The sequence below is a fragment of the Pseudomonas sp. LRF_L74 genome (assembly GCF_965644255.1).
Taxonomy (GTDB): Bacteria; Pseudomonadota; Gammaproteobacteria; order Pseudomonadales; family Pseudomonadaceae; genus Aquipseudomonas.
Genome location: NZ_CBFFRH010000005.1, coordinates 401,217 through 458,887, shown reverse-complemented (window position 1 = coordinate 458,887; position 57,671 = coordinate 401,217). Strand labels below are relative to the sequence as shown.

The window sequence follows — 57,671 nt, the reverse complement described above, 5'->3', positions numbered from 1 at the left end:
GATGCACGGTGGAGCGGTTGATGCGTCGAGCTGGATCGTGTGCAGCGCCAGTTCCATGCGAAAATAAAAAACAGAGGAACTGCTATGAATATTGCCCTGAAAGAGTCTGTTATGGCTGGTCTTATTGGTGGAGTTGTCTCTGCAGTCGTGGCCTTCCTGGTTGCATATTACCTTGCTCCGTTCCCGATCAATCCGATTGATAACTCCATTGGCAACGGCATGAGTGGTTTTTTTAGCGGGCTGGCCAGTGGCTTCATTGGTGTTTTTCTTGTGATCAAGAAGCTGGCTTCTTGATTTATAAGCTACGAGGTCAGATTTTCCTCAATGGTTTGAGTGTTCCTTTTCATTAAGGATGGCTTTTAACGCGTCTTCTTGTGTCCCTTGCTTTACTTGTGCGCCTGTACGGTCTTCGTCAGGCGTTTTTGCTCGCCCGACTGAAGAAAATTATTGCCGAATCGATGCTGAAAATCGAACTCACCCGCGAGGCATTGCGCAAAAAGTGGTGAGTGCCCCATCCCGCCGAGAGTTGGTGCGCCACATGACAGCACGTTGCTTGAGTGAGCGCCGGCGCTTCAGGTGATCTGCATGAATGCCAGTGCTCTGCGCTATCGGCCAAGGCCGGATCGCAACCCGGGGCTGCGAGAGCACATAGTGGCCTTGGCTCATCGGCATCGCCGCTATGGTGCAGCGATGATCTATCTGAAGTTGCGACAGGGTAGTGAGAGGGTCAACAATAAGTAGGCTGAACGCCTGTATGCCGAAGCCTGCTTGCAGGTGAAAAGGTGTAAGCGCAAGAAGATCCCTCGCTGGGGCGTTCCCAGGCCGCCAATCAGGTCTGGTCGATGGACGTTGTGTTTGATCGCACGGCCGAGGGGCGTCTCATCGAGAGCCTGACCGTGGTCGATGATGCGACTCATGAAGCTGTCGCCGTCGCACTGGAGCGCGCCATTGGCGGGTACTCTTTGACGCGCATCATTGAGTCCTGGCGACGGGAGTACAACGAAGAGCGAACGAAGGAAAGTGCTTGGTGTATTAACCCCCGCCTATGCCGAGCAACTGGCCTCAAAAACCGTTACATTGACTCCGGACTCTAAAGCCAACTGCTACTGAATATGGGGGCGTCGGTTACTCAGAAAATGGGGTATACGACAGAACAACGTTGCCTTGAAAGTGGGGCAGTCCAGACGGCTAAAGCAATAGAGCGTTTATCTTTTTATCGAGTTGGGAAGTACGGTATTGAGTTATGAAAAGCAGAGAGCGGGTCTTATCGAAGTAGCTGCTCTATCAGGTGTAAGCCTGAGCACCGTTGATCGCGTCCTCAACGAGCGCGGTAGCGTGTCTGATAGCAAGCGTCGGAAGGTATTGGAAGCAGCTCGGCAATTAGGACTCAGGCGCCTTCTTCCATCACCGGTGCACGGACTGCTTCGTTTCGACTTGTTGATGGTGGAGAGTTCGACTGACCATTTTATTCGTCTGGCCCAGGCTTTTACTCACCAGGCCAGCATTCTACGCGAGCGCATAGTGCTGCAACGGCATACTTGGCAAGAGCGTGATCCCCAGCAACTGCTGTCATTCATCAATGAGCCCATGACGCGCCGTCAGGGCTTGATCGTGGTCACCCATGATACGCCGCAGATTCGCCTGGCTTTGCAGCGTCAGATTGAGCAGGGAGTTCCGGTGGTACTGGTTACCAGCAGCCTGTCAGGTCTGCAGGGGGCGACCTACGCCGGTATTGACAACCTGATGGCCGGGCGTACGGCAGGGCGTTTGATGAGCCAATGGTTGCATGCACCGGGGCGGGTGCTGCTGGTCACCAATTCGCTGCTCTATGAGGCGCATCGACAGAGAGTCCAGGGTTTTCAGGAGGTGATGCAGCGACAAGCGCCAAATTTGGAAATCATTGGTCCGGTCGAATGCTTCGATGATGTCGGTTTGAACAGCCTTGCGGTACATGAAGCGCTGCATGGGCAAGTTGAGTTAGTTGGGCTGTATAGCACCGGTAGTGGGTCGGCAGGCTTCCGCAAAGCCTTGCTGGATACTGGCGCTCGGCCTGTATGGATCAGTCATGAGGCGACTGAGCAACACGCCGGTTTTCTGCGTGAGGGTCTTCTGTCTCTTGTGCTTGATCAAGATCCTGAAGGCCAGGCCGAAGCGGCTATTCAGCATTTGCTCTATGCCAACGGTGATGTGGAGGCTCCAGCGAAGGCCGGTCCACAACTGCGCATAGTTATTGAAGAAAACCTACCTGTAGAAAGTTTTGACGTAAACGCGTCAAAACTTTGATGGCGTGGCGCAATGTCGCATCCTAGACTGGCGCCCGCCGTGACTGGTAGGTATTTCAGAATATTTCTATAACACTTCGTTGTTGCTTGTTCGCTCCTTTTCTATATCGCCGATGCGTATTTTCGCCGCGTCGTGGCCAAGTGCGTCCGCAAAACAGCGTCCTGTGATCCTGCTCCACAAGTCGACGGCACGCCCCTGATATTGCAGGGCGGCCGGCGACGGTCGCCAAAGAGGAGAGTATCGATGAGACGAAGAGATGCACTGCGTTCTCTTGGCGCGCTAGTGGCCGCTGCTGGCCTGACCAAGGTCAGCGCCACCGAGCTGAAGGCTGTTCCCCATGAAACCGGACTCAACCCGGAGATGTTGCCCGTGCCGGTTATGGCTGGGGGCCAAGATAAGGTCTTCACCGGTACTACACGCGCTACGCTCAGCGCAATCTACGACCGTCTGATTCCTCATGACGAACTCGGCCCCTCGGCCACTGAAGCTGGCTGTATGGACTTTATTGAGTCGCAGATGGCTGGGCCCTATGGCGACTCCAAGGACGTTTATCTAGAGCAGCCACTGCAGGACGACGAATCCGAATTGATGGCTCTGGCCATCGACCTACGTAATCGCCGTGACTATTACCTCGCCGGATTAGCCTTCGTCGAAGAGCAGGCGAAGCAGCGCCATGGCGCATCCTTCGCCGATCTCGATGGTGAGCAGATGGACCGGCTTCTGAACGACCTGGAAGTTGGGCGTCTGGAGTGGGAGGGCAAGGGCAGTGGCTCGCGTTTCTTCGAAATGCTGTTGCAGAACGTGCGCGAAGGCTATTTCGCCGATCCGCTGTATGGCGGTAACCGCGACATGGTCGGCTGGAAGCTGGTTGGCTTTCCCGGTGCTCGCTACGACTACCGCCCCTACATCCATCGCAATGGCCAGAACCTCGGTCTCGAACCTATCAGCCTGATCCCCGTTAGCTGAGTCCTCCCGGAGAAGCACCATGAATCAACGCAAGAAAGCTGACGTCGTCATCGTCGGCCTGGGATGGGCTGGCTCTCTGATGGCCGAAGAGTTGACCCGCGCCGGCCTGGAAGTGGTTGCTATTGACCGCGGTCCGTGGCTCGACACCTCCACCGATACACCACCGGCCGTCGACCCGGACGAGTTGCGCTGGACCGTACGCCGCGAGTTGCTGTTGCAGCCGAGTGACTACACCCTGACCTTTCGCAACCGCAGTGGCCAGAGCGCCGTGCCGACCCGCGAGCTAAAAGCCTTCCAGATGGGCAAGTCGGTAGGCGGTGCGGGTTTCCATTGGGCGGGTATGGCTTGGCGTTTCACCGAATGGGACTTCAAGGTGCGCTCGGCAACCATTGAGCGCTATGGCAAGGACAAGCTCAAAGGCCTGGATCACGTTCAGGATTGGGGTATCACCTATCAGGAGCTGGAGCCGTTTTACGACCGATTCGAGCGTATCGCAGGTATCTCGGGAGTCGCCGGTAACCTGAACGGTGAGAAGCGCCTGGGCGGCAACCCGTTCGAGGGGCCGCGCAGCCGCGAGTATCCGACTCCGGCGCTGAAAGACCTGCGCATGATGGAAATCTATCGTGAGACCACTGCGAAGATGGGGCTCAACCCGTTCTACATTCCTGTCGCCCATGTCGGTGCTGCCTACGTTAACCCGTTGGGGGTGAGCATGGCGCCGTGTACTTACTGCGGTTACTGCATGTTCCATGGCTGCGGCAACTTCTCAAAGTCCTCGCCCCAGGCCTGCGTGATTCCTGCGCTGATGCGGCGCAAGAATTTCACCCTGATCACACAAGGTTATGTGACCAAGATCCATAAAGCTGACGACGGCAAAACGGCTACCGGTGTGAGCTTCTTCGACGAGAAGGGGCAGCAGGTTTTCCAGCCGGCGGATATCGTCGCTTTGGCCTCGTTCACTTATGACAATGCGCGGCTGATGATGATCAGTGAGATCGGTCAGCAATACGACCCGGTTACCCAGACCGGTACCCTGGGACGAGCCTACAACTACCAGACCTGTTCCGGTGCTCATGTGTGGTTCGAAGACGAGACCCTCAATCCCTTCATCGGTGCGGGGGGCTTGGGCATTCAGGTTGATGACTACAACGGCGACAACTTCGACCACTCGAAACTGGACTTCATCGGCGGAGCAGGTTTGCTGACTGTGTCCCGCGAAGGCCTGCCAATCGGCCATGCCGGCCTACTTCCTCCAGGCAGTCCGCGCTGGGGCAAGGGTTACAAGAGCGTTTACCAGAAGAACTATCAGAACTACGGAATCATCTTCGGCCAGGGTACCTCGATGCCAAGCCGAGATGCCTACCTGTCGCTGGACCCGAACTACAAGGATCGGTGGGGAACGCCGCTGCTGCGCATGACTTTCGACTGGCACGAAAACGACCGACGCATGGCCAAGTTCATCGAGCAACGTGCAGTGGAAATCGGTAAGCGGATGGGCGCCAAGCACATCCACACGTTCAACTCGGCGGCCAAGGCTTGGAACCCGTACGACGAATACTCCAATCACACCCAAGGCGGCATGGTCATGGGGGAGGATCCACGCACCAGTGCAGTGAACACCTACTTGCAGAGCTGGGATGCGCACAACGTATTCGTCGTCGGGGCCTCGGCGTTTCCGACCAACGCTGGCTACAACCCGACCGGCACTGTCGGTGCGTTGGCCATTCGCACAGCCCGTGCAATCCACGAGAAGTACCAGCACAACCCTGGTTCGTTGGTGTGAGGTAAGTCCGATGACCAAGAAGAAGATATTCCTGCTGACCGTTGCTGCCAGCGCTGCGGTGGTGCTTGGCCTGGTAATCCATGCTAATTCCACGCAGCGCTCCGATGTTGCTAACGACCAAGTACGTCTGGCCGATTTCAAATCCACGGACAGCGTCCTCATTGCGCGTGGCGAATACGTCATGCGCGCGGCGGATTGCGCGGCCTGCCATACAGCCAAAAGCGGCGACTTTGCAGGTGGCTATGGCATTGCCACGCCGTTTGGCGTGATTGTTTCCTCCAACATCACACCGGACCGCGAGACAGGTATCGGCCAGTACACACAGCGTGATTTCTTCAACGCCGTGCGCCACGGTCAGGGACGCAAGGGCTTTCTCTACCCGGCTATGCCCTATACCGATTACACGCGCATGGATGATGATGATTTGAAGGCGTTGTGGGCTTTCTTCAGTACCCTTGTGCCGAAGACGCATGAGGTTGATGAGTTGGCTGGCTTGCACTTTCCCTTCAATCAACGCCTAGCCATGGCGGGCTGGAACTGGTTGTTCTTCGATAACCGAGCCTTTGTTGCCGAGCAAAGCCAAGATGCGGTGTGGAACCGTGGCCGTTATCTGGTCGAGGGCGCCGGCCACTGTGGTGCTTGCCATACCCCGCGCAATCTCCTTGGCGGTCCGGTGGCGGGCCAGGAGCTGCAAGGCGGTTTGGTCGGCACTTGGTTCGCGCCGAACATCACCAACGATGCCCATCACGGTCTTGGCGATAGCAGCGTCGAGCATATCGTCGACTACCTCAAAACCGGCTCCGACGGCGTAGCGGTGGCCAGTGGCCCGATGGCTGAGGCGATTGAGAATTCAACCCAGCACCTGACGGATGCAGATTTAACGGCCATGGCGGTTTACCTGAAGTCGCTAACTGGTAAGCCACAGCAGGCGCCGACCGTGTTGGCGGCAGATGACACACGTATGCGTCGTGGTGCTGAGAGCTATGAAGTGCATTGCTCTGCTTGCCACGGTACTCAGGGTGAAGGCGTCAGCCACATGATCACCGGCTTCGCCGGCAACAAGGCGCTCCTGGCGGACAACACCGACACTCTAACCAGTGTGGTCCTCGGTGGCTCTCGAGCCGTATACACCCATACCTATGTCACTGGGGCCGGTATGCCTGCGTTTGACTGGAAGCTCGATGATGCGCAGATCGCCGACATTCTCACTTTCATACGAAACAGTTGGGGCAATGCCGGTCGCGCGGTAACGGTCGAGGAAGTATCCAGTATGCGTAAGCAACTGGAACTGCCCCCACAGATGCGTGCCAGCGTCAAGTAAGCCCAGCTTGCGGCTGCCGGATTTCCAGCAGCCGTTTTTCTTCATGTAGAGATCAACGCATGTTTATGTCTTCTATACGTCATCTTCCGTTCACGCCGTGCCTGTTGCTGACGGCTATGCTCGGCAGTACCCAGGCCAGTGCCGCCAATGCTTTCGCCAGCGACTCTCATTGGATGCTCGGTGATTGGAACGGTATGCGCAGCGAATTGGCTGAAGAGGGCATCGATTTTAACTTCGACTATGTGGGAGAAATCGGCAGCAACTTGGGGGGAGGTTACAACAGTGACCGTACTGCACGTTACAGTGATCAATACACAATTGGCGCTCATTTTGATCTGCAGAGATTGTTCGGCTGGCATGAGGCTGAGTTCCAATTCGCGATCAACAACCGCAATGGCGACAACATCTCTGGTGACCGTGTTGGCGATCCTCGCGTTGGCACCCTCAGTTCTTCTCAGGAGGTCTGGGGCCGCGGATCACACTGGCGAATGACCCAGCTGTGGTACCGACAAAAATTCTTCGATCAGCAGTTGGACGTCAAGGCTGGGCGCTTTGGAATTGGAGAGGACTTCAATAGCTTCGCCTGCGATTTTCAAAACCTCACCTTCTGCGGCTCTCAGGCCGGCAACTGGGGAGGAATCTGGTACAACTGGCCTGTCACCCAATGGGGAATACGGATCAAATATCAACTGGTGCCGGAACTCTACGCGCAGATGGGGGCCTTCGAACAGAATCCGTCCAACACCGAGAACGACAATGGCTTCAAGCTCAGCGGCAGTGGTACCCGCGGAGCAGTGATTCCGGTGGAAGTGGTGTGGACACCGCACTTACATGAACTGCCTGGTGAGTACCGCGCCGGTTATTACTACAGCAGCGCGAGTGCCAGCGACGTATACAAGGATGCCACTGGCCAGTCGGCTGCGTTCAATGGTGCAGCCTATCGTTCCGCATCGAGCAAGCATGGTGTATGGATCGGCGCGTTACAGCAGGTCACGCAGCAGGGTGGGGATGCCTCGCGCGGCCTCTCGTTGTTTCTGATGGCCACTGCTCATGACAAGAAGACCAGTAAGGTCGATCACTATGTTTCTGCTGGTGCGGTCTACAAGGGCTTGTTCTATGAGCGTCCTCACGATGACATCGGTATCGCCTTTTCCCTGGTGCACATCAATCCGGCTTATCGCAAGAACAGCGAAGCCATCAACCAGGCCAATACGGTGTACGACTACGATGATCCGACTTACTTACCGGTTCAGGATACCGAGTACAACGCCGAGTTGAACTATGGCGTGCATGTGACCAACTGGCTGACCGTACGGCCGAACCTGCAGTATGTAAGACATCCTGGTGGCGTGAATCAGGTGGACGATGCGTGGGTGGGCGGTCTGAAGATACTCTCTTCGTTTTGAGTCGCTTAGGATGATCTTGCTTAGTTCGATGATCCTGATGGTATCTCTAGGTGTGAAGGTCGACTCGGCCCAATTAATGAGTTGACCTGGGCTGCCATCGCAAATGCTACGCCGAACTCACTGAAATGGTTTTCTTGCAATAAGTGTGAACTCTTTGGCTTTCTAATTGGCGCTACCATCTCTGGTTATTTTACCGATACACCCATCTGATCGAGGGTCATGCGCGTCAGTGCCTGGATACCAGTGACAAGTGCTGCGTCGTCGACCTGGAAGCCTGGCGAGTGGGTCGGCCACACATCCTTGCCGGCCAGCGCTGGCGGCGCCACACCCATACGCATGAACACTGCAGGGACCTGGCGGGCGTATTCGGCGAAGTCATCGGCGCCGTAGGTGCCGTTGTCCAGCGTTGGGGGGGCGCCGCTGGCACGTTCGAGGATTGGCAGGATGCGGTCGACCAGGGCGCTGTCGTTGTAGCCGGCGCGATAGTTGCCCGGCAGGTACTCGACATGCGCAGTGGCGCCCGATGCTTCAGCGATCTTTTCGGCGGTGCGACGCATGCGTGCCAATACGTCTTCACGTTGTTCGTCACTGACCGTACGTATCGAGCCTTCCAGGCGCACCGCGGCAGGAATCACGTTGTGCCGGTCGCCGCCCTCGATGCGCCCGACCGAAATCACCGGCGCCGGCAGTACGCTGAGGTTGGACTGGCGGCTGGGGATGGTCTGCCAGGCGAGGATCACCTGGGCTGCGACCGGCACCGGGTCGATGCCGGTCCAGGGGAACGCCGCGTGGGTCTGGCGTCCCCTGATGCGGGCGACGAAGGTGTCGGCCGCAGCGGTGGTGCGATTGCGGCTGAGGGTAAAGGCTCCCGCCTTGCCGGCGGTGACATGGAGGCCGAAGATCACCGCGGGCTTCGGGTTCTCCAGCGCGCCTTCCTCGATCATCAACGCGGCGCCGCCGCGCTCGCCCAGCGGTGGACCTTCTTCGGCCGGCTGGAAGATCAGTTTCAGGGTGCCGGGCAACTCGTCACGGTGCGCCGCCAGCACCTCGGCCACGCCGAGGGCCATAGCCATGTGCGCGTCGTGGCCGCAGGCATGCATCACGCCGACCTGCTTGCCCTGCTGGCGGAAGTCGTTGCCGACGTGGTCGGCGCGCACCGTCGAGGCATAGGTCAGGCCGGTGGCCTCGGTCAGCGGCAGGGCATCCAGCTCGGCGCGGATCGCCACCACCGGGCCGGGCTTGCCGCCCTTGAGGAGGCCGATCACGCCGGTATGGGCGATGCCGGTTCTGACCTCCAGGCCCAGTTCGCGCAGGCGCTTGGCGATGCGTTCGCTGGTGTGGAATTCGCGATTGCTCAGTTCCGGATGCCGATGGATTTCGTGGCGCAGGGCGATGGCGTTCGGCAGCGCCCTGGCGATCAATGGCTCGAGGTCGCGCCAGCTGTTCGCATCGGCGGCCTGGGTCAGGCTGGCCCAGGTGCCGAGACTGATGGCGAGGGCGAGATTCTTCAATGGCTTCGGCATGCTGACCTCAGTAGGTGAAGGCAATGGGCGGCGGATTGCCGTTGACCCGGTAGTCACCGATGGCCTTGAACTTGTAGGCCAGCGCGTCGTGGGTGGTGTGGGTGCGCGCGTTGCGCCAGTGGCGATCGAAGTTGTGCCGGCTCTGGGTGGTGGCGGCGCCGCCGACGTCGTACAAGCGCTCGCAGACGAACAGCGAGGCGCGGGTCGACGCGATCTTGGCTTCGGCTACCGCGATCGACGACTCGACCAGCAGCGCCTCCAGTGCATCGTCCGCCAACTGGCCGGCGAGTTGCGCACGAGCCGCGCGCTCGACCACGTCGGCGGCCTTTTCCACCAGTGCCTCGGCGCCGTGGATACGCGCCGACAGCTCGCCGATGGTGTGCAGGATGTAGGGATCGTCGCGGGCGCGGTCGACGCCGCTTTCGCGCACCGGCCGCGAGCCTTCGCGGGCCCAGACGATAGCGTCGTCGAGGGCGGCCAGGCCGATGCCGATATCGATGGCGCAGTGGATCAGTTGGGCGCTGGCGCCGATGTAGTTGCGCCGGCGATACCACTGCGCGAGCGGGATCACCTGCTCGGCATCGACGCGTACGTTCTCCAGGCGCGTGGTGCCGCTGGCGGTGGTGCGCTGGCCCATGCCGTCCCAGTCGTCGAGCAGGGTGATGCCGGGTGTCTCGCGGGGTAGCATGGCGTAGACCGCCTCGCCGTTTTCATCGACTGCCTGGATTTTCAGCAGATCGGCGAACAGGCAGCCGGTGCTGTAGAACTTCTCGCCGTCCAGGCGCAGGCCCTGGTTGTCACGTACCAGGCGGGTGTGGATCTCGCCACGGAATTTACCGCCGCGCTCGGCGATGGCACCGGACGACAGGTGGCCCTCGACGAAGCTGCTGAGGTAACGCGCCTGTTGTTTGCTGTTGGCGATCAGGCGCAGGTGCTCGACCGTGGCGAAGTGCGGGAACACAGCCTGGGCCACGCACGGGTCGGCCTTGCCGAGGATGATGAACAACTGTGCCACCTCGCGCTGGCTGACGTCGCCGCCGCCGAGTTCCAAGGGCACGCGTGCCGCGCCGAGGCGTGCCTGGCGAATCCAGTCGATCTGCTCGTAGGGCAATGCGCGCTTGGCGTCGCGCTCGGCGGCGCCGGCCTGGATGCGTGGCGCCAGTTCGCGGGCGCGGGTGAGAAAGTCGCTCATGGTTGGTTCCGTAGAGAGTCTTGAGAGTCATGCAGCACTCGCTGGGGAACGCCGCTCAGGAGGGTCAGGGTGCCGAGCGCGACCAGCGCCGCGACGATGTACAGTGCCGGGCCGATGCTGCCGGTGGAGGTCTTGATCGCGCCGATCATGATCGGTGTCAGCAGGCTGCTGATCTGCCCGCAGCAGTTGACCAGGGCCAGGCCGGCGGCCTTGGCCGCGTCGGACAGGTAATAGGTGGGAATGGTCCAGAAGATCGCCGTGGCCACCAGGTAGCCGCTGGTCATCACGGTCAGGGTGAGGATCGCCGTCACCGGGCTGGATTGCAGCGACGGCAGGGCGAGCATGGCCAGGGCTGCGCTCAGGCCACCGAGGGCGAAGTGCCAGCGGCGTTCCTTGCGCAGGTCCGAGTGACGGCAGGCGAGGAACATCGCGCCCACGCCGATGATGTACGGCAGCGCGGACAGCAGGCCGAGGTGGCCGAGGCTGCTGACCCCGGAGTCGCGGATGATCGACGGCGCCCAGATGTTCACCACGTTGCCGGTGCACATGATGGTCAGGCAGTAGGCGAGTATGATGCACCACACCTTGAGGTCGCGCAGCGCGCCGAGGAAATTCAGGTGGCCGCTGGGCTGGTGTGTGCCGCGTTCGGCGGCCAGCGCCGCTTCGACCTGGCGTTTCTCGTCATCGCTGAGCCAGCGCGCGGTGGCGGGTTTGTCGTCTAGCCAGTACCAGGCGAACAAGCCAGCCAGCACGGGTGGAATACCGGTCAGCACGAACAGCCACTGCCAGCCGCTGTAGCCGCCACTGCCATTGAAATGGCCCATGATCCAGGTCGACAACGGCCCGCCGACGATGCCGCACACAGCGATGGCCATGATGAAGCGCGAGGTGATGCGCGCGCGGTGGCTGGCCGGGAACCAGTAGGTCAGGTAGAGGATCACGCCGGGGAAGAAACCGGCCTCGGCGGCGCCGAGCAGCACGCGCAGGATGTAGAACTGGGTCGGTGTCTGGGCGAAGGCGGTGGCGATGGTGACCAGGCCCCAGAGGATCATGATGCGGGTCATGGTCTTCTTCGCGCCGATCTTTTCCAGCAGCAGATTGCTGGGAATCTCGAACAGCAGGTAGCCGATGGAGAACACGCCGACGATGATGCCGAAGGTGGCGTCGCTGATGTTCAGGTCGGTCTTGAACTGCAGGTGGGCGAAGCTGATGTTGACCCGGTCCAGCCAGTTGAGCACGAAGCACAAGGCCAGGAACGGCATGATGCGCCAGGCCAGCTTACGGTACAGGCATGGGGCGAGCGCTGGCGTCGAGGCATTGGTCTCGGCGGTGGTCACGGTGGTGGTTGCGGTCATGCTCGACGCTCCACAGAAAACGGGAAGGCCGCCGCAAGCGCGGCGGCGGTGTTTCGCTGATCGATCACCAACTCACGTCGACCTTGGCGAAGTAGTACGCGCCCTCGGTGCCGTAGGGCGAGTACCAGCTGTAGGCCGGGTCGTCGACGGGCGAGAAGTAGTAGCGCTTGGCTTCGGCGTTGAGCTGCTGCGGGCGACGATTGAAGATGTTTTCGCCGCCCAGGGTGACTTTCATGCTGTCGCTCATCCAGTAGCCCAGGCTGAGATCGGTGATGATCGCGGCGCGCACTTCCTCGTCGCGGGTCGCGGAAATCTGGTTGAGGCCTTTCACGCGGCTGTAGCGGGTGTTCTTCAGGGTCACGTCGAAGTCACCCAGTTGCCAGGCGGTGGTCAGCGAGGTGACGTTCTTCGGATAGGCTACGGTCAGGTTACCGATGCGGTCGCGGCCAACGGCACTGACGCCGGTGCCGGCCAGTGCGGCGGGCTCCTTGACCTTTTCCACGGTATGCAGGCTCTGGTTGCTCAGCAGGGTCCAGCGCGTTTTGCCGTAGGCGCCCAGGTCGTAGCGGTAGTCGGCCACCAGGTCGATGCCGCGGGCGCGGGTGTCGGCGAGGTTGCCGAAGTAGGAGATGATCTGCTCAGGGTCCAGGCCAGCGTTCTGCAGGATGGTGGAAACCGCTGCGCCTTGCAGGTTGCTGGTCTGCAGGATGCGGTCCTTGATGTCGATCTGGTACAGGTCGAGCGTCACGTCCAGGTTTTCAGTTGGGGTGGCGACGAAGCCGACGCTGTAGTTGAGCGACTTCTCGGCTTTCAGTTTCTTCGAGCCCAGGGCCTTGCCGGCGGCGTCATCCACGGTCACGTAGCGGGTCACCGCCTGTTCCAGCACGCCGGTCAACGGGCTGGTGCGCCAGGCGGTCAGCGACGAGGAGTAGTACTGCTGTTGCAGCGACGGCGCGCGGAAACCGTTGCTCAGCGTACCGCGCACGGCGAAGGCCGGGGTGAAGGCGTAGCGGGTCGAGAGCTTGCCGCTGGCGGTGTCGCCGAAGTCGCTGTAGTGCTCGAAACGCCCGGCCAGGCTGACCTCCCACTGGTCGGTCAGACTCTGGCTGAAGTCCACGTAGCCAGCGGTGTTGGTGCGCGAGTAGTTGTGCGCGTCTTCGGGGGTGAAGCCGACCAGGCCGGGGGCGCCGGGGTTGGGGCTCTTGCCGGCCAGGGGGCCGCTCGGGAACACATAGCCGCCGTCGCCGTAGGAGGCCCATTCGCCGGCCTTGATCTCGAAGCCGTCGCGGCGGAATTCCAGACCGGTGGACACGCTCAGCGGTTTGGCGAACAGGCCGGTATCGAAGGTACGGGTCAGGTCGAGGTTGTTGGTCCATTGGCTGGCGATCAGGTGGCCGCCGTCCATGTTGCGCGGGCTGTCCGGGCCGAGCGACGGGTTCAGCGATTTCTCGTTGCGGATATTGGCGTCGTTCTGTCCGTAGCTGGTGCTCAGGTCCAGCTTCCAGCCGAGCACATCTTCGTTGCGTACGCCGACCACGGTCTGGAAGTCATCCTCTTCGACGACGAAGCGCGGAATGAAACCGTCCGGGTAGACCTCGACGATGTTCTGCTGCGAGTTGGCGGTGCGGTAGGTGCCCCAACTGGTGGAGTTGCGGTGGCTGAGGGTGGAGAAGGAGTAGAGGCTGAAGGCGTCGTTTAGCGGTAGCTCCAGGTTGTAGCCGAAGTTGTAGGTCTGCGAGCGCGGCTGGCCCATGATCTGGCGGTAGCGGCTCTCGCCGTTTTCGCGAGGGTCGGCTTGGCCGTTGATCTGGTTATAGATAGAGGTCGTGGCTGGTACGGCACCGGCGACGTTGGAGCTCTCCTGGATGCCGATGTCGGCGCTGAGGCTGAGGAACCCCTCGTTGGGCAGCTCGAAACCCTGGTTGATCTGGCCCTGGCCGCGGGCGCCGAAGTTGCCTTTGTGGCCAACGCGGTCCTTATACTGGCCGTACAGGGCGCTGGCACTGCCGCCGGATGCGTTGCTCTTGAGGATGATGTTGATCACCCCGGCGATGGCATCGGAACCGTATTGGGCCGCGGCGCCGTCGCGCAGCACTTCGATGTGGTCGACCGCGGCGACCGGGATCAGGTCGAGGTCGGTCGGCGACTGGCCGCTGGCGGTGGCCGCAGTCTGGGTGAAGATCAGCGAGGTGGTGTGCCGGCGCTTGCCGTTGACCAGCACCAGTACGTGGTTGCCGCCCAGGCCGCGCAGGGTGGCGGACTTCACCGACAGGCCGGTGCCGCCGGTGAAGCCGGCGGCGTTGGTGTAGGACGGCACGGACGCGGCGAGAGCGTCGCGCAGGTTCTGCTTGCCGGAGCGTTGCAGGTCCTCGGCGCTGATCACATCGATCGGCGCCAGGCTTTCCTTCACGGTACGGCCCGCGTCACGGGCGCCGGTGACGACCACGGTTTGCAGGGCGGCATCGGGCGATGTGTCATCGGCAGCGAGCAGCGTGGTGCTGGCGGACAGGCCGAACAGGCCCGCACCCAACACGCCAACGGCGGGGCGGAAATTTCTTTTCAGACGAGACATGGTGAGGCTCCTGGGCGGTGCCGCTGACCATTTCCTGTTGGTGGGTGTTCCTGGCAGTACTGGGGTTGCGAGACGCGGTATTGGCAGTGGTGTTTTCGTTATGGATTCGGTTGCATGACATCCACGCGCGCCTGGTCGACCAGGGCGAAGTGACGGCGCAGGCGTTGGTTGCGATCAGCCAGCATCAGGGCCTTGCTCCATTGCACGGCCTTTTCCGATTTCTTCTCGGCCAGCCGGCTGGCCAGTTCTAGGGCCTCGGCCAGCGAGTCGTCGACCACGCGGTTGACCAGGCCGATGCGCAGAGCTTCGGCGGCATCGAACACGCGGGCGCTGAGCATGATGTCCAGCGCTGCCGCTTCGCCGATCAGGCTGGGCAGGGTAATGGCGCTGAAACCGGACAGCTGGCCGTGGACGACCTCTGGAAAGCTGAAGCGCGTGTCGTGGCGGGCGATGCGGAAATCGCAGTGGATCGCCAGGCTGATGCCCAGGCCCAGGGTGTGGCCGTGCAAGGCGGCGACCACTGGCTTGTTGAACGGCCGGCTGACGCCGGGCAGGGCGCGGGCCAGCAGCTCGGTGCTGACGGTACGGCCGGTCTCGGCGATTTCCTTGAGGTCGGAGCCGGCGCAGAACGCCCGCTCGCCAGCGCCGCGCACGATCACTGCACGAACCTCGCGATCCGCTTCGGCCTTGTCCCAGGCGGCGGCCAATTGCCGTTTGCCTTCGCTGTCGAGCGCATTGAGGCGTTCGGGGCGGTTCAGGGTGAGCAGCAGAACGCCGTCTGCCACCTTCTCGTATTCGACTGTCATGGTGCTTCGCTGGCCGGAAAGGAAAATTGCATTGCCACTTGAGCTCTGCGTGAAAGTGAGGAAAACTTAATCAATGTTCATAATTCGCACAACATGTTTTCTATATGAACAAATTATCAATGGCTTCGAAACGGTTATAAAAGATGAAAGCGATAGTGCTAAAGAACTTCGGTGGTCCGGAGCAACTGCAGGTCGAAGAGCGCCCAGACCCCCGTCCCAAGGCCGGTGAGGTGCTGGTGAAGATCCATGCGGCGGGCATCTGCCATCACGACCTAATGCACCGCGCCGGCCGTCTTCCAGGCGCGCCGGTGGGCGTGGTGCTCGGTCACGAAGTGGCGGGCGAAGTCGTCGAATTGGGCGAAGGCCATAGCCACCTCCGGCCGGGTGATCGCGTGGTGGTCTATCAGCGGCGCTTTTGCGGCACCTGCCGCGACTGCGTGCGTGGCCGTCAGGACTTGTGCCGTGCGCTCGGTTTGCCGTCCATCGACACCGAAGGTGCTTACGCCGAATACCTCTGTGTGCCTGCCGCCTCGGCCGTGGTGATTCCCGAGGGGCTCGACTACAGCCTGGCGGCGTTGGCCTGCTGCCCCATCGCCACCAGCGTGCGTGCGCTGAGCCTGACCGCTCTGCAAGCCGGCGAGAGGGTACTGATCAATGGCGCCAGCGGCGGCCTGGGCGCTCATCAGATTCAGATCGCCCGCGCGCTCGGTGCGCATGTCATCGCCATCACCGGCAGCGCCGACAAGGCCGATTTTCTGCGCGAACTTGGCGCTCATGCGGTGATCGTCTCGGGCGAGCAAGGCTACAGCGGCGAGGTGTGGAAATACACCGGCAAGCAGGGTGTCGACGTGGCCATGGAAAACCTCGGCCACACCCTGCCCGACACCTTGCGCGCCATGAGCATGGGCGGCCGGGTGGTGGTGCTGGGCAACGTCGAGAGCCGTGACGTGAGCATCGCTCCGGGGTTGCTGATTGGCCGGCGCATTTTCGTGCAGGGCTCGGGCAGCGCGACCCTCGAAGACCTGCGCCGCGCGTTGGCGATGATTGCCGCTGGGCAGGTGCGGCCGCTGATCGACCGTGTGCTGCCGTTCACCGAGGTGTCCCGGGCCCATGCCTTGCTGGAAGCCCGCCAGGTCAATGGCCGCATCGTCATGAGCGGGTGGTGACTGTGGATATCAGCACCCTGTTCACCCAGGCCGCCTACAAGTGGCTGGACGCCGAAGCGCTGCGCGAAACGGCCTCTGGCCGTAGCCTGACCTTCGCCGGGCTGGAACGCGCCCTCGATGACGTCGGCCAGGCGTTCGACACACTGGGTATCGCCCGTGGCGAACGCGTCGGCCTGCTCGCCGATGCCGGCATCGACTACCTGTTGGCGGACTACGGTAGCATGGCCAACGGCCGGGTGCGCGTGCCGCTGGACGGCTCGCTGGCCCAGGCCGAGCTGCTGGCGCAACTGCGCGATGCCGAGGCCGCGCTGCTGCTGTTTTCTCCCGAGCACGAGACGACCGCCCAGGCGCTGCGCGAGGCGGGTGTGCGTTGCGAGCCGTTGGCGCGTATCGGCGAGTTTTCCGCACCGCCTGGACAACGCCGCCCGCTGCCGGCAGCGGATGACCTGGCGTCGCTGAGCTACACCGGCGGCACCACGGGCAAACCCAAGGCGGTGATGCACAGCCATCGCACGCTGACGGCGGTACTGCAGAACATCGTGCTGGCACGCGGCGCGCTGCCGGGTGACGTGTTGGTCAACGTACGCCCGCTCTGGCCGATCGCGGCGGTGGCGGTGTTCGGCCATCTGCTCAGCGGCGGCAGTGTGGTGCTGGCAGGACGCTTCGAGGCGAAGGTCTTCATCGAACTGCTGCAGCGCCAGCGAGCGGCGTTCACTTCGCTGGTTCCGACGCAACTGTTGCGGTTGCTGCGCGAGAACCCAGAGTCTCCCGCGCAACTGCCCACCTTGAAATGCCTGGATGTGGGCGCGGCAGCGATGTCGCCTGAGGTACTGGACGGCGCCTGCCAGCTGTTCGGCGAGCGCCTTGGCGTGCTGTACGGCATGACCGAGGCGCCGTGGAGCTGCTATCTGCCGCCCGTGCAGATGAGCCAGGTTCGGCAACGGGGCGAGAGCGCCGAAGGCCTGGTCGGCCGCCCGGTGTTCTCTGCCAATATGCGCATCGACCAGCCCGACGCCCAGGGCATTGGTGAGATTCTTCTGGGCGGGCCACAACTGATGCTCGGCTACTGGTGCCAGGAGGAACTCAGCGCCAGTGTGCTAAGCGATGGCTGGCTGCGCAGCGGCGACCTCGGGGTTATGGCGGACGATGGTCTGTTCCGTGTGCTCGGGCGCACCAAGGACATCATTCGCAGTGGCGGCAAGTCCGTGCAGCCGGGTGAAGTCGAGCAGTGCCTGCTGGGCCATGCGCAGGTCGCCGATGCATACGTTTTCGGTATGCCTGACGAGGAGTGGGGCGAGCGGGTTTGCGCTGCGGTGGTGCCGATCGGCGAGCTGGCTACGGAGCACCTGCTGGAGCACTGCCGAGCGCAGCTGTCGCGCTTCAAGGTACCGAAGCAGATTCATCTCATCGACGAACTGCCGCGCTCGCACTACGGCAAGGTGCAGCGCAAGCGCTTGCTCGAGTTGCTAGTCCCAAGCGATAAGCTCCAAGCTTCAGGTTAGACGTGTGAGCGTGCTCTGGCCTCGCTATCGAGGTTTGCAGTGTCTGTCAGGACATCAATTGCGCAGAAACACCCTCGCACGCACGGCGCACGTGGCTGGCTAGAGCGGAGTCGGGTCTCATCTCATCGGCAATCTCCAGGCCGGCAACTACCAGAGCGCCGACAGCCTGGCCGGCACTGCCCATGATGGGGTATGCAATCGAGGTGAGGCCGGTCTTGAACACGCTGTCACCGAAGGAGAAACCATCCTGCTCGCGAATGCGTTTGACGACTGGCAGCGCTTCTTCATAACGCGCTTCGCCAAGCAGTTCTCGGCTGGCTGCATCGCTGTAGGTGGCGAGAATGGCGCGGCCACTGGGCACGCGGTCGATGGGAAACTGGTCAGCTAGGTCGACAATAACGTTGAGCGGCGTCGACGGCGTCCACATGCGCTCGATCAGTACCACTTCGTCACCCACCGGCATGGAAATCGAGACGATGGCCGGGCGCTGGTCGATCACTCGCTGCAGCTCGATGGCATAGGGCAGGGCGATACGGCGCAGGTTGAGGCGATTCAGGTACGCTGTGGAGTAGATCAGACTTTCCGGGCCTACACGGTAGTTGCCGGCTTGCGGTTCGATCAGCTTCCAGTGCGCCAGTGTCTTGAGAAGGCGGTGGATTGTGGTTCGGTCGATGCCGGTAAGGCGTGCCAGTTCCAGAGCGCTGCCACCCTGTTTGAGGCGAGACAAGGTTCTGAGCAGCAGCACTGCCCTGTCGATAACTTGCACGCGCCCTTCATTTTTTTCTTTGCTTGTCATTTCGAGAGGGGCGGGAGACGTATCCATTGGCTTCCTGATGGTACTGTTTTAGACGTCCTAGGTTAACGGTGAATGGCCTTGCACCGAAAGAGGAACACCGTTTGCTCGTCATCGTAGAGCCTGGCGATAGTTCCATGGGAGTGTCGGGTAGTGTTCCTGATCTACGAAGGTTATTAAAAAAGCGATAAAACATTCTCTTTTTATTGCCAAAATTGAGCTTAATAGAGCTTCTAGGCTTTTCCGTCTGACCTTTGCCTCTTGGTAGCATCCGCGCTCGCCGTCTAGACCGGGATCTACGGTCCGTGCTCTTCAACCGGATGTATTCGTGGCCAAGAAAGTTTTTGAAGAAATGCTCGCTGCATACAAGGATTTGCGACGCGAATTGGGCAACGGCAATGACTCCGCCGATGTTGCCCAGTCGAGCTTCGAGAGGGCGATGCGCTACGCTGAGACCAACACCGTGGGTTCGGCGCGTGGTCTGCTGTTTCGCATGGCGCGCAACATTCGCATTGATGCGCTGCGTCGTGAGCGTGTCCTGCGTTTCGATTCGCTGGACGATGACAGTGGCTCTGGGCTGGAAGGCATGCCTGTATCGTTACAGTCTGAACTCTCGCCTGAGCGGGTGCTCGTAGGGCAGCAGGCGCTGGAGCAGGTGAGCGCGGCCATCGAGGCGCTGCCACCGAGGTGCCGCGAGGCCTTCAATCTGAGCCGTGTCCACGGCATGAGTCATGAGCAAGTGGCCCAGGCCATGGGAATCTCGCTCAGCCAGGTGGAAAAATATATGGTCCGCAGCCTGCGTGCCTGCCGGGATGCGCTCGATGATTGATGGGTTCGGGTATCCTAGGCCTGTTTTCTCCAAGGAATGCGAAATGCTGAGCGATGATGATCGCGATTATGCCGATCTGCTTTTCGTGCGCACCCGCTCGGGCGATCCGGTACGCCAGCAGCAGGCCTGGCAGGCGCTGGAATCATGGGCGAGCGATGGCGAGCGACGTAGCTACCTGCGGCGACTGGCGAGGGCCGATGCGGTGATCGACCAGGCCGCCGTGGTCGCAGGCTCACCTGCGTCCTCGAGTGCCCGACCGGCTCGACAGCGTCGACGTATCGGTGCTGTCGGTGCGTTGGCCGCTTGCATCGTTTTTCTGGCCAGTGGCCTCTGGTGGCTCAACCCAGTGCTCGACAGCGAGCGATACGATGTCGGTGTTGGCGAGCAACGAGAGGTGCATCTGTCCGACGGCTCGCGTGTCGTACTCAATACCGCGACCGCACTGCAATACGCCTCGCGCTTGCGCAGCCGGGAAGTGCATCTGCTGCGCGGTGAAGCGCTGTTTGAAGTGGTGCATGGCACGTTGAGGCCTTTTACCGTTCAGTCCGCTGACACTCGGGTTCGGGTGGTGGGCACGGTCTTCAGTGTTCGCCGTCTGAGTGATGGCAGCCAGATCAAGGTCGCCAATGGCCGTGTGGAGGTCCGGGTCGATGCCGAGCACGAGCCACGAGTGCTTGGGGCGGGTGAACAGTTGCAGACAGCGCGCGGGCGTTTCGATGGCGACGTCAGGCAAGTCGATGCGGCGAGCGTCGGCAATTGGAGCGATGGGCGTCTGGTATTCGATTCCACGCCGCTAGTGGAGGCCCTGGCGGAGCTACAACGCTATCGCAAGGCGCCGATCATTCTGAGGGAAGAGGATATCGGCGAATTGAAACTGACAGGCTCGTTCTCCAGCCGCGAGCCGGAGCGCATTCTTCAGTTGCTGCCAGTGGTATTCAAACTCAAGGTGAGCTTCGCACCTGACGGCACCGCGCAGATCAGTCGACGCTGACGGTGTTTTTCACAAGCTATAAGCATATGAGTATTTGATATCGATTCAGTGGCGTCTGACAGGCGCGGTAGTTGTTCTCTCGTTCGACGTTAAGGGCAGGGGGCTTGAACAGCCCCATCCATACGACGAGGGAATAAGCAATGTCAGAGAAGTATCACGCGTCGCGCATTCGCCTGCGCAGCCTGGCGATGGCAGTAGCATTGACCAGTGGCAGCCTGTACGGCGGCGCGGTGTTTGCCGAGGATCGGGCCAGCCATATCCAGCTGGCGGCGCAGCCACTTGGGCAGGCGCTCAACGAGTTGGCGCGTCAGACCGGTGCCAATATCGTCGCCTCGGGTAGCCTGACCGAAGGACGCCAGGCTCCCGCGCTGAGCGGCGAGCTGAGCATCGAGCAAGCGCTCAATCAACTGCTGCGCGGTACAGACCTGCTGGCCCAACCTGGCGGGGACGGCACTTTCGTCATTGTCCGGGCGCCCGTCGAAGAAGCCTCGGTGCCCGTACTCAAACGCGTGATCGTCACCGGATCGAACATTCGCCGCAGCGACAGCGAAGGCAGCAACCCTGTGCAGGTGATCGATGCCGAAGCGCTGGCCCGGCTGGGCAAGACCTCGGTGACCGAGGTGTTGCGCACGATCACCGCGAATGCGGGCAACAGCTTCAATGGCAACCGCAACTCCGGTTGGGCAACCGGCTCCAGCGGCGTGTCGCTGCGTGGCTTGAGCCTGAAGAACACATTGATCCTGCTCAACGGTCGCCGGGTCGCCAACTATGTGTTTCCGGAAAGCCAACTGTCCGATGCCTTCGTCGACGTTAATGCACTGCCGGTCAACGCCCTCGAGCGTATCGAGGTGCTCAAGGACGGTGCATCCGCGATCTATGGTTCGGATGCCGTAGCGGGCGTGATCAACCTGATTACCCGCCAGGATTATCAGGGCCTGGAGGTTGCCGGCAGCACGGGTTTCGCCAGCGAGGGCGGTGCTGAAAAGAACGACGCCAACCTGTTCGGTGGCTTCGGCAGCCTGGAGGACGATGGCTACAACCTGTTCTTCAGCTTCAAGGGGCATCAGGGCAATCGCCTGGACCAGGATGAGCGTGGCTCGACCAAGTACGGCGATTACCGTGACAAAGCGGGCGGTGGCCTGAACGGCTGGTCGGCTGCCGGTGCACGTTACCTGGATGCCTCGGGCGTCAGTCATGCCTTGCTGGACGCCGATGGCAACTGTCCGGCCGGCATGGTCTATGGCCAGAGCGCGGCATACGACGGCAAGGCCGGCGATACCTGCGCCTGGAACCGGGCGTCGACCACCACCATGTTGCCGGGCAGCGAGCGCTATCAGTTGTTCCACTCCGGCACGTTCAAGCTGGGCGACGCTACCGAGTTCTTCTACGAGGGTAACTACTCGCATATCCATGGCGATCTGATCGCATCGAACTCCTATTTCACCCTCAACTCCGGCTCGTCCTGGGCGCTCGATCCGGCGACCGGGCTTGGCGTCACCTTGCCCAATACCTTGTCCGGGAGCAGCCCGAACAACCCGACGGGGCAGGACGTGACCCTCGAATACACCTTCCTCGACCTGGGGGTGCAGAACCGCACCACCAGTTCGGACTTCTACCGGGTTCTTTCCGGCTTGCGCGGCGAATGGCGGGACTGGTCCTGGGAAGGCACGGTGTTCCACTCCGCTAACAGAGTGGAGATGACCAGCAATGGTGGCCTGGTCAATCGCTATGCGCTGTATGACGCGATCAACAGCGGCAGCTACAACCTGACCAACCCAGCCGCCAACTCCCAGGCCGTGCGTGATTCGCTCTCGGTGGACTTGAAGAAGGATGGCCGCTCGACACTCAGCGGTACCGACTTCAAAATCTCCGGCGAGCTGTTTGATCTGCCGGCCGGGCCGATTGGCTTTGCCGGTGGTGTGGAGTGGCGCCAGGAAAGCCTGAGCCTCGATGTACCCGACGTGGTTGCCAGTGGTGCGCTGCTGCGACCGAGCCTGCAATACGTGGCAGATGCAAGCCGCGATGTGAGCGCCGCCTATGCCGAGTTCAACATCCCGGTATTCGACTCTCTGGAGATCCAGCTGGCGGGGCGGGGCGATTATTACGATGACGTGGGCGGTGCCTTTTCGCCAAAGCTCGGTTTCCGTTGGCAACCGCTGAAGCAGGTGCTCGTGCGCGGTTCGGTAAGTGAAGGCTTCCGCGCACCTTCGTTGTCCGAGGCCAGCTCGGATAACTACACCATCGGTTTCACCACCATCGTCGACCCGCTTACCGGCGCCACCGTGGCACCGACCAAGTTCAGCGTCGGCGGCGACGATCTCGATCCCGAGCGCGTACGCAGCTACAACCTGGGCGTGGTGCTGTCCCCCGACGAACTGACGAACATCAGCCTGGATTACTACAACATTCGCATCGACGATGTGATCGCGCTCGAGTCCGACGCTGCGATTGCCAAGCGCAACGATCCGAACGAGGTCATCCGTGATGCCTCGGGCAATGTCTCGTCGATCAACAGCAGCCTGAAGAACCTCACGCGGATGAATACGTCCGGCTTCGACCTGGAGTTCAGTCGGCGTTTGCCAACCAAGGGCCTGGGCGACTTCGATCTGACCAGCACCTGGACCTATATCAACCGCTACCGTGTACAGGACACGGCAGATGGTCCGCTGAACGATTACGCCGGCACCAACGGCCTGAACATGTCGGCCATCCCCAAGACCAAGGGCCGCACGACACTCGGCTGGCGTTATGCCGATTGGGATACCGCGCTGACCTGGAACTACAACGGCAGCTATGAACAGAAGCAGTTGAAGACGGGGGTCAACGGCATTCACAGCCGTGTCGAGGCGTATAACCAGTTCGACTTCTACCTCGGCTACGAAGGCGTGAAGGACCTGACGCTCTACCTCAACGTCGACAACCTGCTCAATGAAAAACCACCGTATGACCCCTGGGGTTACTCGTCGATGGGCGTTGCGGTGCGCGCACCCTACGACGTGACCCAGTACGACCTGCTGGGGCGCTACGTCACCCTCGGTTTCAACTACAAGTTCTTCTGAAGAACCCAGCCGCCTGCCGTGACCTGAGCGTCGCGGCAGGCGGTGCAGGTGGAGTGTCGAGTGGTGATGTTCAGCAAAATACGCGCCTGCCAGGCCATCCGGGCGGGCGCACTGATGGTCATGTTGTGGGCACCGGCAGGGGGCTGGGCGGCAACCAGCCATGCCCTGACCGTGTATGACGAACAGCCGGTCAAGTACCCCGAGACGTTCGCGCATTTCGACTTCGTCGATCCCCAGGCGCCCAAGGGCGGCACCTTGCGCATGGCGCGCGATGGCAGCTTCGACAGCCTCAATCCGTTCATTTCGAAAGGTAATCCGGCCTTCACTTCGGCCAGCCAGTCACCCGTCAAGCTGGAGTGGCTGTACGACAGCCTGACCTTTCAGTCCCTCGATGAGCCGGCGACCGAATATGGTTTGATCGCCGAGCGTATCGAGAGGTCCCCCCAGCGTGACTGGGTGCGTTTCTACCTGCGTGCGCAGGCACGTTTTCATGACGGTCACCCACTGACTGCCGACGACGTCGCCTTCACCTTCGAGCTGCTCAAGACCCAGGGCGATCCGTTGTTTCGTATCAACCTGGCGGAGGTCTCCAGGGTTGTCGTCGAGGGCCCGCTGCAAGTGCGTTTCGACCTGAGCAACCCGCGCAACCGGCAACTGCCGCTGCTGCTCGGGCAGATGAAAATCATGCCCAGACATTGGTGGGCCTCGCGTACCTTCGACCGCACCACCCTGGAGGCGCCGATGACCAGTGGGCCTTATCGTATCGTCCAGGTCGATGCCGGGCGGCGCATCGTGCTCGAACGGGTCAAGGACTGGTGGGCCAGGGACCTGCCGGTCAGCCGTGGCCTGTACAACTTCGACCGGATCAGCCTCGATTTCTACCGTGATCGCAGCATCGCTCTGGAGTCGTTCCGGGCGGGTCAGTTCGATCTCAACTACGAGGACTCGTCGAAGAACTGGGCGGTCGGCTATGCCTCGCCGGCACTGCGTGATGGCTCGATGGTCAAGCTCGAGGCGCCGGACTATAACGTGCGCGCCACACTGGTGGCGTTCTCCTTCAACATCCGCAAGGACAGGTTCCACGACGCCCGGGTACGCCAGGCCATCGCCGAGCTGTTCGACTTCGAGTGGACCAATCGCAACATCTTCTACGGGGCCTATCGCCGACGGCACAGTTTCTTTCCCAACTCCGACATGGAGGCCAAGGCGCTACCCGATTCACGCGAGCTGGCGGTGCTCGAGCCGTTACGCGGGCGTATCGATGAGCGAGCCTTCACCCAGGTGTTCAAGGCGCCGCTCAGCGATGGCAGTGGCACCGTGCGCGCGCAGAAGGAACGTGCCTTCGCCTTGCTCGGCACGGCGGGTTACCACTATCGGGACGGCCGCATGCGTGGACCGGACGGCGTACCGCTGAGCTTCGAATTCCTGCTCAACACCAGTTACTTCGAGCGCATCCTGCTGCCGTTCAAACGTAACCTGGCCGAGCTCGGCATCGATATGCAGATTCGCCTGGTGGACGGCTCGCAGTACATCAACCGTCTGCGCAGCCGCGATTACGACATGATCCTCACCGCGCTGGATCAGCCCAGTTCGCCAGGTATCGAGCAGATCGCCCTGTGGCATTCCAGCAGCGCAGACAATCCGGGCAGTCGCAACTTCATCGGCCTGCGCGATCCGCTGATCGATCAACTGGTCGAGGGCGTGGTGGACGCCGATAGCCGAGAGGACATGATCGCCCACGCCCGCGCCCTGGATCGCGCCCTGCAATGGGGCTACTACGTGGTGCCCGGCTACATGCAGGACACCAAGCGGGTCGCCTACTGGAACCGTTTCGGTCGTCCCGCGCTGGAGCCGTCCTTCGTCTTCACCCCCATGACCTGGTGGCAGCGCGGGGAAAAACCGCAGCCTGCCGGAGGAGGGCTCTGATGCTCGCTTACATACTGCGGCGGCTGCTGTTCATCCTGCCGACCCTGCTGGGCATTCTGTTGATCAACTTCGCCATTATCCAGGCCGCGCCGGGCGGGCCCGTGGAGCAGACCCTGGCGCGTCTCGAAGGGCTGGACGGTGGTGTCGGCGGACGTATTGCCGGCAATGCCGGCGATGTCGCCGCCAGTGGCAGCGCCTACCGGGGCGCCCAGGGGCTCGATCCGGCCATCGTCGCCGAGATCGAACAGCGCTTCGGCTTCGACAAGCCGGCCCACGAGCGCTTCCTGATCATGCTTGGCAACTATGCGCGGCTGGATTTTGGCCAGAGCTTTTTCCGTAACATCGATGTCACCTCGCTGATCGCCGAGAAGCTGCCTGTATCGATATCGCTGGGGCTGTGGAGCACGCTGATTCTCTACCTGGTATCGATTCCCCTGGGCGTCGCCAAGGCGGTGCGTCACGGCACGCCGTTCGACCTGTGGAGCAGCACGCTGATCATCGTCGGGCACGCGGTGCCGCCGTTCCTGTTCGCCATGCTGCTGATCATCCTGTTTTCCGGTGGCAGCTACCTCAGTTGGTTCCCCTTGCGTGGCTTGACCTCCGAGGGCTTCGCCGAGCTGTCGCCCGTGCGCCAGGTGCTGGACTACCTGTGGCACATGGCGCTGCCGATCACCGCGCTGGTGGCCGGCGGGTTCGCCACCCTGACGCTGCTGACCAAGAACAGCTTCCTCGACGAGATCGGCAAGCAGTACGTGGTTACCGCGCGCGCCAAGGGCCTTGCCGAGCGAGGCGTGTTGTACGGCCACGTGTTTCGTAATGCCATGCTGGTGATCATCGCCGGCATGCCGGCGGCGTTGCTGGGGATTTTCCTGACGGGCTCGCTGCTCATCGAGGTGATTTTCTCGCTGGATGGGATCGGTCTGCTGAGCTTCGAGTCGGCGCTCAACCGCGATTATCCGGTGGTGTTCGGGACGCTGTTCATCTTCACCCTGTTTGGCTTGCTGCTGAAGCTGGTCAGCGATGTGCTGTGCGCGCTGATCGATCCACGCATCGACTTTTCCAGCAGGGGGCACTGAACATGTCGCCCCTCAACCGACGTCGCTGGCTGCGCTTCAAGGGCAATCGCCGTGGCTGGCATGCATTGATTCTCCTGGCTCTGCTGGTGTTCATCAGCCTCAACGCGGACTGGCTGGCCAGCGACAAGCCGCTGCTGGTGAGCTATCAGGGCCAGTGGTATTTCCCGGCCTTCGAGGATTACCCGGAAACGGTGTTTGGCGGTGAGCTGCCGCTGCCGGCGAACTTTCGCGAGCACTACCTGCTGGAAAGGATCAAGGCCGGCAACGGCCAGTTGTACTGGCCACCGATTCCATTCGACTACCAGTCGATCAACTACCAACTGCCGCAACCGGCGCCTTCGCCGCCATCGGCGCGCAACTGGCTGGGCACCGACGACCAGGGCCGTGATGTGCTGGCGCGGGTTCTCTACGGTTTTCGCCTGTCGGTGCTGTTCGCCCTCTGCCTGACCTTTTGCAGCGCGTTGATCGGCATCGCCGCTGGCGCTCTGCAGGGCTTCTACGGCGGCTGGATCGATTTGTTCGGGCAGCGTTTCGTCGAAATCTGGTCGGGGCTGCCGGTGTTGTTCCTGTTGATCATCCTGGCCAGCTTCGTACAGCCGAGCTTTGGCTGGCTGCTGGGGATCATGCTGCTGTTCTTCTGGATGCACGTGGTCGACATCGTGCGCATCGAGTTCCTGCGTGGGCGCAACCTGGAGTACGTGCGCGCCGCCCAGGCCCTGGGCATGGGCAACCTGGGTGTGATGCTGCGGCACATCCTGCCCAACGCCATGGTTTCGACCCTGACCTGCCTGCCATTCCTGCTCACCGGAGCGATCGGCACGCTGACCGCCCTGGACTTCCTTGGCTTCGGCCTGCCGGCGGGTTCGCCGTCGCTCGGCGAACTGGTCGCCCAGGGCAAGGCCAATCTGCACGCCCCGTGGCTCGGGGTGACGGCTTTCATCACGCTCTCACTGCTGCTCACCTTGCTGATCTTCGTCGGCGAGGCGGTGCGCGATGCGCTGGACCCGAGGAATTGAGATGAGTAACCCGCTGCTGGCAATACAGGACCTGCACGTCGCCTTTCGTGACGAAGAGTCATTACGTGCGGTGGTCAACGGCGTTAGCTTCTCCATCGACCAGGGCGAGACGCTGGCTCTGGTGGGGGAGAGTGGTTCGGGAAAATCGGTGACCGCGCAGAGCATCCTGCGCCTGCTGCCGCCGCACAAGGTCTGTTATCCGGGCGGTGCGATCCGCTATGCCGGCGCAGACCTGCTGCACTGCAGCGAACGCCAGTTGCGCGAGATACGTGGCAATCGCATCGCCATGGTGTTTCAGGAACCGATGACGTCGCTCAACCCGCTACACACCCTGGAAAAGCAGATCGGCGAAGTGCTGCGGCTGCACAAGAACCAGAGCGGTATGGCGGCCAGGACGCGGATCGTAGAGCTGCTCGAACTGGTCGGCATCGACGAGCCTGCCAGTCGTTTGCGCAGCTATCCGCACGAGTTGTCCGGTGGTCAGCGACAACGGGTGATGATCGCCATGGCACTGGCGTGCGAGCCGCAATTGCTGATCGCCGACGAGCCGACCACGGCCCTGGACGTGACCGTGCAGTTGAAAATCCTCGACCTGCTCAAGGACTTGCAGCAGCGCCTGGGCATGGCGTTGCTGCTGATCAGTCATGACCTCAACCTGGTGCGGCGTATCGCCGACCGCGTCTGCGTGATGCGCGACGGTCGCATCGTCGAGCAGAACGCCTGCGAGGTGCTGTTTCGGCAGCCACAGCACGCCTATACGCAGCAATTGCTCGATGCCGAGCCGAATCAGGCCCCGGTCGAGCGCGACGAGGTGGCCGCACCCTTGCTCAGCGTAGAAAACCTGCGCGTGCAGTTCTCCCGGCGCGGTGGCTGGCTGGGACGGCGCAGCCAGCCATTGCGGGCGGTCGATGGCGTGGGCTTCGAATTGCGCCGTGGCCAGACCCTGGGGGTGGTGGGCGAGAGCGGCTCGGGCAAATCCACCCTGGGGTTGGCCATTCTGCGCCTGATCGACAGCCAGGGAGGTATCCGTTTCGACGGCCAGTCACTCGATTGCCTGAGCAAGCGCCAGGTCAGGCCCTGGCGCCGACAGATCCAGGTGGTTTTCCAGGACCCATACGGCAGCCTGAGCCCACGTATGTCGGTGGCGCAGATCATCGGTGAAGGCCTGTCGATCCACGGCATCGGTAACGCGCAGGAGCGAGAGGCGAGCATCATCGAGGCGTTGCGGGAGGTCGGCCTCGATCCGCAGAGCCGGCATCGCTATCCCCATGAGTTTTCCGGCGGCCAGCGCCAGCGCATCGCCATCGCGCGGGCCCTGGTGCTCAAGCCGCAACTGATCCTGCTCGACGAGCCCACCTCGGCGCTGGACCGCACCGTGCAGCGGCAGATCGTCGAGCTGCTCAGGCGCCTGCAACAGCGCCACGGCCTCAGCTACCTGTTCATCAGCCATGACCTGGCGGTGGTCAAGGCGCTCAGCCATCGCCTGCTGATCATGCGTGGCGGCGTGGCTGTGGAGCAGGGCGATGCCGCCGCGATCTTCGCCGCACCACGCCACCCCTATACCCGTGCGCTGCTGGAAGCCGCCTTCCAGCCGCCCGCCAGTCAATCGAAACAAGGAGCGCTGCATGTCTGAAACCAAACAAACCCGGCCTGTGATCGTCGTCACGGGCGGCACCAGTGGCATTGGCCTGGCCATCGTCGAAGACCTGGCCCGCGACCGCGATGTCATCGCCCTCGGCCGTGACCGCGAGAGCCTGCGGCGCCTGGAACGCGTCGAGCATGTGACGCCCTATGCCATCGACCTGCTCGATCATCAGGCGCTGGCAGTGTTGGTCGAAAGCCTGCCGCGTATCGATGGCCTGGTGCACTCGGCGGCCATCGCGCAATGCTTCACCACCGCCCAGGCCAGCGCCGATGACTGGCGCCGGCATTTCGAACTGAACCTGTTCGCCCCTGCGGAACTGAGTCGCCTGGCGCTTGCGAAATTGCGTGCGGCACGCGGGCAGATCGTCTTCATCAACTCCGGTGCCGGGGTGCGCTCGGTGCCCGGCCATACCGTGTACTCGGCAACCAAGTTCGCCCTGCGCGCGCTGGCCGACGGCTTGCGTATCGATGAGGCCGAGCATTTCGTGCGTGTCGCCACCGTGGCGCCGGGGCCTACCGATACGCCGATGAATCGCAAGAGCAGGCAGGCGCACGGTGAGCCGCTGGCGATCGACCGCTACCGCTACAGCGACCCGAAATCGGTGGCCGCCGGGGTACGCCTGGTGCTCGATGCCACTGAGGATTCGCAGGTTACCGAGGTGGCTGTACGGCCACGCCTGATCTGAACACCGACGAAAAAGGAATGGCCATGACCCATATCGAACTCCCTGCACCAGCCCAGGCACCCGCACAAGACACCGCCGTCACCAGCCGGCATAGCGTGACCGTCGATGGTCGGCTGATCGACTATGACGCTACCGCTGGCAGCATCGTGCTCGACGACCGCCATGGCGAGCCAGGTGCCAGTGTGTTCTACGTCGCCTATACCGCCGAGTCGGTCGATGGCAAACCCAGGCCGCTGAGCTTTTTCTTCAACGGCGGGCCGGGCAGCCCGACCACCTTCCTGCTCCTGGCCTCGGTTGCGCCGGTGCGCCTGTTGACGGCCGATGCGGCGCCGACCGCAGCAGCCCCTTATGGGCTGGTCGAGAACCCGCACAGCCTGATCGACCGTAGCGATCTGGTGTTCATCGACGCGCCGGGCACCGGCTTCTCGACCTTCTTCAGCGAGTCGGCTAAACGCGACTTCTGGGGCACCGACGAGGATGTGCGGGCCTTCGCCAACTTCATCAAGCGCTACCTGAGCGTCAACGATCGCTGGAACTCGCCCAAGTACATCGTCGGCGAGTCCTACGGCACCATGCGCGGTGCGGCGCTGACGCGGGTGTTGCAGGACCAGGACATCGCCATCAACGGCCTGGTACTGATTTCTTCGATCCTCAATTTCGGTGAGCGCATCGCCCGCACCGACCAGCATTACATTGGCCTGTTGCCCAGTTATGCCGTGACGGCGCGCTACCATGGCAAGGCCCATGCCGGCCTCGACCTGGAGACCGTCGCCGAGCGCGCACGGGTCTTTGCGCGTGGCGAATTCGCCTATGCACTGGCCAGCGGCGATTCGCTGGACGAAGGGCAACGCCGCGAGATCGCTCGACGTACCGCCGAGCTGATCGGTCTGGATGCGGACTTCGTCAGCGGCTCGCACTTTCGCATCGAGCCGGATCGCTACTGCAAGGCATTGCTGCGCGACCAGCAGGCGATCCTCGGTTTCTACGATGCGCGTTTTCTGGGTGACGACCTGGACCCCGTGGGTGCAAGCTCGGGCTATCGGGTCGACACCGTGTACACCGGCAGCGCCTTCCATACGGTGGCCAACGACTATATCCGGCATACCCTCGGCTATCGCCCGCGCGAGGAGCGCAAGCACCACGGCAAGATCAGGATCCATGAGAATGAGTGGGACTGGAGCCATGCATTGCCCGACAGTGCGGTGAACTTTTGGCGGCGCCTGCCCTATGCCAACAGCATCAGTGACCTGGCGCATGTACTGGTGCGCCATCCGGGGTTGAAGGTACTGGTCGCCAACGGTTACTACGACCTGTGTACGCCGTTCTTCCAGGCCGAGTTCGATATCGACCACCTGCTGATACCGCAGCGCCTGCGAGGCAACGTGGCGTTCACCTACTACACCGCCGGGCACATGATGTACCTCAGCGAAGAAAACCTCGCGGCGCTGAAGGTCGACCTTGCGCGGTTCGTCGATGGGGAGGTGAGTGAGTTGCCCGCACTGGATACGCGGCCGGCCCTGGCACTGGCCTGACACGCCCAGATAACCGAAGCCCTGCTGTGTTGCCTGGACACGGCAGGCTTCTGTTCATGCCGCTCCTGTTTACATCATAAGCATATGAATAATCGTTCTTGCGCCAGCTCGAGTGACAGGCGCGGTTTTGCCTCGTTCATTCGACGTAAGTGAAAGAGCCTGGAACAGCCGGGCATAGAGGTGACCTTATGAGTACTTTCGATCTGCTCGACCGCCTGGCCGAGATTCCCAGCGACTCCGCACTGGCCGCCGCACGGGCGACGCGCGATGCCGCGACACGCCATACGCAAGGCAGTTACGACGCGCTGTTCACGGCCGTCGACGAGGGCGAGTTGGCGCTGGCCGAACGCCTGGCACTGGCGCGCCTTGCCGCGCAGGTGCATGCCGATGATGTGTTGAGCCAGCACTATGGCCAACGCCTGCAACAGACCGGAGGCGTCACGGATTCACCCCGCTGGCGTGCCGCGCTGGCTCACGCCGAGGTGCTGGCCAGCACACCGCTGCGCCTCGACGCACAGTCCCAGCAAGCGCTGGTCGAGGCGGGGTGGTCGGTGACGGCCATCGTAATCCTCTCGCAGGTCGTCGCGTTCGTCAGTTACCAGAGCCGCCTGCGGGCGGGTTACCGCTTGATCCTCGGTGAGCGCCGCGACGGCCATTCAGTCGCGGCGGGCGACTGGCATCGCCAGCCCGTCACGCTAACCGGCAACCGCGCGCCCACTGCGTTCACTCAGCAAGCGCTGAGTTGGGAGGCCTGGTTGCAGCCATTGAGCATCGACGCGCTTTCCGGGCAGGCCCGTGAGGCGCTGAGCGAATGGGAGCTGTTGGACCATCCCTACTTTCGCCTGCTGGCCCGTGACCTGCCGATCCTGATCGAGCGGCGCCTGGCCGATCTCGGCATCTTCTTTGCCCGTGGTGGTTTGCCCCGTGCGGAGCGGGAACTGGCAGCCGCAGTGACGAGTAAGGTCAATGGCTGCATTTTCTGCGCCTCGGTACACGCCAGCCGGGCCAGCCAGTTGTCCAAACGACTCGATGATGTGCAGCGCGTACTCGACGTGGCCCCCGGTGGCCGTTTGAATGCCGGCCAGGATGAGCGCTGGGCCGCGCAGATCGACTTCGCCGCCAGCCTCGCCGCTACCCCGGCGGCGGCCGGCAGCGAGCAACTGCAGCGCCTGCGCGAGCACGGCCTGGATGACCTGCAACTGCTCGATCTGGTCCAGTCGGTGGCGTTCTTTTCCTGGGCCAACCGCCTGATGCTGTCGCTGGGAGAACCGTACTTCCCGGCTGAATGATCCGCCTACGGAGCGGGCACTGCCCTGCGTGCTCAACCCATGCACAGGAGTTTCAATTTTGACTGATTTGCAAAAGGCGCCCCGGCGTCTTGGTTTCTTCACCCGCCTGCTCGACGAAGCCCCGGCTGGCGAGCGCTACCGTCTGGCCACCGAGCAGATCATCCATGCCGAGGCGCATGGTTTCGATACGGCGTGGGTGGCCCAGCATCATTTCCACGAGCACGAAGGCGGTTTGCCTTCGCCTTTTGTATTGCTGGCGCATGTCGCTGCGCGTACCCAACGTATACGTCTGGGCACCGGGGTGATCACGCTGCCGCTGGAAAACGCGGTGCGTGTCGCCGAAGATGCTGCGGTATTCGATCTGCTCAGCGCTGGCCGGCTGGAACTCGGGCTGGGCACCGGTGGTACGGCGGAATCGTTTGCCGCCTTTGGCCTGCGTAGCGAAGAGCGTGCTCTGGTCTACAGCGATCATCTGGCACTGTTGCGTCGGGCGTGGAGCGGCCAGGCGCTAGTTGCCGAGGCGCATCTCTATCCAGCTGCGCCGCAGTTGTTGAGCCGTATTTGGCAAGCCACCTTCAGCATCGCCGGTGGCGAGCGGGCCGGATCGGCAGGTGATGGGCTGTTGCTGTCACGTACCCAGCCGCGCACAGCCGAGCATCCACATGCCAGTCTGGCGGATTTGCAGAATCCGATTATCGACGCATACTTGGAGGCATTACCGGCAGGTGCGGTCCCAAGGATTATGGGCTCACGCAGCCTGTTCGTTGCGGACGATCGCGATGAGGCCCTGGCATTGGCTGATATCGGCTTGCGACGGGCACTGCAGCGTTCTCAGCAACTTGGATCGGCTGCGTTACCGGCGGATGCGCCACTCCCTGTATTGCTCGCGGCCTACGATGTGCATGTCGGCACGCCTGCCGATGTGATCGCATCGCTACGAGCCGACAGTACGCTGGAGCGTGTGACTGACCTGGTGTTCCAGGCGCACTCGATCGATCCTCCGCATGACAAGATCCTGCGCTCCATCGAGCTGATCGCCAGCGAAGTAGCGCCGGCACTGGGTTGGTACAGGCAGTGAGCTATGGGGTAGGTGAGCCGGAATACCCGGCTACCTTCCAAGTGAGGTATCAGACGCGACCTTCCATCGGTAGAAATATCAGGGAGCCAACGTTTAGGCACGCAGGTTCTGTAGGGCGGAACTTAGCTTTCCCGGAGGTCCTAAGGCTGTACCTTCAACCACTTCTCATACCACTGCAGCGAGCGTTGCAGGCGGTCTCTCACTGACGATGGGCGGCGCAGCTCATGGGCTTCGTTCGGGTAGACGACCAGTACACTGGGCACGCCGTTGACCCTGAGTGCCTGATACATCTGCTCGCTGCCTATCGCCGGAACGCTCCAGTCCCGTTCGGCGGCGAGGAACAGGGTCGGGGTGCGGATGCGGTCGGCATGAAAGAACGGGTAGGAGGCGTCGATCCAGCGTTGCGGCTCCTGCCAGGGCTTGGGGTACTCGGCATGCCAGTAATGCAGCCATTGATCATGGCCGTACTGGCTGATCCGGTTGCCGCTGCCGGCGCCGCTGACGGCAGCCTTGAAGCGCGGGTCCTTGCTGATCAGGTAGTCGGTCAGCAGGCCGCCGAAGCTCCAGCCGCCCACCACGAGCCTGGATGGATCGGCGATGCCGCTGTCGACCAGATGCTCGACGCCGGCGAGCAGGTCGGCGACTGGCAGGTTTCCCCAATCCCCGCTGATCGCCTGACTGAAGGCGCTGCCTCGGCCAGCGCTGCCACGGTAGTTGACGTTGAGCACGGCGTATCCCTGCGCCGCCAGGAGCTGGCGATCGAAGACGAAGGCATGGCTGTCCTGGGCGTTGGGGCCGCCGTGGATGCTGAGCAGGGTCGGCAAGCGTTTACCGGAGCCGTTGCCGGGCAGGGTCAGCAGGGCATGCACGGATTGGCCGTCACTGGAGGTGAACGCGATATCCTGGCTGGCCGCCCAGCGCACCTGCTTGTTCAGCTCAGCATGCAGGGCGGTCAGCGGCTGGCCGGGTTCTGAGGCGGCGTCTGTTGTTTTCAAGTACAGCTCGGCAGGGCGTGTGTCCGCCGAAGCGGCATAGACGATGCCTTCGCCAGTGCTGGCGTATTCGGTAAGGGTGAGGGCCTGGTCCAGCAGGGGTTTGATCCGCAGGGTGCGCAGGTCCAGCTCGGACAAGCCCTGGCGCCGGTCGCCGGTGACGATAAAGCGCAGGGAGTTGCCATCGGTGCTGAACGAGGGTGCGGCAACGCCAAGATTCAATGAGCGGGTCAAGGGTTTCAGGCCGCTGCCGTCGACCTTGATCCAGGCCAGGTAAGCATGTTGGCGGAAGTCCAGGCTGCGTTCGTCGCTGGTGAGGAACGCTAGTGCCTTGCCATCCGGCGTCCACGCCAACGAGCTGTCGAAGCCCGCGCGGGCGGGGGCGAGTGCACGAGCAGGCGCGTCCTTGCGGGTATCGACGACGAACAGCGTTTCGCTCTCCCGAGCCTGCAGGCCTGAGTCCTGGCTGGCGATGAACGCGATGTATCGGCCATCCGGTGACCAGCGCGCGGAGCGCGGCTCAGTGTTCAGTTCAGGCACGAGGCGCTGGAGATTACCGTCGGCAAGGTCGTACAGGTACAACGCGGCAGTCGCGCTGGTCAGGTAGCCGACCCCATCGCGCTTGAAGTTCAAGTCTTCGATGACCCAGGGTTCATTGTCCTTGCGCGGCTGGGTTTCGCGGTACACCAGCAAAAGCTGTCGGCCATCTTTCGACCATTGGTAATCACTGATCTGGCCACTGACATGGGTGATTGGCTGTGAGGGTTCGCCCTGGCGCGATCGCCATACCTGCTGGCGACCCTGGTCCTCGCTGAGGAAGCTGAAGCCCGTTCCATCGGGGAGCCAGCGGGCTTGCGCAAAGCTTCGCTCAGGACCTAGCAGCAGTTGGTTCTTTCGTTTTTTTCCGGCGATCTGCCAGAGTTCGCGATCAATGCCATCACGCTCGATGGCGGGACGGCTGACGGTGTAGAGCAGCGAATCGCTGTTGGGCAGTGCCTGCAGTTCGCTGATACGCGACAAGGCGGCCAGGTCATCGATTGTGGTGAGACGCAGAGCATGCTCTGCAGCCATCGGCGCCATGGCGGGGGATAGTGCCAGCCAGGCCGCCAGGGTGGGCAATAGAAATCGTTTCATGCTTTCACTCTCGTCATGCCAGGGCATGTCTGGGCATGCCCTGGCCGCAAACGGCTCAGTTGAAGGCGTAGGAAGCACCGACATAGATCCCGAAGCCATCACCCGGTGAGGAGCGGGCGACATCCTGGCCTTTGTCGTCGTAGCCAGGCGTGACGGTGCTGGCATAGCGCTTGTTGGTCAGGTTGCGCGCGTCGATCCAGCCGTCCCAGTCCTTGTTCGGCGAGGCATAGCCCAGGCGTGCGCCGAAGATCGTGTAAGGCGCGGCGTAGAAGGAGTTGGCGTAGTCCACGGCAACCCGTGAGGCATGCTCGGCATTGAGGCCGGCATAGAAACCGCTGGGGTGGTTGTAGCGCAGTTCCGCCTGGTAGAAGTGTTCGGGCACCCCGGCCAGTTGGTTGTCGCCAAAGCGGTCATCGTCGCGGTAATGGAAGTCGCTGTAGGTATAGGCCTGTAGCAGCGACAGCTTGCCGGCGCTGCCGCCATCCCACAATGGGCTGTCCAGGCTCAGTTCGACGCCCTGGTGGATGGTCGGGCTGGCATTGGACTCGGCTAGGATCTGTGAGGTGGTGGACGTGGCGGCCTGGGTCTCGATGGTCAGCAACTCGTTGCGTATCCAGGAGCGATACAGCGCCACGTCCCAGTTGCCGAACCAGTCCTGGCCCCGGCTGCCCACTTCCAGGGTGGTGGCGGTCTGGTTATCCAGTTTCACCCCTTCACGTTGCAGGCCTGTGGCTGCGCCGCTGCCGGCCGGGAAGTACTTGTTCGAGCCCCAGATCATCGACCAGTGATGCGGCGGCTCGACCGAGCGGCTGATGTTGCCGTACACCTGAAGGTCCGGGCTGAATACGTAGCGCAGGCCCAGGCGTGGTGCGTAATCCCAGTCGCTGGTGCTGACCTTGGTGCCGGTGTCGGGGTAGGTGACGCCGGTTTCGCGCCGGGTGTAGATCGCCGCCAGGCCGGTGGTCAGCCACAGGTCCGGTAGCAGTTCCAGGTCGTTACCGATGTGCAGCACCGAGTCAGAGCCCAGGTAGGTGTAACCACGGGTTTTGGTGCCCACCGCGTAGCCAGCGGTATTGCCCACCGGCACCCGGACGTACTCGGAAACGCCGCTGTTGGGCAGCGCCTTGGTCGTGCGCCAGCCAAGGGTGGTTTTGCTTTCGTGGCCGAACAACTGGTCCTGGCGGATGTAGTTCAGGCTGCCGCTGACATCGGTGTAGGCCACCTTGACCCGGTTGGTGCCTTCTTGCAGGTCCATCGGATAGTCGTGATAGACCAGGCCGGCCTCGACCCGCGAGTTGTCATCGAGATGGAAGGTGGTCTTGTTGGCGAGCCAGGTCGCTCCAGGTTGTGGCCGCTTCGAGTCGCGGGCGGCGTTGACCGAGTTGGCTGCCCGTGGGTCATGTTCGATCTGCTGGCGGGTGAGTTTGCCAGGGGTGTCGTTCTCGGTCTCGCGATAGCGGAAATAGAAGCGCGTTTCCAGATTGGGGTTGAAGCGATAACCGAAATTCGCTGCCACCCCTTTGCTGTCGCCGCTGCTGTGGTCTTGATAACCGTCGTATTCGGAGTCGGTGACGCTGATGTAGTAATCGGCGTTACCCAAGACCTGGCCGGAGCTGATTTCGCGTTTGGCGTAACCGTGGGTGCCGGCTTCGTAGTGGAGCTTGAGTTTGGCCGCATCGTAACCGGTGTGGGTCACATAGTTGACCGAGCCGCCGAGAGACAGCGCGCCCTGATCGAAGCCGTTGGCGCCGCGCAGAACTTCGACGCGGCTCAGCCACAAGGGCTCCTTGAGTTCATAGGGGGTTCCTCCGGGGCCGGTCAGCGGCAGGCCGTCGAAGGTTTCATAGAGGCCGGAGGCGTGGGCACCCGGGCCACGGTTGAGACCGGAGCCGCGGATCGAAATCTTGGTGCCATCGTTGTTAGACGTCTTGGCATAGACCCCCGGCTGGTACTTGAAGACATCTTCGTTGGTGCTGATCCGACCTTGCTCGACGCTTTGCAGGTCGATGAAGTTGGTGCCGCCTGGTGTGCGCTTGAGCTGCTGACGCGCTTCTTGTGCTTCTGTCTGCTTGTCACCGAGCACTTCGACCCGGTCGAGCTGGACGCTGGAGAGCGGCGAGGAATCTTGTTCCTCGGCCTTGGCTACGTTGAGCAGGGCGATACCGGCACTCAGTCCGAGGACTGAGCACAGGCGAAGCGAAAGCCTGGAAAGCGCGAACGGGGGATGATTGACACTCATGTCTGTAAAACCTTGAAGGTGATTGGGCCGGGTTGAGCGTGGCTTTGCCAGGTTCACCTGGCGTTCAGGCCACGGGCCACGGGATGATCGGTCGCCAGGCGGTCACCTTCGCCAAACAGTTTCTGGCGCAAGGTTCCGGGTCGATAATGCTGTTTGAGCAGGCCGCGCTTGCGCAGCTCGGGTGCGAGTCCATCGCTGAAGTCGGCAAAACTGCCGGGTGAGATCACCGGCGTGACGTTGATACCGTCGACACCCGCGTCCTTCCATTTCTGCAATTCGTCGGCGAGGCGCTCCGGGCTGCCGACGATTTGCCGGTTACGCCGCCAGAGCAGCACCTGACCGAGGGTCCAGTTCTGGTCCGGGGCCGACTGGCGAAGGCTGTTGAGCCAGCCCTGCTGGGTGTTGGTGCGGATCTTTTCCAGCGGTGTATTGAGGTCGACCACGGAAATGTCCTGGCCGGCCGCGCTGCTCAACTGGGCAGCGAAGGCTTCCTCGTTGAGGTATTCGCGATAGCTGGCGTCCTTGGCCCTGGCTTCTTCGTCCGAACCGCCAACGACGAAGGTCAGGCCCTGAAAGAACAGGATGCGCGACGGATCACGACCGGCCTCACGGGCGCGACGGCGTACGTCATCGATGATCTGCCGGGCGCCGAGTGGGGTGGTCGAGTCGAGGAAGATCGCCTCGGCATTGCGTGCGGCGAACTGGCGGCCAGCCTCGGAGGAGCCGGCCTGGAACAAGACCGGTGTACGCTGCGGTGACGGTTCGGACAGGTGCGGGCCGGGCACTTGGTAGTAGGTGCCCTGGTAGTCGATGCGGCGCACTTTTTCCGGGTCTGCGTAGCGACGGTTGGCCTTGTCGCGCAGCACGGCGTCTTCGGCCCAACTGTGTTGCCACAGCTCACCGCAGATATCCAGGTATTCGGCGGCCATCGCGTAGCGCGTGTCGTGTTCGGGCAGGTCGGGCCAGCCCAGGTTGCGCGCGGCGCTGGCCAGGTGCGAGGTGACAATGTTCCAGCCCACGCGGCCCTCGGTGATGTGGTCGAGGGAGGAGACGCGCCGGGCGAAATTGAACGGCGGCTCTTGCAGGATCGACTGGGTGAAGACGAAGCCCAGGTGCTCGGTGACAGCGCTCATCAGCGGGATCAGCACACTGGGATCGCCGCCCGGTGTCTGCATGGCGTGGGTGACCGAGGTCTGGTAGCCGCCGCGATAGAGGTCATGCACGCCGACCACGTCAGCCAGGAAGATGCTGTCGAAGCCTCCGCGCTCCAGGGTCCGGGCCAGGTCCTTCCAGAAGGCCGGGCGGGTGTAGTCGAAGCGCCCGGAATCCGGGTGCGCCCAGAGGCCGTGATAGGCCAGGGACACGCAATTCTGCTCGAAGGCATTGAAGAACAGCTCGTTGGCTCCACGGCCGGAGGCTGATGAACTCATGACTGCTTTCCTTGGAATGGGGGCTGCCAGGCTGGCAGCGGAAGATCGAGGTGTTCGCGCAGGGTGTTGCCCCGGTACTGCCCACGCAGGACCTGGCGCTGTTGCAGGCGTGGGATCACTTGGTCGAGCAGGCCGTCGAGGCTGGCACCGAGTTCGGCGGGCAGGATCACGTAGCCATCGGTATGGCCCGCATCGAAACGGGCCTGCAACTGGTCGGCGATGTCGTCGTGGCTGCCGACTGGCGTCCAGTGCCCGCGCGAGGCAACCAGGCGCTGGGCCACTTCGCCAAGGCTGGCCTGGCGGTCGATCAAGGCGAGCATCTCGCTGGCCGCCGTGCTCGGCGGCGCCTGCCTCGCCTGTTGAACGAGTGCCGCAGGCAACGGACGATCCAGGGCCTGGCCGGTCAGGTCGATGCCGTTCAGCAGGCTGGACAGGCGTTGCAGCGCTTGCCGGTGATCGGTCAACTCGGCCAGTGCGTGCTGCAAGGCCTCTGCTTGCCGTGCACTTGCGGCAGCGAACGGGGTGACGCCTTGTAGCACCCGCAGGTCTTGCGCACGGCGTCCCTGCGCAACGGCGCGTTGCTTGAGGTCACGATAGAAGTCCGCTGCGCGCTCGGCATCGCTTTGCATGGTGAACACGATGTCGGCATGGCGTGCGGCCAGGTCGCGGCCCGCCTCGGACGTGCCCGCCTGTACCACCAGCGGGCGCCCCTGGGGCGAGCGAGGAGCGGGCAGTGCGCCGTGCACGCTGACCTGCTCACCACGGAATGCGGTCTCGTGGATGCGTGACGGATCAGCGTAGCGACCGTGTTCACGGTCACCCAGGATCGCGTCCGGCGCCCAGCCATCCCAGAGTTGCCGCGCCACCTCGAGGCTTTCAGCCGCACGCTGGTAGCGCTGCTCATGGGGCGGCAATTGCTCGAGGCCATAGAGCTGCTGACCCCCTCGGGACGTCACCACGTTGACCCCGGCTCGCCCGCCACTGAGATGATCGAGCGAGAGCACCTGACGTGCCAATGTGTAGGCCGGCGTATAGGTCGTGGACAGGGTCGCGATCAGGCCGATCTGCCGGGTAACCGCCGCCAGGGCCGAGAGCAGCGTCAGCGGTTCGAGCTGGTTGGTTGGCCAGCTCGCATGGTTGGTGCGGTCGGAACCCAGCACATCGGCAACGAACAGGCTGTCGATACAGGCGCGTTCGGCACGTTGGGCCAGTTGCTGAAACAGCGACAATTCGCTCAGGCGCTCCACGCCACTGTCAGGCTGGCGCCAGGCCGCCTGGTGAAAACCGGCGTCGCCGATCACCAGGGCCAGGTGCATGTATCTGTGCGTCGTCATGCCGGGACCGTGGCGATGTCGATGCTGCCGGCCAACGGTGCACTGGCCTGCACTTGAGCGGTCAGCAACGCCAGCTTGGCGTTGATCACCCGCGCCGCATCGGAGCCCAGGATCAGGCGCGAGGCCAGGCCATCATCCGGCAAACCGTGGCTGACCTGCTCGATGATGCGCAGTGCGGCGAGGCGCGGGTCGCCCGGTTGTTTGCCACGATTGCTCGCCAGTGCTTCACGCGCCGCGCCAGCCGATGCCTGGTAAGGCTCGAGCTGGTCGTGGGTGGTGAGCAGTGAGTGGGGTTCGAGAAAATCGGTACGCAGAATACCCGGCTCGACGATCAGCACTTTTACGCCGAATCCGGCGGCTTCCTTGGCCAGTGCTTCACTAAGCCCTTCCAGGGCGAACTTGCTGGCCGAGTAGACGCCCCAGGAGGCCGCACCGGACTGCCCGGCCAGCGAACTGATGTTGACCACGTTGCCCTGGCCCTGGGCACGCAGCACCGGCAGCACTTCGCGGATCACGCTCAGCGGGGCGTGAAGGTTGAGCGCGAAAATGTCTTTTGCCTCGGCCTCGCTGGTTTCCTCGATGGCGCCTAGCAGGCCCTTGCCAGCATTGTTGACTAGCGTATCGATGCGGCCGAAGTGTTTTACCGTCGCCGAAATGGCTGCTTTGACCTGCTCCGGATCGCGCAGATCGGCGGCCAGTTGCAGCAGGTTCGCATTGTCGCTGTGTCGCGCGGCCGGTGTTCGTGAAAGTGCCGCGACCTGGTGGCCGGACGCGAGGAGTGCCTCTACCAGAACCTGGCCCAAGCCACGACTGGTTCCTGTTACGAGCCAAACTGCCATGCAAAGATCCCCCAACCCCATCGAAGGGGCGCTAAGTGAGTGTGTGGTGTTTAGAGAATGCCGCTGTTGGGTGGCAGGATTCCGTTGAGCAGGTGATTGCCCAAGTGATGGATTTTCCAGCGCACCGGGTCATGCAGAGAGTGCGTGCGGGTATTGCGCCAGTGTCGATCCAGGCCCAGTGAGCGTGACGTGCCCCCCGCGCCCATCAACTCGAACATGGTGCTGCTGATCGCCACCGACTGCTCGGCGGTGAAGGCTTTGGCCGCGGCCACGGCCAGGCTGATTTGCGCGGCTGCCTGCGCGGCGACTTCCTCACTGGAGCCAGCTGCGCGCACCAGCGGGTCGAGACGGTCGTAGGTCCGTGCGGCTTCATCCAGCAGAGCGGCAGCGGCGCGCTGGCGGATGGCGAAGCGGCCGAAGGTTTGCAGCACCACCGGGTCCTCGCTATTGCTGGCATAGGGCGACTCGCCAGCCGGGCGCGAGCGATGACGGACATACTGCACGGCGTCTTGCAGCGCCGCGTCGAGAATGCCCAGGTCAAGACCGATGTGATGCAACTGGCCGAAGGCACCATGGCTCTGCGGGCGCTCGAAAAGCTTCCAGCGTTCGACGAAGTGCCAGTGGGGAATATGCACGTTGTCGAAGGTCGTGGTGCCGCTGCTGGTGCCGCGCTGGCCAAAACCGTTCCAGTCCTGCTCGACCGTCACGCCCGGCGCATCGCGTCGGACATAGGCCACGCCGATCCGTTCTTGCGGGTCTTTGCTCATGACCGCGATCCAGCGTGCCGTGGAGGCACCGGTGCTGTAGTACTTGCGGCCGTCGAGCAGGTAATCGCCTTCGGCGGTTTGCCTGACATGGGTTCGGAAATGTTCGAAGCCACGTTTGCCGCCAACCTCGTTGGTGCCGTTGCCGAACCAGGCGCCATCCAGTGCTTCGCTGAAGAAGAATGCCTGCTGGCGTTCAGTGCCGATTCTCCCCAGCGCATCCAGGGCGGCGAAGTGCGGCTGGAAAATCTGCGCCACGCTCGGGTCGGCCATGGCGATACGTCGGCACACCAGGCCGATCGTCACCGCGCTCGCTTCGATGCCGCCGTGCCGCTTGGGTACGTTGAGGGCCAACAGCCCGCTGGCGGCAATAGCCTCCAGAGCCTGGCTCGGCAGGGTGCCATCAGCGTCACGCTGCACCACGCTTTCGGCCACCAGCGGAACCAGCCGATCGAGGATGGAGGCGACTTCCTGTTCGTCGCGAATGGTGTGGACGGCAGTCATTGAGAGGCGCTCCCGATAGTGCGTGATTCGGTTGTCGGGTCCTGGTGGGCGGGGTCGCTTTCCAGCCCCCTGGCGGCTATCGCGTCACCAATGGCTTCGCTTTCGCGAATCAGGCCGACCAGCACCGGCGTGATGATCAGCAAGCCGGGGTGGGCGATACCGCGTGCCTTGCACGCATCGCGGGCGATGACGATTTCCCGGCTGACCAGGGGAATCGAGCGAATGGTCAGCGCCAGCACCAGGCTGACTTTCCATACGTCCACCCCCAGAGGCGCCAGTGGGCGCAGCAGCCGTTCGAAGAGTGAGAGCATCGCCGCGACCCGGGTCGTCAGGGTCAGCAGCCCGGCTTGCAGTACCGCGACGTACATCAACAGCGACAGCCAGACGCCGGCTTGCCAGTTCACTGTCAGCCACTGGATGAGAATGATCAGCACGAAGAACGGCGAAAGGCTGAGCAACGCGCTCCACGCCGGGCGCCAACCCAGCCCGACGCTCAGATAGAGCGCCAGGGTGGCACCAAGCCAGGCCAGTTGGCCGTAGAGACTGGGCGTCAGGGATAGCGCAGTGGCCAGCAGGAGCAGGGCGGCGAACTTCCAACCGGGTGCCAGCCTGTGCAGCCAGGAGTGCCCTGGTCGGTACAAACCCATCATACCGCCTCCTCACGATGAGCCAGGCGGTTGCGAATCAGGCGTTTGTACTGGTCGATGGCCTCGCCAGGCAGGCCATCGAAATGCACGCGGCCTTTGTCGATCACGATCACCCGGTCGAAGTCTTCGATGATTTCCAACTGATGGGTGAGCAGGATCACCTGTTGCTCCAGGCCTCTTAGGGTCTGCACGAACAGTTCGACGTTGTGCAGGTCGAGCAGGGTGGTCGGCTCGTCGCAGATCAGGATCTTCGGCTGGGTGGCGAGCACGGAAGACAAGGCAAGCATCTGTTTCTGCCCGCCTGACAGCAGGTGCGCGGAGTGATCGGCGTGCCGCTCCAGGCCGTAGCGTTGCAGCAGGCTGTCCACCTCCTGTTTGACACGCGCCTTGTCGTACTTGAAACGGCGCAGCCCCAAGGCAACGTCTTCGGCCACCGTCGGCATGATGATCTGGCTGTCGGCGTCGGAGAAGATGAAACCGACGTGGCGGCGTGCCTCGCCTGGATGGCGGCGTACGTCCACGCCGTTGACATGCACCTCGCCCTGTTCGGGTTGCAGCAGGCCATTGAAGGTCCTCGCCAGCGTGGATTTGCCACTGCCATTGGCGCCGATGAGCGCGATGCGCCGTTCGCTCAGTTGCAGATTGATGTCGTGCAAGACGGGCCAGTCGCCATAGCGATGGTTCAGGTTGCGAATGGAAATCAACGGTCAGACCTCGGTTTCATGTGCACAGCAGGGCACGGGTTACGTATCAGTGTTCGCCTCGGCGCAGACCGGCCGGCGGTATGGGATAGGCGCGTGCGATGGAGCGTCCGATGAGCACGGCGACGGCAGCCTTGATCAGGTCCCCAGGGAGAAACTCCACCGCCGCCAGCAGTGAGGCACCGAGGCCGCTGCCCAGGCGCCAGGCGGCCACAGGCAGGCCGCAGGCGTAGATCACCAGAATGCCGCCGACGATGTTGGCCAAGGCCGCGCGTACCAGCGAATAGCGTGCGGTAGGGCGCGGCGCCAACCAGGCGATGACCGCCACCCCTGGCAGCCACCCGAGCAGGAAGCCGGCAGACGGGCTGAACAGCGGTGCCAGACCGCCTCGACCTCCCGAAAGCAGGGGCAGTCCGGCCAGGGTCAGGGCAATGAACGCGAGTACGGCAAATACCGCGCGGCGTGGTCCCAGGAGCGTGCCAGCCAACATCACGCCAAGGGTTTGTGCCGTGATCGCCACCGGGCCAATCGGAATGATGCCGAACAGGCCGAGTGCGGCAATCAGTGCTGCGAACAGGGCGATCAGAGCCAGGTCGCGGGGCAGGAGCGTGCGCCGTTGATTAGCGGGCGTTTCGGTAGCAGATGAGGATACGGCGCTCTTGTTGCTCATGACGGCACTCACTACTCAATTGGTTATTAGTCAATCTGTTAACTGATCTTCATGCTACATAAGCGTTTTTATTCTCAAAAGATTGATTTGATCTATCTATATATTCCTGGTCGGTTATCTACTTATGATTCAAAGCGAGCTGAGTGATTTCAATTTTGTCGGTATAAGCGAGGATTTGTTGACATTATAAGTCAATTTCACGAACACACCTTGGTGTGGAACGATCTGGCAGTACGAGGATTGATCTTGCATTTGTTATAGGTTTAACCATTAACAAATTAGGGCGTTTTTAAACATATTGATATTGGTTAGACTAATGACTGAGTGTGAGATATCCGAGACTGCCGTTATGCCTCCGGAGGAGGAGTGTTCGATCATGAGTGAAGAAAAACAGGGTTTGAGCGAGCGAGACCTGCGCTTTAATTTTCGCAGCGGCACCCCGGCTCTGTTCCTGGTTGAAACCTTTGGCGAGTGGACCCGGCGTCGCTACGACCGGATTCAGAACGGGCAGATATGGAATGACTGGCTGAGCCAGATTGGCCTGCCCACGGTGAGCGGTCAGGTCAGCCAGGAAGAACTGGAGAAGATGCGCGACCTGCGACGTGCAATCTACGGTGTCGCCCAGGCCCGGGTGAAGAACCTACCGCCATTGCCAACCGATGTTCGGGCCATCAACCAATATGCCGAACACCCCGTTCCGGTAACCCAATTGCAGGCTGATGGGCGAACCAGGCTGGTGCCGGAAACGGTCACTCAGAACCAGGTGCTGGCACTGATCGCGCGTGATGCCGTGGAGTTGTTCTCCGGGCAATATGCCGAGCGCATTCGTGAGTGCGAAAGCCATATATGCCCGGTGATTTTTGTCGACCGCTCACGGCGGGGCGATCGTCACTGGTGCTCTACGAATTGTGGGGCACGGCACGCTACGGCCCGTTATAGGCAACGGCAGCAAAATCAGGAGGACCCGGGTTAAGGGCTGTTGACGTTTCAGATGGTCCGGGTTGCCGCGAGAGTTCAACCATTCGATCGGAATCGTTGGTGGGCAGCCAGATTGCAGCGGCGTGCATGGCTTCTGGTCAAGCCTTGCTATGGCTTCTGGCGTAATGGCGACAACGCCTGTGGCAAGGACAGGGCTGTGGTAGAGTTGATCCGCTCCATGGCGAGGCTAGAGCTGATATCGGTGATGTCGGGTAGGCGCGCAGGTCACTGAGATCCAGACACTGGTCAATGCTGCGCAGGAGGTGTTGGGATGGGACGTGATCTTCCAGATTGAACCGGTAGAACAGGTGCTGCTGTCTTCCCGGTAGCTGCCTCATCGTGAGTTCGCGACCGAACGACCCAACCAGGTGTGGTGCGGCGACATCACCTATATCTGGGCACAAGGTCGCTGGAATTACTTGGCAGTGGTGTTGGATCTGCATGTAAGACGAGTGATCGGCTGGGCGATGTCCGCCAAACCGGATGCCGATCTGGCCATCAAGGCGTTGGACATAGCCTACGAACAGCGAGGGAAACCGCAGCAGGTGCTGTTTCATTCCGACAGTAAGAATGTGCTGGCCAGTGTTTCCAGATGGCCTGACCCACACTCCGATCGACCCTTGTGTCTTTCCCCGGACCTGCCGACCATCCGGGAACACTGCGCGTCAAGGTGACTGCCTTGCCGATACATGTGACCCAAGAAGGGCCTGACACCACGTCACTTTACTGTCTTGTCCAGATATTCGGTTTAAGCGGTTCAGTTCGTGCTCGGTGAACCGGAGCGACCCCGCCATGAGCAACGTTAAGGCCAACAGTGTTTCGAAACAGGTCGTAGGCGGTGTAGATACCCATAAAGATCTGAAGGTTGCCGCAATCGTAGATGAGCAGGATCGTATCCTGGCCAGCGAGAGCTTTGCGACTACTCGTCAGGGCCACAAGCAAATGCTGACGTGGATGCGTTCGTTTGGCGAGCTGATGCGGGTTGGGGTCGAGTGCACCGGAACGTACGGCGCCAGACTATTACGCTATTTGGAACAGTCTGGTGTAGTCGTCCTTGAAGTTACCGCGCCTGATAAAAGTGATAGGCGCAAGCGGGTCAAAGATGACACCTTCGATGCCGGAAATGCCGCGCATGCGGCCTTCGCAGGTGTTCGTACAGTTACTCCCAAAAAACGAGACGGCATGGTCGAATTGTTGCGCGTGCTCAAGGTGTGTCGCAAGACCGCCATACAGGCCCGGCGCGTTGCACTGCAACTCATCTAGAACACTATCGTCAGCGCGCCTGATGAACTGCGTGAGTCATTACGCACGCTGACACGCATGCAATTGATCAGAACGCTGGCAGCATGGCGTCCAGATCTATCAAACTATCGCCAAGTCGCGTCCACCTACCGGATCGCCCTGAAGTCGCTGGGGCGGCGTTATCTCGAACTGCATGACGAAATAGCGAACCTGGATGTGATGATTGCGGGCTTGGTTGACGACCTTGTCCCAGAGTTGGTTTCCCGCAATACCATCGGTTACTAGACTGCTGCCCAGCTTCTACTGACGGTAGGCGATAACAGCGATCATTTCTGCTCAGAGTCCAGCTTCACGGCCCTATGTGGTGGGGTTAGCTCAGTCCAGGCCTCTTCAGGGAAGGTCACCCGACATCGCCTGAATCGAGGTGGTGATCGTGCCGCAAACAGTGCGTTATCACTTCCAGAAGTGCCTTGGGTCAATAACCTACTGAGAGATCACGGTTAGGCTGCTTCCAAGATGATCCAGTAGTCGGTCAGCCTGCTGATACGGATTGGCAGGGTACGTACCAGAGCCTCCAGCATCAACTCACTGTCATCGAGACGGAACAGCCCGCTGACGCGCAGGCTCGCAACCTGCGGATCGACGCGGACGACCCCTTGGCGATAGAGCCGCAGCGCCTCAATGACCTCAGCCAGCGGCTGGTCGCGGACCTCCAGTATGCCGTTGACCCAGGCACCCTCGTTGCCCTGGCTTGGCGTCACTGGCCCAAATCCGTGACGGTCGAAGTGCACCTGGCTGCCGGCCGCCAGCTCCAGCCAGACGCCCTGCGCGCTGCGCATCGAGAGCGCCGTCCCGAACGAAACGACCTGGCTGTAGTCGCCATGCCGCAGTAGCACGCGGCCCGCCGGTAGATGCGCCTCACCATCCGCGGTGGCTAGCACGAAGGGCTGCGCTCCAGATCGCGGTGCGACCTCCAAGAGGATCTCCCCATCGTGTAGGCGTAACTTGCGGTCGCCCATGTCCACCGAGCTGCAGGCGTTCAGAGTCAGCCGGCTGCTGTCCGCCAGGGTCACGCTGCGGCGTTCGCCGGTACCGGTACGTAGGTCAGCTAGCAGGCTGTCCATCGGGAGTGCCCGGCTTCCCAGCAGCGTCCCGCCAAACGCCAAACTACCAAGTGCTAGCGCTTGGCCGAGCAACCTGCGGCGCGATGATGGAGCAGCCAGCGCACGGCGTAGCAAGTCGCTGTTGACACCCTGGGACTGGGGCACCTGCAATAATACCCCGAGGGTACGCTCCAAGCATTTGCAGAGCCGCTCGTGATCCGGGTCACGCAGACGCCAGTCGTGGAACGCCTGCAATTCAGCGTCGCTGGCCAGGCCGGAATTTACCAGCACTAGCCATTGGGTAGTCTCGTCGATCAGCCGCTGCCGCTCGCTCATCATTCCTCCTATTTTAGGCTGAAGAGCAGACAGCGTTTCAGTGCTCTGGCCATGTAGTCGCTTACCGAGCGCTGGGAAATATCCAGTGCAACGGCGATCTGTGGGTAGCTCATGCCATCCACCTGAGAGAGTAGGAAAGTCGCCTTGACCTTGGTCGGCAGACCGTCGAGCAGACGGTCGATTGCGACCAATGCCTCGATCATTTGTACCTGCTCCTCGGGCGATGGCGCCAGCGTCTCGTCCTGACCGCGTAGGCCCTCCAGATAGGCGCGTTCCAGATCGCGGCGGCGCCAGGTCTGGAACAGCAGGCGCCGGGCGATGGTCCCGAGGAAGGCGCGCGGCTCTCGGATCGTCTCGTCTGGCGGCGCACCGAGGATCTGCACGAAGGTTTCCGAGGCTAGATCCTCGGCAGTCGCCCGGCAGCGTAGATGAATACGCAGACGAGCACACAGCCAGGGGTAATGCTCGCGAAAAAGATGGCCCACGTGTTCGTGGTGGAGAAGCTGGTCAGCACCGGACATGATGGCAATGGCTCCGAAGATAATGCAGGGGCCGGCGGTCCGGTCGGCGTATCCTAGTTAACCTTTCTTATGCTTGAGAAATAACAATATTCAGGATGTATATTTTTTATTGTTCTATGTAAATCGCTTGCCGACGGAGTCCATCGGCGCTTCATCGCAGTTTCGCGACAAGAGCCGTTACCAGCAGTATTCGACGACCTGCCAGCCCGTTTCTATCCTCTCGAAGCAGAACTTTTCAGTCGTAATCTGGATTCATCCTGGCTACGGCTAATCGAATAAAACCGCGGCTGATTTAGCGAAACCGCTCGCTGCCAGCTTGCATTTTGCGGGCGAGGATAGCCGCCTTAAGTGCGCTCCAGGCGTGTCCCCCTTAAGTCTTTTTACGCGGCCGACGCAAGTTTACTGTTTTGCCCACCGTGAACATCTCGCGCCCGGCATCCTGTAGATGTTTGGTCCCGGAATGAGATGGTGCGGGTCGATTTTGAAGACCGATGGGTCTTTGATTCAGGCATCGCATACGGTTTGGTAAGGTGTTCGCCACTGTAAAGCTTTGAGATGCCTGGCGAAGTTGTAGACCGTGACGAAGGCCAGTACCTGGGCTTCCAGGCTTTTCGGATCGTCCTAGTGGTATGTCTTTATCGTGGCGTCCTTGATGGTGCGGTTCATGCGTTCGGCTTGCCGCGCTGCCACCACTGTCCATCGACATGCTTGCCCGGTATTCCTTCAATCGAAGCAGATCTTCTCGGTACTGCCGGCTGGGGCACGCTTACCCTCAGCTTTGTTTCTGGCCGGGCTCGCAGGCGCGCCATTGGCTTGTAGGCTCTTTCGTGGTCAGACGCCGGCCAGGCGTTGTAGGTGTCGGAAAACGCCCACGCATAAGCTTATAGCCAAGCGTTCTGCAAGATTTCCCCCGCTCGCGCCACATCCCCTGCATGAACGCCGTCGAGTCCTGGCGGCAATAACGATAATCGTCGGGGGATACTGTCTTGCGCATCGCCAAACCTTTCCAGCATCAGTTGCTGGCGCTTTCCATCGCCGCCGGGATCATCGCCGGGCCGGCCATTGCCGCCGAGCGGCAGGTCTACCACATCGCCGCCGGCTCACTGGACACGGTGCTGATCGGCATCAGCCGACAGAGCGGCCAGGTGATTTCCTTTGAGCCGGGTATCGGCCGCCTGCCGGCGCCCGCCGTGGAGGGCGAGCTGTCGGTCGAGGAAGCGGTGCGCCAGGCGCTGGTCGGTAGCGGCCTGGAGTTGCAGGTCAGCCCCGGCGGGGCGTTCGTGGTGGTCAGGAAGGCCGCCGCGGAGCCTTCGGCCGCCGCTGCCGCCGTCCCTCCGGGCACGGCGCGCTGGGAGCCGCTCGCCGACTCGCCGCGGCTGGATACGATCATCGTCACCGGCACGCGGCGCAGCGATACCACGGCGCTGGACAGCGCAGCGCCGGTCCAGGTGGTTACCCACGAGCAGCTTGTCTCCACCGGGGCGACCAACCTCAACGAGGCGCTGATGACATTGGTACCGTCGTTCAGCTATCCACAGGAAATGCCGACTTCCAGCGGCAATCTGAACGTCAAGGGGGCAACACTGCGCGGTCTGGCGCCGGAGCAGGCGCTGGTGCTGGTGAATGGCAAGCGGCGCACTCCGAACGCGGTGGCCAAGTCGCAGTCCGGCCCGCTGACTGGTACCCAGCCGGTAGACATCAACACTATCCCGCTGGTCGCCATCGAGCGCATCGAGGTCCTGCAGGATGGCGCTTCTGCGCAGTACGGCTCGGATGCCATCGCAGGGGTGATCAACATCATCCTCCGCGAGGCGGGTGATGGCGGCAGCCTGACTGCAGAAGCCGGCAAGTACTTCGACGAGGGTGATGGCCTGCGCCGTCGCCTGGGTGGCTGGAAGGGCTTCAGCCTGCCCGGCGATGGCTTCCTCACCCTGAGTTTCGATGGTGACAGTGGCGAACAGACTGACCGCTCCAAGGATGACCCGCGGCGCTGGTATTTCACCGGCGACTCGCGGGAAAGCAGCTTCGATCGCGGGCAATTCGTCACTGGGACACCGGAGCATGATCGCTATTCGCTGCTCGCCAACACGGCATTCAATGTCAGCGAGCAATTGCGTCTGTACGGCTATCTGAACTATGCCTACTACAAGACTCTGGGGACCAACAGCCCGACCACGGCACGCGACGATGGCAACGTTCGCTCGATCTTCCCGGATGGCGTGCAGACCCGCAACGGCACCGAGAACCACGATCTAGCCGCTTCCTTCGGTGCCCTGCTCGGCGAGCTGTACGGCGGTCAACTGGACCTGAATGCCAGTTATGGGCGCTCCAGGGCTCAGGAGTACTGGGAGGATGAGCTCAACGCGACCCTCGGCGACGACAGCCCGGTCGGCTTTGTCACCGGTACCCGGATCAATGCGCAGAGCAACCTCACCGCCGACTATGTACGCGAGCTGTTCGCCGGGCGTGCTGCGGGGCCGCTTACCCTGTCGGGCGGGGTGGCCTACCGGCGCGAGGACTTCGAGTTGCGCGCGGGCGACTACCTGGGCTGGGTGGACGGCGGGGTGGCGATTCTCGATGGGCCGAATGCCGGCGATGCGGCACCCAGCGGCCGGGCGGTCAGCAAGGCCGATGAAGCGGAGTATGCCCGTGAGGTGTTTGGCGCTTACCTGGGCGCGGAAGGCAACCTCACCGAGAAGCTGTCGCTAGGCGCCACTGCCCGGGTCGAGAATTACTCGGACTTCGGCAGCACCTGGACCGGACGGCTCTCCGGGCGCTACCAGTTCGTCGCAAGCTTCGCTCTGCGCGGCTCGCTGAGCACCTCCTACCGGGCCCCGTCGCTCGGCCAGATTGGCATCACCTCCAGTTCGAGCAGCGCCGACAGCAGCGGCAACCCAGTGTACAAGAAGATCGTCCCGGCGCAGAGCGCGATTGCCCAAGCCCTCGGCTTCCCACAGTTGGAGCCGGAGAAGTCGAAAAACATCTCCCTGGGCCTGGTCTGGCAACCAGACCCGTTTAGTTCGCTGACCATCGATGCCTATCAGATCGACATCGATGATCGCCTGCTGCTGTCCGACGACTTCACCGGTACTTTGGTGACTAACCTGCTCACCGCCAGCGGCTATTCGGGGATCAGTTCTCTGCGAGTCTACGCGAACGCCGCCGATACCCGTACCCGTGGCGTCGACATCGCCGCCCGGCGCTGGTTCGACCTCGGCTCGCGAGGCCGGCTGGAGCTGTCGGCCGGCGGCGCGATCGTGCGCAACGAGGTCAAGAAAGTGTTTTCCGCGCCGGGCGTGCTGGCCGCTGCGGGCATCGACATCAACTCGGCCTACACGGTGGACGTGCTCGAACACGGCTACCCGCAGGACAAGATCATCCTCGGCCTGAACTACGACCTGGCGAAGTGGGGCGTGCGCCTGGCTGCGGTGCGTTACGGGCGGACCAAGAACGTCAACTCGGATACCTCGCAGAACTACTGGCTGGACCCGCAGTGGGTGGTCGATGCCGCGCTTTCCTACGACTTCAGCGATTCGCTGAGCGGCACCCTGGGGGCGAAGAACCTGTTCAACAGCTACCCGGACGAGCCGCCCTACGTGGTCAACAGCATCAACCGCTACTCGTCCTTCTCGCCGGCCGGCTTCAACGGCCGCTACCTGTTCACTTCGGTGACTTACGACTTCTGAGGAGCGCTGAACATGACGGAATCCGTACGGGCTTACTACACCATCTGCCCGGTGCTGGTGGCTTCCAATGTCGCGGTGGAGCTGGGCTGGCTGGACGAGGAGTTCGAGCGGGCCGGCGCTCGGGCCGACTACCTGCGCTCGCTGCCCCGGGAGCAGGGCTGGCTACCGCACTTCAACCATTCGCTCTCCCCGCTGTTCCGCGATGGCGGCGCGATTCCGACCATCGCGGCGAAGGCAGACCGGGTCGACAGCGTGCTGCTCGGGCTCACCGCGACCCAGCGCGGAGGGCAGATTCTCGCCCGCGCCAGCGAGGGTCTGCATCACGTGCGGCAACTGCGGGGCCGGTGCATCGGCCTACCGCGCTACCTGGGCAGCGAGCGGATCGATTTCGTCCGGGCCATCTCCGAGTACGCCTTCGAGGCTGCCCTGGGGGCCGCCGGACTGGCCCCAGGGGATGTTCACCGGCTGGACCTGGATGGCGCGGAACAGCCCCCGGAATACCTTCCGGCCAGGCGTCCATCGGGGTTTTGGCCGCAACTGGTGGAAACCCCGGCGCTGCAGTCACGCGAGGCGCGCGCGCTGCTCGACGGCCAGGTCGACGCGATCTACAGCCGACGCCCCGGCTTCACCCGGGAGTTGGTGGAGAGTGGCGCGGTCACCGTGCTGGCTGATCTCGGGCAGGTGCCGGACTGGACCCAGGCGCTGGAGAACGGCCCCTTCACTATGGTGGTGGACCGCGCCTTCGCCGAAGCCCATCCGCAGGTGGTTGTGGCCTTCCTACGTGCCTCAATCCGCGCCGGGCGGTGGATCAACGGCAATCGTGATGCCGCCGCGCAACTGCTGCTGCGGGTGACTTCCTTCCCCGACACGCAGTTGCTGCGCGCCGCCATTGGCGAGCTCGATTTCGTGCCCAACCTGTCGCCGCGCAACCTGGCAGCTATCGAGCTGCGCCGGCGCTTCCTGCGCAGCCGCGGCTACCTGAACAACGATTTCGCGGTCGACCAGTGGGCCGATCCGCGCTACCTGGCCGAGGCGCATGCCTCTCTGAGCGATCCACAGGAGTAGACGATGTCGGTGATCCATCAGCGCAGCGCCGCCGTGCGCGATACCTTCGAGGCCATCAAGGCCCTGCAACCCGGCAGCACGCCGACGGAACCGTTGGTCGAGCGCCTGCGCGCCCTGGTCGGCGGCCTGGCGGCGCGCCGCGAGCTGTTTCCGGCGCACAGCTTCCCAGTCAAGCCGGGCTCGCCCGGCGGCGGCATGTACCGGCTGGCCGAAGACCCCGACTATGGCTATGCGATCTACCTTTCGGTAGGCGTCACCGGGCGCGTCAACCACCCGCACCGGCATCGTTCCTGGGCACTGATCGCCGGGGTCGCCGGGCGCGAGCGCAACCGGCTGTACCGGCGCGTGGATGCGGGCGAGGAGGAGGGTCTGGTGCGCCTGGAGCAGTTTGACGACCTGTATGTCGAGGCGGGCAGCGGACTGTTCCTGCCGGTGGGCGAGTACCACAACATCGAGGTGGTCGGCAGCGTCCCGGCCCTGCACCTGCATGCCTACGAGATCGGCCGCGATGCGCCGGGCAACCCCTACGCGCGGCCGCACCGCCTGGCGGTGCAGTTCCTCGACGGCCACGAGGCGCTACTCGACGCGCCGCCGCCGCCGCCCGAACGGCGCCTGTTCGTGCCGCGGGTGGACGCCGCGCAACTCGCCGAGGCGCTGACGGCCGGGCCGCTGACGGTGATCGTCATCGACGACGCCGAGCCGGGGCCGCTTGCTGCGCAGGCGTCGCTGCGCCTAGACGACTGGGAGGCCGGACTTGAACGCTTGCCGCCGGCGCGGGCCGGCGAGCCGCTGATCATCGTGGCGGCCGACCCCGACGTTGCTGAGATCGCCGCGATCCGCCTGGCGCGCCTGGGCTTCAGCCACCTCCACCATTACCAGAGTCCGGCGCATGTTCCTGCTTGAACAATGGCTGGCGGGCCTGCCTGCCTTCGCTTCCGGCGCGGACGCGCGGCGCTACCTGGACGGCGTGCGGATGACCCTGGAGCTGTCGCTGTGGAGCCTGTCGCTATCGTTGCTGATCGGCGTGCTCGGCGCCTGGATGAAGGCTTCCCGTCTGAAGCCCCTGCGCCTGGCCGTCGGCGGCTACATCGAGCTGTTCCGCAATACGCCGCTGCTGGCCCAGGTGTACTTCTTCTACTTCGGCCTGGGCTCGCTGCTGCCGATGGCGAGCCAGGCCGACGGCAGCACGGAGCGGATGGTCGGCAACTTCAGTTGGGCGGTGATCGTCCTCGGCCTGCATGCCGGCGCGTTCAAGGTCGAGGCCCTGCGCAGCGGCGTCGACGCGGTTCCCGCGGCGACCCTGGAAGCCGCAGCCGCGCTGGGCCTGAGCCCGCTGCAGGTCTACCGCAAGGTGGTGCTGCCGCTGGCCCTGCGCAATGCCTTGCCGGCCATCGGCAACAGCATGGTGCAGGGCGTCAAGGCGACCTCGGTGGCCTACGCCATCGCAGTGCCGGAGATGATGTCGGCCGCCAACCGGCTGTGGACCGAGAACTTCAACGTGCTGCAGATGATGCCGGTGGTGCTGGCTACCTACCTGCTGCTGGTGCTGGCGGTGACCCTGTTGTTCAAGGGCTTGGAGCGAGGCCTGCGCTTGCCGGGGTATCACTACCGATGAACGACATTCTGCCGTTGCTGCCGCTGTGGGCCCCCGATCTGGCGCGGGGCTTCAGTCTGAACATTCTGATGAGTGTTGTTGCCACTCTACTTGCCACTTTACTCGGAGCCCTGTTGGGCACCATGCAATGCTCTTCGCTACGCGCGCCGGCCCTCGCTGCCAGTTGGCTGACCCAGTTGCTGCGGGCCTCGCCGCCGCTGGTGGTGGTGTTCTACATCATGTACCTGCTTCCCTTCGAGGTCAGTTGGCTGGGTGGCTACTATCTGCTGCCAGACTGGCTGAAGGCTTCCGTGGGGCTCGCCCTGCCGGCCTGCGGCTACATGTCAGAGATCGTCCGTGGTGCCATCCGGGCGATTCCTCTCACCCAGTGGGAGGCCGCCGCCGCGCTGGCCCTCGACAGCCGCCAGAGCCTGCGCAGGGTGATCGTCCCACAGGCGCTCAGGAGCATGCTACCGCCGTGGATGAACCTCTACTGCATGCTGACCATGGGCACCTCGCTGGCCTCCCTGCTGGGCGTCGAGGAACTCATGCTGACCCTGGAGATCCGCCTGTCCGGCGAGACCCGACCGGACCTGCTGCTGCCGGCCTATGGCCTGACCTTCGGGCTGTTCTTCCTTTACATCTATCCGCTCTCCCTCTGGTCCAGGCGACTAGAGGCAAGGCTGGGGCATTACCGATGAGCCAAAACCTACCTACTGCAATCCAGATCGACATGCGCGGAGTAGCCAAGCGCTACGACGGCCAGCGCGTGCTGGACGGTATATCGCTGCAAATCCGCCGTTCCGAGATCGCCTGCCTGATCGGACCTTCGGGCTCCGGCAAGTCGACCCTGTTGCGCACCATCAACGCTCTGACCCCGGTGGACGCGGGGTCGATCACGGTGGCGGGGATCGAAGTGACCGCCGCCGGCCTGGACCTCCTGCAACTGCGTCGCCAGGTCGGCATGGTGTTCCAGAACTACAACCTGTTCCCGCATCTGACGGTGATGCAGAACATCACCTTGGCACCGATCACCGTGCTCGGCGAAGAGCCCGAGGCGGTGCGTGAGCGGGCCCGAGAGCTGTTGCGTCAGATCCACCTGGAGAAGAAGGAAAACGCCTACCCCGGGCAGTTGTCCGGTGGCCAGCAGCAGCGCGTGGCAATCGCCCGCAGCCTGGCGATGCGCCCGCAAGTGATGATGTTCGACGAAGTCACCGCGGCCCTCGACCCGGAGACGGTCAAGAAGGTCCTGCTGACCATCCGTGACGTCGCTGCCAGCGGCATGACCTGCTTGATCGTCACTCACGAGATGAGCTTCGCTCGGGAGATCGCTGACACGGTGTATTTCACCGATGGTGGGCGGATAGTCGAATCCGGGTCCCCCGAGAGGATCTTCGCTGCTCCGCAGGATCCGCGTACCAGGCGGTTTCTGGAGCGTGTACTGTGAGGCGCGCCGGACTGTCCGGATTCTGCCTGGCTCTGGGCCTGCTCGCGGGACCGTGCGCCAGCGCCGACGATGCGCTGCAACGTATCGCGGAGCGCGGCCTGCTGCGCGTCTGCCAGCCGATAGAGTCGCCGCCGTTCGCTTACCACGATGCCAGCGGTCGCCAGGTGGGCATTCTCTTCGAACTGTCCGAGGATCTGGCACGGCGCTTAGCGGAGCATTTCGGCAAGCCAGTAAGGCTGGAGCTGGTGCGCCACACGCCGACCAACCGCCTGGAGTTCATCCGCGGCGGCCGTTGCGACCTGATGTACCTGCTCGGCCACGACCGCAGCAAGATCCGCGCGGACTTCGCCGAGCCGGCGGTGCTACGCACCGGCTCGGTGTTCATCGCCCCGAAAAGCTACCGGATCGCCGGCTGGGAGGAACTGCGCGGCCGTAAGGTGTGCGGCATGGTCTCTTCGCCCTGGGCGACGCTCTACGAGCGGCGCTACGGCATTCGCTACGTGTCCTACGGTGGCCACTTGGAGTCGCTCAAGGCCATCGAGGACGGCCGCTGCGTCGGTCTGCAGGCCTCGGCGCGGGTCTACGAGGCGCTGCGCCAGGATAACCAGCACTGGGGGCAGAACATGGAGGCCAAGTTCCCACCCCAGGACG

44 protein-coding genes and 5 pseudogenes (2 of these 49 cut by a window edge) are annotated in these 57,671 nt (G+C 62.6%); 31 read left to right on the top strand and 18 right to left on the bottom strand.

The window, feature by feature from the left end:
* The 8 genes and pseudogenes from ACSZPK_RS15615 to ACSZPK_RS15580 form a co-directional block, all read left to right on the top strand.
* Positions 1 to 35: pseudogene (locus tag ACSZPK_RS15615) on the top strand (IS3 family transposase); its annotated part reaches 584 nt to the left of the window's first position; the annotation flags it as partial.
* Between the two features lie 49 nt (positions 36 to 84).
* Entirely contained in the window at positions 85 to 294 is a 210-nt protein-coding gene (locus tag ACSZPK_RS15610) for a hypothetical protein (protein ID WP_437882380.1), read from the top strand.
* Between the two features lie 137 nt (positions 295 to 431).
* Positions 432 to 992: pseudogene (locus ACSZPK_RS15605) on the top strand (IS3 family transposase); the annotation flags it as partial.
* A gap of 244 nt (positions 993 to 1,236) precedes the next feature.
* Complete coding sequence (locus ACSZPK_RS15600; RefSeq protein WP_437882379.1) at positions 1,237 to 2,283, top strand: LacI family DNA-binding transcriptional regulator; 1,047 nt, start codon at positions 1,237 to 1,239, stop codon at positions 2,281 to 2,283.
* Between the two features lie 243 nt (positions 2,284 to 2,526).
* On the top strand, positions 2,527 to 3,249 hold the full coding sequence (locus ACSZPK_RS15595) for a gluconate 2-dehydrogenase subunit 3 family protein (protein WP_437882378.1): 723 nt from the start codon (positions 2,527 to 2,529) through the stop codon (positions 3,247 to 3,249).
* Between the two features lie 19 nt (positions 3,250 to 3,268).
* Positions 3,269 to 5,032 (top strand): GMC family oxidoreductase, encoded by a 1,764-nt coding sequence (locus tag ACSZPK_RS15590; protein ID WP_437882377.1) that lies wholly within the window; start codon positions 3,269 to 3,271, stop codon positions 5,030 to 5,032.
* Between the two features lie 10 nt (positions 5,033 to 5,042).
* Positions 5,043 to 6,353, top strand: a complete 1,311-nt coding sequence (locus ACSZPK_RS15585; protein ID WP_437882376.1) for a c-type cytochrome — start codon at positions 5,043 to 5,045, stop codon at positions 6,351 to 6,353.
* A 116-nt stretch (positions 6,354 to 6,469) separates the two neighbouring features.
* A complete protein-coding gene (locus ACSZPK_RS15580; RefSeq protein ID WP_437882421.1) occupies positions 6,470 to 7,759 on the top strand; it encodes a carbohydrate porin in 1,290 nt (429 codons plus the stop codon).
* Between the two features lie 185 nt (positions 7,760 to 7,944).
* Here the strand turns inward: ACSZPK_RS15580 and ACSZPK_RS15575 are convergent, their stop codons facing one another.
* From ACSZPK_RS15575 to ACSZPK_RS15555, 5 genes are all read right to left on the bottom strand, one after another.
* Positions 7,945 to 9,282, bottom strand: a complete 1,338-nt coding sequence (locus ACSZPK_RS15575; protein WP_437882375.1) for an amidohydrolase — start codon at positions 9,280 to 9,282, stop codon at positions 7,945 to 7,947.
* A 7-nt stretch (positions 9,283 to 9,289) separates the two neighbouring features.
* On the bottom strand, positions 9,290 to 10,474 hold the full coding sequence (locus ACSZPK_RS15570; RefSeq protein WP_437882374.1) for an acyl-CoA dehydrogenase family protein: 1,185 nt from the start codon (positions 10,472 to 10,474) through the stop codon (positions 9,290 to 9,292).
* Positions 10,471 to 11,829 (bottom strand): MFS transporter, encoded by a 1,359-nt coding sequence (locus ACSZPK_RS15565; RefSeq protein WP_437882373.1) that lies wholly within the window; start codon positions 11,827 to 11,829, stop codon positions 10,471 to 10,473. The genes ACSZPK_RS15570 and ACSZPK_RS15565 overlap by 4 nt, the downstream gene beginning before the upstream one ends.
* Before the next feature lie 64 nt (positions 11,830 to 11,893).
* Positions 11,894 to 14,401 (bottom strand): TonB-dependent receptor plug domain-containing protein, encoded by a 2,508-nt coding sequence (locus tag ACSZPK_RS15560; RefSeq protein WP_437882372.1) that lies wholly within the window; start codon positions 14,399 to 14,401, stop codon positions 11,894 to 11,896.
* Between the two features lie 98 nt (positions 14,402 to 14,499).
* Positions 14,500 to 15,207: an enoyl-CoA hydratase/isomerase family protein gene (locus ACSZPK_RS15555; RefSeq protein ID WP_437882371.1), complete on the bottom strand. Its 708-nt coding sequence runs from the start codon at positions 15,205 to 15,207 to the stop codon at positions 14,500 to 14,502.
* 143 nt (positions 15,208 to 15,350) lie between these two features.
* Between ACSZPK_RS15555 and ACSZPK_RS15550 the strand changes: the two genes are divergently transcribed.
* Both ACSZPK_RS15550 and ACSZPK_RS15545 read left to right on the top strand, forming a co-directional pair.
* On the top strand, positions 15,351 to 16,373 hold the full coding sequence (locus ACSZPK_RS15550; RefSeq protein WP_437882370.1) for an alcohol dehydrogenase catalytic domain-containing protein: 1,023 nt from the start codon (positions 15,351 to 15,353) through the stop codon (positions 16,371 to 16,373).
* On the top strand, positions 16,370 to 17,875 hold the full coding sequence (locus ACSZPK_RS15545) for a class I adenylate-forming enzyme family protein (RefSeq protein WP_437882369.1): 1,506 nt from the start codon (positions 16,370 to 16,372) through the stop codon (positions 17,873 to 17,875). Before ACSZPK_RS15550 ends, ACSZPK_RS15545 begins: the two co-directional genes overlap by 4 nt.
* 46 nt (positions 17,876 to 17,921) lie before the next feature.
* Here the strand turns inward: ACSZPK_RS15545 and ACSZPK_RS15540 are convergent, their stop codons facing one another.
* Positions 17,922 to 18,641 carry an IclR family transcriptional regulator gene (locus tag ACSZPK_RS15540; protein WP_437882368.1) on the bottom strand — a complete coding sequence of 240 codons (720 nt, stop codon included), beginning with the start codon at positions 18,639 to 18,641 and terminating at the stop codon, positions 17,922 to 17,924.
* A gap of 355 nt (positions 18,642 to 18,996) precedes the next feature.
* Between ACSZPK_RS15540 and ACSZPK_RS15535 the strand changes: the two genes are divergently transcribed.
* The 11 genes from ACSZPK_RS15535 to ACSZPK_RS15485 all read left to right on the top strand — a co-directional run bounded on the left by ACSZPK_RS15535 (position 18,997) and on the right by ACSZPK_RS15485 (position 33,794).
* Positions 18,997 to 19,497, top strand: a complete 501-nt coding sequence (locus ACSZPK_RS15535; protein ID WP_437882367.1) for an RNA polymerase sigma factor — start codon at positions 18,997 to 18,999, stop codon at positions 19,495 to 19,497.
* Positions 19,498 to 19,540: 43 nt separating this feature from the next.
* Entirely contained in the window at positions 19,541 to 20,488 is a 948-nt protein-coding gene (locus ACSZPK_RS15530) for a FecR family protein (protein ID WP_437882366.1), read from the top strand.
* A gap of 140 nt (positions 20,489 to 20,628) precedes the next feature.
* On the top strand, positions 20,629 to 23,547 hold the full coding sequence (locus ACSZPK_RS15525) for a TonB-dependent receptor (protein ID WP_437882365.1): 2,919 nt from the start codon (positions 20,629 to 20,631) through the stop codon (positions 23,545 to 23,547).
* Positions 23,548 to 23,661: 114 nt separating this feature from the next.
* Positions 23,662 to 25,473, top strand: a complete 1,812-nt coding sequence (locus ACSZPK_RS15520) for an extracellular solute-binding protein (RefSeq protein WP_437882420.1) — start codon at positions 23,662 to 23,664, stop codon at positions 25,471 to 25,473.
* A complete protein-coding gene (locus ACSZPK_RS15515) occupies positions 25,473 to 26,549 on the top strand; it encodes a microcin C ABC transporter permease YejB (RefSeq protein ID WP_437882364.1) in 1,077 nt (358 codons plus the stop codon). Before ACSZPK_RS15520 ends, ACSZPK_RS15515 begins: the two co-directional genes overlap by 1 nt.
* Positions 26,546 to 27,565 carry an ABC transporter permease gene (locus tag ACSZPK_RS15510; protein WP_437882419.1) on the top strand — a complete coding sequence of 340 codons (1,020 nt, stop codon included), beginning with the start codon at positions 26,546 to 26,548 and terminating at the stop codon, positions 27,563 to 27,565. Before ACSZPK_RS15515 ends, ACSZPK_RS15510 begins: the two co-directional genes overlap by 4 nt.
* A 1-nt stretch (position 27,566) precedes the next feature.
* A complete protein-coding gene (locus ACSZPK_RS15505) occupies positions 27,567 to 29,198 on the top strand; it encodes an ABC transporter ATP-binding protein (protein ID WP_437882363.1) in 1,632 nt (543 codons plus the stop codon).
* Complete coding sequence (locus tag ACSZPK_RS15500; RefSeq protein ID WP_437882362.1) at positions 29,191 to 29,895, top strand: SDR family oxidoreductase; 705 nt, start codon at positions 29,191 to 29,193, stop codon at positions 29,893 to 29,895. The genes ACSZPK_RS15505 and ACSZPK_RS15500 overlap by 8 nt, the downstream gene beginning before the upstream one ends.
* Before the next feature lie 23 nt (positions 29,896 to 29,918).
* On the top strand, positions 29,919 to 31,427 hold the full coding sequence (locus ACSZPK_RS15495; RefSeq protein ID WP_437882361.1) for a S10 family peptidase: 1,509 nt from the start codon (positions 29,919 to 29,921) through the stop codon (positions 31,425 to 31,427).
* 188 nt (positions 31,428 to 31,615) lie between these two features.
* Complete coding sequence (locus ACSZPK_RS15490) at positions 31,616 to 32,716, top strand: alkylhydroperoxidase domain protein (protein WP_437882360.1); 1,101 nt, start codon at positions 31,616 to 31,618, stop codon at positions 32,714 to 32,716.
* Between the two features lie 58 nt (positions 32,717 to 32,774).
* The gene (locus tag ACSZPK_RS15485) at positions 32,775 to 33,794 is read left to right on the top strand and encodes a putative FMN-dependent luciferase-like monooxygenase (RefSeq protein ID WP_437882359.1); all 1,020 of its coding nucleotides are present in this window, start codon (positions 32,775 to 32,777) and stop codon (positions 33,792 to 33,794) included.
* A 140-nt stretch (positions 33,795 to 33,934) separates the two neighbouring features.
* Here ACSZPK_RS15485 and ACSZPK_RS15480 read toward each other — a convergent pair whose 3' ends face one another.
* The 9 genes from ACSZPK_RS15480 to ACSZPK_RS15440 are packed head-to-tail and all read right to left on the bottom strand — an operon-like array spanning position 33,935 to position 45,048.
* Entirely contained in the window at positions 33,935 to 35,920 is a 1,986-nt protein-coding gene (locus ACSZPK_RS15480; RefSeq protein ID WP_437882358.1) for a S9 family peptidase, read from the bottom strand.
* A 55-nt stretch (positions 35,921 to 35,975) separates the two neighbouring features.
* Positions 35,976 to 38,159 (bottom strand): TonB-dependent receptor family protein, encoded by a 2,184-nt coding sequence (locus ACSZPK_RS15475; protein WP_437882357.1) that lies wholly within the window; start codon positions 38,157 to 38,159, stop codon positions 35,976 to 35,978.
* 53 nt (positions 38,160 to 38,212) lie between these two features.
* Positions 38,213 to 39,589 (bottom strand): LLM class flavin-dependent oxidoreductase, encoded by a 1,377-nt coding sequence (locus tag ACSZPK_RS15470; protein WP_437882356.1) that lies wholly within the window; start codon positions 39,587 to 39,589, stop codon positions 38,213 to 38,215.
* Positions 39,586 to 40,923 (bottom strand): NtaA/DmoA family FMN-dependent monooxygenase, encoded by a 1,338-nt coding sequence (locus ACSZPK_RS15465; protein ID WP_437882355.1) that lies wholly within the window; start codon positions 40,921 to 40,923, stop codon positions 39,586 to 39,588. Before ACSZPK_RS15465 ends, ACSZPK_RS15470 begins: the two co-directional genes overlap by 4 nt.
* A complete protein-coding gene (locus ACSZPK_RS15460) occupies positions 40,920 to 41,762 on the bottom strand; it encodes an SDR family oxidoreductase (RefSeq protein ID WP_437882354.1) in 843 nt (280 codons plus the stop codon). Before ACSZPK_RS15460 ends, ACSZPK_RS15465 begins: the two co-directional genes overlap by 4 nt.
* 50 nt (positions 41,763 to 41,812) lie before the next feature.
* Positions 41,813 to 43,030, bottom strand: a complete 1,218-nt coding sequence (locus tag ACSZPK_RS15455; protein ID WP_437882353.1) for an acyl-CoA dehydrogenase family protein — start codon at positions 43,028 to 43,030, stop codon at positions 41,813 to 41,815.
* Complete coding sequence (locus ACSZPK_RS15450; protein WP_437882352.1) at positions 43,027 to 43,680, bottom strand: energy-coupling factor transporter transmembrane component T family protein; 654 nt, start codon at positions 43,678 to 43,680, stop codon at positions 43,027 to 43,029. The genes ACSZPK_RS15455 and ACSZPK_RS15450 overlap by 4 nt, the downstream gene beginning before the upstream one ends.
* Positions 43,677 to 44,381: an energy-coupling factor ABC transporter ATP-binding protein gene (locus ACSZPK_RS15445; protein WP_437882351.1), complete on the bottom strand. Its 705-nt coding sequence runs from the start codon at positions 44,379 to 44,381 to the stop codon at positions 43,677 to 43,679. Before ACSZPK_RS15445 ends, ACSZPK_RS15450 begins: the two co-directional genes overlap by 4 nt.
* Positions 44,382 to 44,427: 46 nt before the next feature.
* The gene (locus ACSZPK_RS15440; protein ID WP_437882350.1) at positions 44,428 to 45,048 is read right to left on the bottom strand and encodes a biotin transporter BioY; all 621 of its coding nucleotides are present in this window, start codon (positions 45,046 to 45,048) and stop codon (positions 44,428 to 44,430) included.
* A 376-nt stretch (positions 45,049 to 45,424) separates the two neighbouring features.
* Here ACSZPK_RS15440 and ACSZPK_RS15435 point away from each other — a divergent pair, with 376 nt between their 5' ends.
* The 3 genes and pseudogenes from ACSZPK_RS15435 to ACSZPK_RS15425 form a co-directional block, all read left to right on the top strand.
* Complete coding sequence (locus ACSZPK_RS15435; RefSeq protein ID WP_437882349.1) at positions 45,425 to 46,021, top strand: CGNR zinc finger domain-containing protein; 597 nt, start codon at positions 45,425 to 45,427, stop codon at positions 46,019 to 46,021.
* Positions 46,022 to 46,364: 343 nt separating this feature from the next.
* Positions 46,365 to 46,589 (top strand): annotated as a pseudogene (locus ACSZPK_RS15430) (DDE-type integrase/transposase/recombinase); the annotation flags it as partial.
* Positions 46,590 to 46,818: 229 nt separating this feature from the next.
* A pseudogene (locus tag ACSZPK_RS15425) lies at positions 46,819 to 47,727 on the top strand (IS110 family transposase); the annotation flags it as partial.
* A gap of 41 nt (positions 47,728 to 47,768) precedes the next feature.
* On the opposite strand, the gene ACSZPK_RS15420 reads toward ACSZPK_RS15425, so the two are convergent.
* The 3 genes and pseudogenes from ACSZPK_RS15420 to ACSZPK_RS15410 form a co-directional block, all read right to left on the bottom strand.
* Entirely contained in the window at positions 47,769 to 48,707 is a 939-nt protein-coding gene (locus ACSZPK_RS15420; RefSeq protein WP_437882348.1) for a FecR domain-containing protein, read from the bottom strand.
* Positions 48,708 to 48,715: 8 nt separating this feature from the next.
* Positions 48,716 to 49,228 (bottom strand): sigma-70 family RNA polymerase sigma factor, encoded by a 513-nt coding sequence (locus ACSZPK_RS15415; RefSeq protein WP_437882347.1) that lies wholly within the window; start codon positions 49,226 to 49,228, stop codon positions 48,716 to 48,718.
* 507 nt (positions 49,229 to 49,735) lie between these two features.
* Positions 49,736 to 49,906 (bottom strand): annotated as a pseudogene (locus tag ACSZPK_RS15410) (integrase core domain-containing protein); the annotation flags it as partial.
* Positions 49,907 to 50,214: 308 nt separating this feature from the next.
* Between ACSZPK_RS15410 and ACSZPK_RS15405 the strand changes: the two are divergent.
* The 7 genes in view from ACSZPK_RS15405 to ACSZPK_RS15375 are tightly spaced (at most 12 nt apart) and all read left to right on the top strand, a layout consistent with a single transcriptional unit that may run on beyond the window.
* Entirely contained in the window at positions 50,215 to 52,914 is a 2,700-nt protein-coding gene (locus ACSZPK_RS15405) for a TonB-dependent receptor domain-containing protein (protein ID WP_437882346.1), read from the top strand.
* Between the two features lie 12 nt (positions 52,915 to 52,926).
* Positions 52,927 to 53,979 (top strand): ABC transporter substrate-binding protein, encoded by a 1,053-nt coding sequence (locus tag ACSZPK_RS15400; RefSeq protein WP_437882345.1) that lies wholly within the window; start codon positions 52,927 to 52,929, stop codon positions 53,977 to 53,979.
* 3 nt (positions 53,980 to 53,982) lie between these two features.
* Complete coding sequence (locus ACSZPK_RS15395; RefSeq protein WP_437882344.1) at positions 53,983 to 54,882, top strand: hypothetical protein; 900 nt, start codon at positions 53,983 to 53,985, stop codon at positions 54,880 to 54,882.
* Complete coding sequence (locus tag ACSZPK_RS15390; protein ID WP_437882343.1) at positions 54,869 to 55,594, top strand: amino acid ABC transporter permease; 726 nt, start codon at positions 54,869 to 54,871, stop codon at positions 55,592 to 55,594. Before ACSZPK_RS15395 ends, ACSZPK_RS15390 begins: the two co-directional genes overlap by 14 nt.
* Entirely contained in the window at positions 55,591 to 56,274 is a 684-nt protein-coding gene (locus ACSZPK_RS15385) for an ABC transporter permease subunit (protein ID WP_437882342.1), read from the top strand. Before ACSZPK_RS15390 ends, ACSZPK_RS15385 begins: the two co-directional genes overlap by 4 nt.
* Positions 56,271 to 57,020 (top strand): amino acid ABC transporter ATP-binding protein, encoded by a 750-nt coding sequence (locus ACSZPK_RS15380; protein WP_437882341.1) that lies wholly within the window; start codon positions 56,271 to 56,273, stop codon positions 57,018 to 57,020. Before ACSZPK_RS15385 ends, ACSZPK_RS15380 begins: the two co-directional genes overlap by 4 nt.
* On the top strand, positions 57,017 to 57,671 hold the 5' portion of the coding sequence (locus tag ACSZPK_RS15375; protein ID WP_437882340.1) for a transporter substrate-binding domain-containing protein. It continues 164 nt past the right edge of the window; 655 of the gene's 819 nt are visible here — the first part of the coding sequence; the start codon lies at positions 57,017 to 57,019; its stop codon lies beyond the right edge, outside the window. Before ACSZPK_RS15380 ends, ACSZPK_RS15375 begins: the two co-directional genes overlap by 4 nt.

Bases quoted from the DNA above. Each gene is read 5' to 3' on its own strand.
- ACSZPK_RS15465 (WP_437882355.1), bottom strand. From the start codon at position 40,923: ATGACGACGCACAGATACATGCACCTGGCCCTGGTGATCGGCGACGCC.
- ACSZPK_RS15575 (WP_437882375.1), bottom strand. From the start codon at position 9,282: ATGCCGAAGCCATTGAAGAATCTCGCCCTCGCCATCAGTCTCGGCACC.
- ACSZPK_RS15515 (WP_437882364.1), top strand. From the start codon at position 25,473: ATGCTCGCTTACATACTGCGGCGGCTGCTGTTCATCCTGCCGACCCTG.
- ACSZPK_RS15475 (WP_437882357.1), bottom strand. From the start codon at position 38,159: ATGAGTGTCAATCATCCCCCGTTCGCGCTTTCCAGGCTTTCGCTTCGC.
- ACSZPK_RS15390 (WP_437882343.1), top strand. From the start codon at position 54,869: ATGTTCCTGCTTGAACAATGGCTGGCGGGCCTGCCTGCCTTCGCTTCC.
- ACSZPK_RS15565 (WP_437882373.1), bottom strand. From the start codon at position 11,829: ATGACCGCAACCACCACCGTGACCACCGCCGAGACCAATGCCTCGACG.
- ACSZPK_RS15470 (WP_437882356.1), bottom strand. From the start codon at position 39,589: ATGAGTTCATCAGCCTCCGGCCGTGGAGCCAACGAGCTGTTCTTCAAT.
- ACSZPK_RS15550 (WP_437882370.1), top strand. From the start codon at position 15,351: ATGAAAGCGATAGTGCTAAAGAACTTCGGTGGTCCGGAGCAACTGCAG.
- ACSZPK_RS15520 (WP_437882420.1), top strand. From the start codon at position 23,662: ATGGTCATGTTGTGGGCACCGGCAGGGGGCTGGGCGGCAACCAGCCAT.
- ACSZPK_RS15585 (WP_437882376.1), top strand. From the start codon at position 5,043: ATGACCAAGAAGAAGATATTCCTGCTGACCGTTGCTGCCAGCGCTGCG.
- ACSZPK_RS15590 (WP_437882377.1), top strand. From the start codon at position 3,269: ATGAATCAACGCAAGAAAGCTGACGTCGTCATCGTCGGCCTGGGATGG.
- ACSZPK_RS15395 (WP_437882344.1), top strand. From the start codon at position 53,983: ATGTCGGTGATCCATCAGCGCAGCGCCGCCGTGCGCGATACCTTCGAG.
- ACSZPK_RS15415 (WP_437882347.1), bottom strand. From the start codon at position 49,228: ATGTCCGGTGCTGACCAGCTTCTCCACCACGAACACGTGGGCCATCTT.
- ACSZPK_RS15380 (WP_437882341.1), top strand. From the start codon at position 56,271: ATGAGCCAAAACCTACCTACTGCAATCCAGATCGACATGCGCGGAGTA.
- ACSZPK_RS15580 (WP_437882421.1), top strand. From the start codon at position 6,470: ATGCTCGGCAGTACCCAGGCCAGTGCCGCCAATGCTTTCGCCAGCGAC.
- ACSZPK_RS15525 (WP_437882365.1), top strand. From the start codon at position 20,629: ATGTCAGAGAAGTATCACGCGTCGCGCATTCGCCTGCGCAGCCTGGCG.
- ACSZPK_RS15385 (WP_437882342.1), top strand. From the start codon at position 55,591: ATGAACGACATTCTGCCGTTGCTGCCGCTGTGGGCCCCCGATCTGGCG.
- ACSZPK_RS15400 (WP_437882345.1), top strand. From the start codon at position 52,927: ATGACGGAATCCGTACGGGCTTACTACACCATCTGCCCGGTGCTGGTG.
- ACSZPK_RS15460 (WP_437882354.1), bottom strand. From the start codon at position 41,762: ATGGCAGTTTGGCTCGTAACAGGAACCAGTCGTGGCTTGGGCCAGGTT.
- ACSZPK_RS15450 (WP_437882352.1), bottom strand. From the start codon at position 43,680: ATGATGGGTTTGTACCGACCAGGGCACTCCTGGCTGCACAGGCTGGCA.
- ACSZPK_RS15455 (WP_437882353.1), bottom strand. From the start codon at position 43,030: ATGACTGCCGTCCACACCATTCGCGACGAACAGGAAGTCGCCTCCATC.
- ACSZPK_RS15560 (WP_437882372.1), bottom strand. From the start codon at position 14,401: ATGTCTCGTCTGAAAAGAAATTTCCGCCCCGCCGTTGGCGTGTTGGGT.
- ACSZPK_RS15595 (WP_437882378.1), top strand. From the start codon at position 2,527: ATGAGACGAAGAGATGCACTGCGTTCTCTTGGCGCGCTAGTGGCCGCT.
- ACSZPK_RS15500 (WP_437882362.1), top strand. From the start codon at position 29,191: ATGTCTGAAACCAAACAAACCCGGCCTGTGATCGTCGTCACGGGCGGC.
- ACSZPK_RS15495 (WP_437882361.1), top strand. From the start codon at position 29,919: ATGACCCATATCGAACTCCCTGCACCAGCCCAGGCACCCGCACAAGAC.
- ACSZPK_RS15490 (WP_437882360.1), top strand. From the start codon at position 31,616: ATGAGTACTTTCGATCTGCTCGACCGCCTGGCCGAGATTCCCAGCGAC.
- ACSZPK_RS15420 (WP_437882348.1), bottom strand. From the start codon at position 48,707: ATGAGCGAGCGGCAGCGGCTGATCGACGAGACTACCCAATGGCTAGTG.
- ACSZPK_RS15480 (WP_437882358.1), bottom strand. From the start codon at position 35,920: ATGAAACGATTTCTATTGCCCACCCTGGCGGCCTGGCTGGCACTATCC.
- ACSZPK_RS15530 (WP_437882366.1), top strand. From the start codon at position 19,541: ATGCTGAGCGATGATGATCGCGATTATGCCGATCTGCTTTTCGTGCGC.
- ACSZPK_RS15555 (WP_437882371.1), bottom strand. From the start codon at position 15,207: ATGACAGTCGAATACGAGAAGGTGGCAGACGGCGTTCTGCTGCTCACC.
- ACSZPK_RS15610 (WP_437882380.1), top strand. From the start codon at position 85: ATGAATATTGCCCTGAAAGAGTCTGTTATGGCTGGTCTTATTGGTGGA.
- ACSZPK_RS15440 (WP_437882350.1), bottom strand. From the start codon at position 45,048: ATGAGCAACAAGAGCGCCGTATCCTCATCTGCTACCGAAACGCCCGCT.
- ACSZPK_RS15505 (WP_437882363.1), top strand. From the start codon at position 27,567: ATGAGTAACCCGCTGCTGGCAATACAGGACCTGCACGTCGCCTTTCGT.
- ACSZPK_RS15435 (WP_437882349.1), top strand. From the start codon at position 45,425: ATGAGTGAAGAAAAACAGGGTTTGAGCGAGCGAGACCTGCGCTTTAAT.
- ACSZPK_RS15570 (WP_437882374.1), bottom strand. From the start codon at position 10,474: ATGAGCGACTTTCTCACCCGCGCCCGCGAACTGGCGCCACGCATCCAG.